The sequence below is a fragment of the Novosphingobium beihaiense genome (assembly GCF_022832375.1).
GTDB classification, from domain to species: domain Bacteria; phylum Pseudomonadota; class Alphaproteobacteria; order Sphingomonadales; family Sphingomonadaceae; genus Novosphingobium; species Novosphingobium beihaiensis.
Map to the genome: position 1 here is coordinate 1 of NZ_JALHLG010000040.1, position 55,961 is coordinate 55,961.

Consider the following 55,961-nt stretch of genomic DNA (forward strand, 5'->3'; position numbering starts at 1 on the left):
GCGCGCGCGGGCAGTTGCATTCGGGCGGGGCGGACAGCGTGGGCGAGGCGGCGGCGTCGCAAGCGGTTGCCGCCTTGCGCGGGCAGCGCGCGCAACTGGTCGTCAAGGAGCGCGATCTTTCGCAGCGCTATTTCGACAACAATCCCGATCTGGTGACGGTGCGCCGCCAGATCGCCGATATCGACCGGCAGATCGCGGGCGAAGTGAACCGTTCGGTCCGCGCGCTGGAAACCCGCGCGCAGGCGTCCGCCCAGCGGCTCTCCTCGCTGCTGGCCAGCCGCAGCGGCACGCGCGCCCAGCTCAGCACGGATAACAGCGCGCTGGTGGCGCTGGCCGATCTGGAAAAACGCGCGGATGCGGCGCAGACGCTCTATCAGTCCTACCTCGAACGCTACAACGAAGTGGTCGCGGGCAGCGGGGCGGAGCAGCCTGCCGCCCGGCTGATTTCGCCTGCCGGAGTGCCGGTGCTGCCGGTCTCGCCGAACCTGCCGCTTAATCTGGCGCTGGGGGCTGCGGCCGGGCTGCTGCTCGGCGGGTTTCTGGCGATCGCCTCCGAGCTGTCCTATCACGGCCTCACCACGCTGGAGGATGCCGAAAGCCGCCTGGGTATTCGCGGGCTGGGCTTCGTGCCTGCCTATCGCACGGTACAGCCGCATGGCGCTTCGCCGCTCGATACCGTTCGCGACTACCCGGACGGCGCCTTTGCCGAGGCGCTGCGCAACGTGATCGTTTCCATCCGGCATGCCGCTTCGGCGGGGGGCAAGGTCGTTGCGATCACGTCGGCCGTGCCCGGGGAAGGCAAGACCACGATCACGGCCTGCATGGGCCGGGCTCTGGCCATGGCGGGCGAACGTGTCGTCGCGGTCGATTGCGACGTGATCCGCGCGCACCTCAGCAGAGAGTTCGGTCTGGCCGCTGGCGAGCCCGGGCTGCACGAGGCGCTGCAATCCGAAACCGGGCTTGCCGTTCCTTACGAGGAGCCGGATTCGCCGCTGCGGCTGATCCCCATCACCCGGCCTTTCGCCAAAGGCAAACGGCTGACCGAGCGTGGCGGCCTGCACCGGGTGATCGCGCGGCTGCGGGAGGATTTCGATGTCATCCTGCTCGATTGCCCGCCGATCCTGCCGATCGCGGAATCGCGTGAGATCGTTGCGCTGGCGGATAGCGCGGTGCTCGTTGTGCCGTGGCGCAAGACGCTGGACCGGGTGGTGAAAGCGGCGATGCGCCAGTTGCCGCCGCGCACGATCCGGTCGCTGGGCGTGGTCCTCAATCAGGTCGACATGAAAAAGCAGGTGCGTTTCGGCGGGAACGATGCGGCCAGCTTCTACGAGAAATACCAGGGGTATTACACATGACGCAGCGCTCCTCGTTCCGCCCCGCCAAAGTGGCGCTGGTGCATTACTGGCTGATTGCCATGCGCGGCGGCGAGCGTGTGCTGGAAGGGCTGCTGGACCTGTTTCCCGATGCCGACGTGTTCACCCATGTCTACGATCCGGGCAAGGTTTCGGAGAAGATCCGGGCGGCCCATGTGCGTGAGACGTTCGTGGGCCGCCTGCCCGGTGCGCGCAAGCACTACCAGAAGTATCTGCCGCTGATGCCGATGGCGCTGGAGGAGCTGGACCTGCGCGCCTACGATCTGGTGATCAGCAGCGAATCCGGCCCGGCCAAGGGTGTGATCACCCGGCCCGATGCCTTGCACCTTTGCTACTGCCATTCGCCCATGCGCTACTTGTGGGACCATTATCCGGACTACAAGGCATCCGCCGGGGGGCTCAGCCGGATGGCGATGCCCGCGATGTTTCACCGGCTGCGGCAGTGGGATGTCAGTTCGGCCAGCCGGGTGGACGGGATCGTTGCCAACAGCAGCTTCATCGCCCGCCGTATCCGCAAGGTCTGGGGGCGCGAGGCGCGGGTCGTGCATCCGCCCGTGGCGGTGGACGAGTTCGCGCCGTCCGCCGCGATCACCAACCGCTATCTCTGGGTCAGCCAGATGACGCCTTACAAGCGCGCCGACGTGGCGCTGGAGGCGTTCAACCGGCTGGGCGTGCCTGCGCTGATGGTGGGCGACGGGGAAATGTTCAAGGCGATCAGCGCCCGCGCCGGGCCGAACGTGGAAGTGCGCAAACGGCTGACGTTCGATCAACTGAAAGCAGCCTATGCCACGTGCAAGGCGCTGGTTTTTACGCCGGAGGAGGACTTCGGGATCGTTCCGGTGGAAGCCAACGCCAGCGGCCGCCCGGTGATCGCCTATGGGCGCGGCGGCGTCACCGATTCGATTGTCGACGGGAAAACCGGCCTGTTTTTCGGCGAGCAGACGGCGGACGCGCTGTGCGAGGCGCTGACCCGTTTCGAAGGGTGGCTGCCGCAGTTCCGCCCGGGAGACGCGGTGGCGAATGCGGCGCGGTTTTCGCGCGAGGCTTTCGCCGCCGGGTTCCTCGAAGCGTTGGGCGCGTACCGGCCCGATCCGGCCCGGCAAGTGGCGTGATCGGGTGAGGGCGGCGTTTTTCTTCTCGAAGGGAGGGCACATGCAGTTTCGGGCCATGATTGCGGCGGGGGCTCTGGCGGGATGCGCGATGCTGGCGGGGTGCGCGGCCACCGCGACCCGCACGTTGCCGAGCGTCGACCGCGTCGAATACCGCCTTGCGCCGGGCGATACGCTTCAACTCGATGTCTTTCGCGAAGCCGGGTTTTCGGGCCAGTATGTCATCAACGATCAGGGCATGATCGCCTTGCCCGAAGCCGGAGACATCCCGGCGGCGGGCAAGACGCTGGCGCAGCTTCGCGGAGAGCTGGCGGCGCTGCTGCGGCGGGACTATGTCCGCAACGCGCGGATCAGTCTCGACGTGGTGCATTACCGCCCGATCTACATTCTGGGCGAAGTGCAGAAGCCGGGCGAATATGCCTATGCGGGCGGCATGTCGGTCTATGCGCTGGTCGCCAAGGCGGGCGGTTTTACCTATCGCGCGAATGATCATGTGGTCTGGATACGCCATGCCGGAGAGGCCTCGGAAACCGCCTACCAGCTGACAAGCGGGGCATCGGTGCTGCCGGGCGATACCGTCCGCATCGGCCCCCGGTATCTGTAGGGCGCGGGCGGTGCGGCACGATCCCCTTCCGCTTCCCGGCCACCTGGAACGCGCCGTGCTGTTCCACGATTTCAGCGAGGCGCTGGGCGGGGCCTCCTATCTGGTTCAGGTGCTGATCGCCCAGTTGCGTGCGCGCGGCATTCCGGTGACGTTCTTTGCAGGGGACGATGGCGCCAATTTCCACCGGCGCGATGTGGAGTTCATCCCCCTGCACGGAAAGCCGCTGCTGGCCCGCTCCGCGCCCGGCGCCCTGACGCTGGGGCTGTGCAATCCGCGCGGGTTTCTGGCCGTGCGCGACTGGATCCGGCGCAACGACACGCCGGGGACGGTCTATCATCTGCACGGCTGGTCCAAGATCCTTACTCCGTCCGTGTTCGGCGCCTTGCGCCCCGTGCAGGAGCGGCTGATCCTGCACGGGCACGACTATTTCAACTGCTGCCCCAACGGCGCTTTCTTCGATTACGCCAGCGAGCGCGATTGCACGCTGGAGCCGCTGTCCCGCGCGTGCCTGCGCAGCCAGTGCGACAAGTCTTCCTATGCGCAGAAGATCTGGCGGGCAGGGCGTGAGGGGCTGCGGCGCGGCCTTGCGGGCGGGGTCGCGCAGGCCAGCCGGATGCTGCTGATCCATCCCGGCCAGGCCGGGCCTTTCGCCGCCGGGCAATGGGCGCCGGAGCAGCTCTTCGCCGTGCGCAACCCGGTGGTTGCGCCTTGTGCGGAGCGGGTGCGGGCGGAACGGAACCGGGGCATCGTGTTCATCGGCCGCATCTCGGTGGAGAAGGGCGCCGATCTGGCTGCGCGGGCCGCCGCCATGGCGGGGGTGCCCATCACATTCGTGGGCGATGGCAGCGAGGTGGAGCGTATCCGCGCGCTGAACCCCGATGCGCTCTTCCTAGGGCGGCAGGACCGGGCGGGCGTGGCGCGAGCGCTGTCGCAGGCGCGGCTTGCCGTCATGCCCAGCCGCTGGGCGGAGCCTTTCGGGCTGGTCGCGCTGGAAGCGATCGGGTCTGGGGTTCCGGCTATCGTCAGCAACCGGGCCCTGGTGGCGGGGGAGATCGCAGAGGCCGGGTTCGGCGTATCCGCAGACACATCCGATATCGCCGCTTTCGCGCAAGTGATGGCGGATCTGCACGCGGATGACGCGCGCGTCGCGGCCATGTCTCTGGCCGGAAGCGCATCGTACCGCACGCTGTGCAACAGCGAGGAAAACTGGGCCGGAGAGATCGCCGCGCATTACCGCGCGGTCGTTTCGGCCTGCGCGCCGGCAGGGACCGGCAGACACGGGGAGGCGCTATGACACGGGAAAGCCTTATCGCAGGGACGAGAACGCGCGAGGTTTCGACGCTCGATGTGATGCGCCTGCTCGCGGCGCAGGCCGTCATGTTCTATCATCTGGTGTTCCTGTCCTGGGCGGAATCGCCGGATTCGCACGGGATCAGGGCCGTGGTGGGCGATCCGGCGGCCTTTCCTGGTGCCATCGGCTGGGCCAGCACCGGCTGGATCGGCGTGCAGATATTCTTCGTGATATCGGGCTTCGTCATCCTGATGTCGGCGGAGAACAAGTCCGCCTCCGCGTTCCTGATCGGGCGGGTGACGCGCATTGCGCCTGGGCTGTGGTTTTTCACGCTCCTGTCCGCCGCGATCGTGCTGGCGCGCGGCGTGCTGGCGCCGGGCGAACTGTCCGTGCGGGTGCTGCGCTCGATGGTGCTGTTTCCGGCCGGGCCCTGGGTGGACGGGGCGGTCTGGACGCTGGTGGCGGAAGCCCTGTTCTACGCGGCGGTGCTGGTGCTGATCCGGATGGACATGATACGGCGCATCACGCCAGTTCTGGTGGCGGTGAGCGCGTTCAACGTGCTGTTCTGGGGCGCGGTGCTGGCCGGTGAGGCCGGGGCGCTGGGCCACGCGGGGCACGGGCTTGCGCAGGCCGCATCATCCTACAAGCTGCGCGTCACGCTGGTTTCGACGAATTGCTATTTCGCCGCCGGGGCATCGCTCTACCAGCTGTTCATGCGCCGCAATCCGCAGGTGCACGCGGCGCTGTTCGCGGTGAACTTTCTGGCGGGCCTGATCGCTACATTCTACGCGGCCCGGTCCAGCCTGGGCGTTTCCGGGTTCGGGCAGACGCCTTTTGCCGCCGTTGGCCTGTGGGGCGCGGCGACGCTGGTGATGAGTGCCTGTGTTTTGCGGCGGGTGGGCGCGGGGGGCCGGTTTGCGCGGTTTGCCACGGTTGCGGGGCTGCTGACGTATCCGCTCTATCTGATCAACCAGATCACCGGCGGTTTCCTGCTGGGCGTGGCCTATCGCAGCGGGCTTTCGCCTGCGCCGGCGGTGATCGTGGCGGCCGCCTTGTGCACGCTGCTGGCGGGCCTGTTCGCGCTTGGTATCGAACGCCGCCTGCAAAAGGCGCTGGCCAGGTTCCTGAAACAGCAGTTCCAGCGCCGGGCACCGGCGCTGCAGGAGGCTTGAGCCATGGCGGCCTTACGGGAGAGCAAAGGCGTGGCGCGGATTTTCGTTCTCATCGCAACGGTGGGGCGCGCCGGTCTGGTGCGCTGCACGGTGGATATGCTGGCGGATCAGACCCGCCCGGCGGACGGCATCGTCGTCGCCAGCGTCACGCCGCAGGACGTGGCGGGCGTGGAACTGGCGCGCGGTTCGCCGGAGATCCTGTTTTCCGAAAAAGGATCGTGCCGCCAGCGCAACCATGCGCTCGCGGCGCTGGAGGGGCGGGCGGATGTGATCGTTTTTCTCGACGACGATTTCATTCCCGCGCCCGATTACCTCGCCCAGGTTGAGGCGCTGTTCGCAGCGGACCCGGATCTGGTGGGCATCACTGGCGATCTGCTGGCGGACGGGGTGCAGTGCGGGGGCTTTTCCATCGAGCAGGCACAACAGATCATCGCCAGCCGCCCGCACCGTTTCCCGCCAGAGATGACGGAGCGTCATGAACTCTACGGATGCAACATGGCGGTCCGCGCCGCCGCCGCCCATGGCCTGCGTTTTGACGAGAACCTGCCGCTCTATGGCTGGCAGGAGGATGTCGATTACACCAACCGGCTCGGGCGCCGGGGGCGGATGATCGCTTCGCCGCGCGTTACCGGGGTGCATCTCGGCTTCAGCGGGGGGCGCACATCGGGGCGCCGGTTCGGCTATTCGCAAGTGGCGAACATCGTCTATCTGAAGCGCAAGGGCACGATGCGGCCCGATTTCGCCAACCGGCTGGTGACGAAGAACCTGTTCGTCAATGTGCTGCGCAGCGTGAGGCCCGAACCGGCGATCGACCGGCGCGGGCGGCTGGCGGGCAATATGCTGGCCGTGATCGACTGCCTGCGCGGCCGCGTCGATCCGCGCCGGATTCTGGACATGTGATGGGGTAGCGATGGTGGATGCTTTTCTTGTCTTCGCGGCGATCTATCTGGGCGGCTGGCTGACCGCCGCATGGTGGTTTTCCGGCATTCAGGGGCCGGTGCCCGTGCCGGGGCGCTGGCGCCGCGATCTGCGTGACGGGTTTTTCTGGCCGGTCTGGCTCTTGCTGTTCGGGCTGTTCTGGCTGATCGGCCTGCGGCGCCAGGCGTTCGAGAAGGAATTGTCCGGAGAGTGAGGGGGGCAGCTTCGGATGACGAGTTGCCGTTGCCAATCCTCCCTGTCGCGCAGCGACGGGGAGGGGGACCGCCCGCGAAGCGGGTGGTGGAGGGGGAGAAAACCCTTCCGTCACGCACTTCGTGCGCGACACCTCCCCATCCCCTTCGGGAACAGGGAGGATTGCCGCCACCCCGCACGGGCCCTGCTATGCCGGAAGCAGATAGCCGGACGCCGGCGCTGTCCGTTCCGTCTCGCGGTGCTGGGCGATGGCGACGGCGGTGACAATGCCGAAGCCGAAGGCTGCCATGCCGCCGAAGTCCGCATCGCCCACCATCAGCGACACCACGAAAGGCGGAATGTAGGAAAAGCGGAAAGCGGAGAGGATGAACTGGGATTCCGCCGGGGCGCCGCGCACCCGGCGCAGCATGCATTGCAGCACAAAGGCATAGAACAGCACGCCGCCCGCCACGCCCGTGCTGCTGAACACGCCCACCACGCTGCTGGACGAACGCGTGCTGCCCAGGCCCACGCCAAAGCCGTGGGTGTGGATCAGGCTGGCGAGCGCGGTCGAGCGCCACATGCCGCGCTCGGTAAACGAACTCGACGATTGCTTTTCCAGCACCATGCGCTGCACCAGCGCATAGACGGGATCGAGGATTTGCGGTTGCAGGATGGTCATGACAGCCACGGCCGCTACGGCCAGCACCGTGACGGACATTTCACCGCCCAGCCCGCGCCGGTATACGGCCTCCTTGCCTTCCGGGGTGTTGATACGGGCCAGCCATTCCAGCCCGGCGACGCAGACGAACAGGGCCACGCCCACCAGCGTGCCCGAGGATGTCGACAGCCAGGCGCAGAGCGCCAGCAGGCCGATGGCAGCCGGCACCAGAATGTCGCGCAGCCTGTCGGAATCCATGGCCCGGCGGTAGAAATAGAGGGCGCTCAGGAAAGCCAGGCATTGCGCGCCGAAGGCGGAGGCTTCGGGCATCAGGCCGACCACGCGCTTTCCGCCGAGCACTTCGATATCGGTGAGCAGCGAATAGCTGGCCGTGCGGAACGGTTCCAGCAGGGGCGAGATCGGCAGGAACTGGCTGGCATAGTCGAGCAGCCCCGTCGCAATAGTCACGAACCCGCCCAGGCACATCGCGCGCAAGGCGTGCTGGCGCATCGCGGCGGGCTGCAGCATGCGGGCAAAGGCAAAGACGGAAAAGACCGAGATCGAGAGATACGCGAACTGCGATATGTTCTGCGTGCTGGGAAAGAGCGGGGAAGGGGCGCTCACGATGCCGCGCATCGGCACGATCATCACCGAACCGGCGAACAGGCGCGGCAGGAACAGCGTGCACAGCGCGGCGGTGAGCCAGAACAGCGTCAGCAGCATCAGCCGCCCCGGCAGTACGGCCAGCGACAGGAAGGCGGCGGGGCCGGTGCGGTCGAAGAACGTCCGGCCGATCAGCAGCAGCGAGACGATGGGCGTTGCGGTGAACGTCAGCCCTCCGGTCAGGGCCGTGGGGATCACGGCAAAGGCGCCCACCGGCATCGTGGCGAAGAACAGATAGAGCAGCACCGGCTTGCGGCTGAGCAGCCCCCACACGGCCAGCGCCCAGAACAGCACGATCGGGACGGCATTCATCGCACCGCTATCCGGTCAGGCATTATCCGGTCAGGCATTATCCCAGGCCGGGATGGACCGTCCGATCAGCGCCTCGAAAGCCGTCCGGCGCGGGGCAAGATAGTCTGTCAGCCAGGCCCGTGCGGGCCCTTCGTCCACTTCGGCCTTGTCGAACGTGCGCGTCGATGCCTGCCGCAGGCGCGCGATCAGTCCCGCGGGAAGGTGCCTGCGTGCCATGGCCCAAAGGGCGGAATCCCGTATCTGCTCGACGCGTGCGAAGCGGGGCTGGCGGCTGGTCGGAGGAGAGCGGTGCCGGTCGGCAAGCTGGCCCTCGCCATATTCGAACGGATCGAGCCCCAGCCAGGCGATGCAACGGGCCATGACTTCGCGGCGGTGGGCGCGCAGTTCCTCGGCCACGATCACATGGATCTGCGATGGCGCGAAGTGATCGAGATAGGGTTGCAGTTGCAGGGCGTAATCGGAGGTGTCCCGGTAGAGCGGATTTTCGCGGACGGCCTCCGCCAGCGGCAGCGGTTCCTTGAACTCCTTGTAGCGCTGCCAATAGTGCCCGATGGCGCGCGTTACCGGTTCCCGCACGGTGTAGATGATCCGCGCGCCGGGGCAGGTCTTGGCGATACGGGCGGCCGCGTTGCCCCGGTGCGGCGCCTGGGAATAATAGACGCTGCCCTCACCGCGATACCGTGCGTTTTCTCCGCCGCGCCAGAGAGCGAGATAGGCCTGCCAGTCATGCGAACAGGGCGTTCGGGCCATGACCGGCCAGGCGGCACGCAGGGTTTCCTGATCGGTGAAATAGCAAGGTTCCTTCTCGGAACTCATGCAGATGCCGGGGTGGGCGTCCAGATAGGCATGCAGCGCGCTCGATCCCGCTTTGGATGCGCCGATGATGAAGAGATTGGGGGCGGTGCCGGGATCACCCGCCGTTTCGCAAACGGCGGGGATGTCTGCACGGTGACTTGCCGTGTGGGAATTCAAAACGCGCCTCCGCTATGGGGGAATGGCCTGCGCCGGAGCCTATCGGGAAGGGGCCGGGGGCGGAAAACGAGTATGTTCGGGAATGACCGGGGTTTCATGGAGGCGGCAGTGCGCGGTCGCCGCCGAGGCGCCCCGGAAGCCGGAATCCTGACCGGAGACAGTGCGCCAAAACGGATGAAAACTGCCTGTCTCCAGCCCGCTTTCCCATGACAAATGGGGCGCGGCCATGACCGCGCCCCATCGTTGCCGTTCCCGGGAATGACCGCGTTTCGTCAGACCACGAGAATGTCCGACGCGTCGAGCTTTTCGTCGTAGAAGGTGACGGTGGTGGCGCCCCAGGTCATCACCGTGTTGCCGGAATTGGTGTAGTCCAGCGTATAGGACAGGTCGTCGCCGAGGAGATGGACCTTGTCGATCCCGTGTTCGAAATCGAAGACCTTGTCGTTCCCGTCGTCTCCGTCGAACAGGAAGATATCGTGCCCGCCTTCGTTGTCGTTCCCGTCGGATGGGTTGTCACCGAACAGGACGTCGTCGTCGTCGCCGCCATTGATGATGTCGTCCCCGTCGCCGCCATAGAGACGGTCGTTCTGGCCGCCGCCGACGAGGGTGTCGTCACCGGCGCCGCCGTAGAGCTTGTCGTTTTCACCTTCGCCGTCGAGGAAGTCGTTCCCGTCTTCGCCGTAGAGGTGATCGCGGTTGGCGCCGCCATATACGGTGTCGTCGCCTTCGTAGGCGTGAACGGCATCGTTGCCGCCGCCGGAATCAATGACATCGCTGTCGGAAGAGCCGTTGACGATCGTGCCGGTCGGATCTGGGCCAATCACTGGCATTAGAGGTTCCTTTCAGTCTGCTGTGCCGTTTTGAAGGGCAGATTTCCAGTAATCCTCTCGAACACAAGGTGCCGGCCACCCTGTTCGTTTTATCGGCAAGAGCATTTCTGTTCGAGATACCGTTTTTATAGGGAGTGTTTTGAAGCTTTGGCAACATCACCAATGTTCAATATCAATTTTGTTCCATTTAATATCGTCTGTATTGGAGTAAATGTAGGTATTGTTATCTACATATGTTTTATTATTTAATCGATTGCGGATTTTGATTGAGATGTAAGGGCTTGGAAGGGGCGGGGTCCGGTCTGGTTCGAAATGGACTCGTCTTGTGGCGGCGCGGCACGGAGTGCGGGCTTTCAGGCCCAGAGAATACCTTCGTCCACCGTGCTCATGGTCAGGCTGGTGCCCAGATCCTCGATACCGTCGCCCTTGATCCGGACGGCATTGATCGTCTCGCCACCGGCGTGCATTTCCAGATAGGTGCTGCTGCCGTGCGGCACGAAGCTGAAAGCCGCGCTGCCGCTGGCGCCGGTGATCAGGATGCGGTCGCCTTCGGCCACGCTGAAATCGTAGATGATGTCCAGCGTGCCGAGGTCCGCGGCATCGATCACGAACGTATCCGCGCCGCCATCGCCATAGAGCCGGTCGCGTCCGGCACCGCCTTCGATCCAGTCGTTCCCGGCCCCGCCCTTGATAAGATCGGCCCCGGCAAGCCCGTAGAGTTCGTCGTCCCCCGCCTCGCCGAAGAGCGTGTCGTCTCCGGCGGCGCCATCCAGAGTGTCGTGCCCGGCGCCGCCGGACAGGCGGTCGCTGCCGCTGCCGCCATTGAGGACGTCATCGCCGTCATAGCCGGACATGCGGTCGTCTCCGCCGAGCCCCTCGATCAGGTCGGCCCCGGCGGTGCCCTTGATGGTATCGTCCGCGTCCGTGCCGGAGATCGCATTGTCCGGCGGGCCGCCTGAAGCCAGCAGTGCCAGCATCTCTTCGTGCGTGTAGACCGCATCGGAAAAGATGAACGTTTCGATATGCGATACGGTCGAAACCTCGCCCGTCCGGAGGGAAATCGCCACCTCGCCGCCTGTATTCACAGCCCCGGTGATGCTGCCGAAGCTGGCATTTACCACCAGGCTGTCGTTGCCCTCGCCGCCGTCCAGCGTGTCGTTTCCGAAGCTGAAATAGATCGTGTCATCGCCGCGCCCGCCGCTCAGCCGGTTGGACAGCACGGAACCGGTCAGCGCGTCGCCGCCATCGCCGCCGAAGGCGTTTTCGATCGTGCCCGGCGTGATCGAGAGCGTGACGCCCGCGATCATGCTGGGCGATGCCCCGGAAAGATCGATCACCGAACCGGATGTGACGGCGGCGGCATTGATGGTGTCGTTGCCGCCGTCCGTATCATCGAGCACGCTGCGCGCGGCAAGTGCTGCGGCGCTGTAGAGCGTGCCGAACTCGTCCGTGTAGATGTAAGTATCGTCGGCCATGCCGTCATCGCTGCCCAGCACCGTCAGGGTCGCATCCTGCAGGAGGCCGGTCATCGGTGAGCCGTCCTTTTCGGTGGCATCCGGTTTGCGGTTGTAGACGTCTATGGTCCAGATTCCGGCGGACTGCTCCCCCATCGAGGCGACCGAGGAAAAGGTGAAATCGCGCATTCTTCCGGCGCGTTCGTCATAAGGCAGGTCATAGGCGAGGCGCACCGCGGTGCCATCGGGCGACGTCAGGTAGATATCGAGATCGCCGGTGTTGACCCAGCGCAGGTCGAGCGAAAGCTGGACGTGCTCGATGGCAATCGCCTGGTCCAGTGTGATCTGGGCCGAGACATGGTCGGCTGAACCTGCCACCAGCTCGCCGTCGATCTGCACCGATTGGGTGATGCGGGCCAGATTGGCATACGTGTGCTGCCCGCTCCAGGTTTCCGCCAGCCGGACGGCGTCGTGCACGTTGAGGAAGCCATAGCCGAAGGTGTCGCTGAAATGCAGGCCGCCACCGTTGAAATTGGCGGCGCCGTTGGTGCGCCAGCCGTCCCCGAAACTGGCCGCGTCCGACAGCCCTTCGCGCCGGGCCGAATAGGCCAGGATCTGCTGGACATCGCGGTAGCCCAGCTCCGGGTTGGCCTGCAGCACAAGGCCCGCGGCGGCCGTGACGGCAGGGGCGGCGAAGGACGTGCCTGCATAGGCGGCAAAGCGGCCTTTCAGCGTGGTAGTGTACACGTCATAGCCAGCGGCGGAGATCAGAACATTGGCGCCCAGGCTGGTGCATGGCACCGGGTTGCCGTCCGGCATCACCGCGCCCACGGCAACGGTATAGGGCGAGTTCTGGAAATTGTGGTAGTTGGACGAGCCTTCGGAGTAAGCGTTGCCCGCTGCGAATACGACCGTGGTGCCAAGCCCGCCGCGCCCGTTGACTACCGGATATTCCAGCGCTTCCCCCAGTTCGGGATAGCGGTTGAAATCATCCGCGAGCGGGGCGGAAAAACTCCAGGAATTGTTCACTGCGTCAGTTTCGGCAGAGGCTTCCAGCGCAGCCAGAATCTGGCCGATCACTTCGCTGGATTCGTAGTCGATCGCAAGGCCCACCAGCGTGGCGCCCGAGGCTATACCGGCGATGCCGTAAGCGTTCCCGGCCTCTGCCGCGATGATCCCGGCAACGGCGGTGCCGTGGTAGTAGGGCACGTTATCGTCATCGATCGAGACATCGCCGGTGCCCAGCACGAAATTGTAGTCCAGCGCGGTATCGTAGGCCTGTTGCAGGTCCGTGTGGCGGAAGTCGATCTGGGAATCGATAACACCGATCTTCACGCCCGTGCCGGTGTAATCGGCCCAGACCGGAAAAGCGTCTATGCTCAGCGGGGAGAGCGCCGAGCCGTCAAGATACCACTGCTTTTTCTCGTAAGTATCGTTGTAGAAATAGATCCCCGGCAGCATCGTCCCGTCGACGGGAAGAGTGGTCTGGACATAGCACATCGCGCACCTCCATGTATCTGGCGCGCATTCCCGGACCGGAACCGGGCGGAGCCGGGAGGGAATTGCGGGCGGCCATACAGTGTTGAAGGGCGGTCATCGGCACCGGCCTTCATCGAAGATCCGGATGCGGTAACGGGTCGTGTCGCCACGCGGAGTGGCGCCGGGGGATATGGCGAAAGCCACGGTCTGGCCTTTGCGCAGGTTCAGCTTCAGATCGATGCCGCCCGGTGCGGTTCCGGCGCGGGACAGCATAGTGTGCCCGTTGCGGAGGAGCGACACCAGAATGCCGTCTGTGCTTTTGGGGGATACCTTGAAATCGGCCACGATGTGCAGCCGCGCGGTGCGCGCCGCGGTATGGCGCAGGACCACGGCGCTGTCCGGCCCGGTGACGGCGGGCAGTACGGTATCCGCCGTGAGCCGCAGGGCGCGCGTGCCGCTGCGTCCCAGATAGGGCGTCCAGGGAACGCTCGTCCGTTGCTGGCCGGGCATGACTTCGAACGGAACAGGGTGCCTGGCGATACTGGCGAAACGGTCGAACCCGTCACCCGGCGCGCGCAACTGCCCCGGAGCGGGATAGCCGAACTGATAGAAGCTGTCGGCCACCAGCGGGTTGCATCCTAGCCGGATCGCGTCCTGCGTCAGCGGCTTGCGCCCGATCAGCACTAGCGCCCGGTTTTCCCGCAAGCTCAGCCCGTGGGGGTCGAGCGGGGCGCCGGTGGCATCGAAGGCCGTGACGGTGGCGGGATCGATGCTGACGGCGCGCTGTGCGCCCCAGACGACGGCGATCCTGCGGCCGAACTTGTACACGAATGTGAACCGGTCCGGGCTGGCATCGCGTGCGCGCCGTCCCGCCAGCCGGTCCTGAACGAAGCGGAAAGCCTGGCCCGCGCCGGTCAGGGTGCCGTTGCGCCGGACCAGCGGCACCAGCCCGTCACCGCGTTCGTTGAGCGGATACCAGTCCATTTCGGCCGCGCCCAGTGCGGCAAGGGTGGCATAAGCGCGGACCAGATCGTCAGCGGCGCGGAGCGGATCCTGGCTGCCGAACTCGGTGATGTGCAGCGGCAGGCGCGCGGCAGGGCCATGGCTGCGCAGCAGGCCGATCTGCGCGGGCAACTGATCGATGGGCGTGGTGTAGGGATGGACCGCCAGCCCCTCTATCGCACCGGCGCCGGGCAGGTCGAGCAAGGGCCACAGGAAACCGGCGGGCAGCGAATGGGTGGAGCCGCCCAGCACCCGCACGTCCGGCCGCACCCGGCGCACGGCCTGCGCGGCGGCCCGCACCATGGCGAGGTGATAGGGCCCGCGTTTGGCAAGCCCAGCCGCTTTCACCGGCCCTGAGACAAAGTTGCCGCCATTGATTTCGTTGCCGATTTCCAGCGTGTCGATCTGCGGATAGCGCTGCACGGCGGCGGCGGCGAACCGGCCGAAAGCCGCCAGCGCCCGGGGCGAGTGCGGCGTCTCGCCGCCGTCGTAGAGCGGATTGCCCCAGTTGAGCGTCAGCGTGATCCGCACCTTGCTGTTGGCGAAATAGGCGGGCCAGGCGGTGGTTGGCCTGTCGAAGCTGTAGTGTCCGGCTGTTTTTTCGACGCTGGCCCAGCGGATGCTGTCGCGCAGGCGCGGCACCGGCAGACCAAGCGCGGCTTGCGCCGTCTGCGGGTTCCAGCCTTGCGAAAAGTTGGAGGAGGCCCCGAGCTGGATCGGTGGAGGCGGCGGTGCGTCTGCCGCGATCAGGCGCGATGCGGCTCCGGCCATCGCGCCCACGGCGGCATAGGCGGCGATCCAGCCCCAGCTCCAGCCTCCGATGCCGCGCTTCCCGGTCATGACGGCAGGAGCGCGCGGGCGATCTCGTCCTGCAGCATGGCGACGCCCGCGCGCGCTTCGGCCACGATCCGGTTGCGCTCCTCATCGGGGACGGGGCGGCGAATGGCTTCGCGCAGCCGCACCGCTGCTGCTTCGCCCGATGTGCGGACGGGGCGGCACAGCCAGTCCTCCCGGTCAACCGAACGGACGAAGGCATCCAGCTTCGGATCCCACGCCAGCGCCAGAAACGGCACGCCGCAGGCATAGGCGGCGATCACCGCATGCATGCGGAACGCGGCCAGCGCGTCCAGACTGGCGATCAGGCGAACCAGTTGCTCCGGCGTGCCGGGCGCGGCGAAGCTGACGGCGCTGCCCAGCGCGCGGAATGCCGGTTGCAGCCGCTGGGCGCAGGCGCGGTCTTCAGGAGAGCCGTTGGTGAAGACGATGACCCGGTTGCCCCGCGCGATCAGGGCGCGCGCCAGGCCGATGTACCATGCGTCCAGCGCCTGCGGGGAAGGCGCGTGCTCTGCGTGATAGCGCAAGGCGAGCTGGCTGGTCACATTGAGGCCGATCACCGGCGGGCCCTCTGTATCGTTCTGGCGGCGGCCCTGCACACGGTAACGCTGCGCGGCCAGCAGCCCGGGATCGCGCACCAGCGTGGCTTCGAGGCCAAAGGCGTTCCCGGCCAGATCGTTCCAGACCTGCCGTGAGCGCTCGTCCCTGACGAAGACGCGCCGGATCGCGCCGTGGCGCAGGGTCTTTTCCAGCAGCGCCCGCCCGCGCGGGCTCCAGTTTCCCGCGGCGCCGCAGCCATGGATGAAGACCGGCAGGCCGCGCCGCGCGGCTTCTTCCACGACGAGGGCGATCTTGGTGGGAAAGTTGAGATCGAGATCGGTGATCAGGTTGCCGCCGCCGATCACCACGCAGTCCGCACTGTCCAGCGCGCGCCGGTAGTGCGGCCGCCAGACCCGGCGGGACTGGACCGCCAGCGGCGCGCGCACCGCCAGCCGCCGCAGGGCCGGAGGGAAGGCATCGAGCAGGCGCATCGTTGCCGCGCGGTTCGCGGCCCCAGCTCCGAACTCCGTCCGCCCGGCAAGGTCCACCGAGCATGTGCCGGGCGCGGTTCCGCAGTCGATCAGCGCCTGTTCGAGGCATTCGCTGAGCAGCCCGTCGCCCAGGTTCGGGCTGTATTTGACATTGAACACGCGCACCCGGGCGCCGCTGCGCCGGGGCTGTTCGCGCGATCCCCACAGGGCGTCGGGAAAGGCATGCCACAGGACGCGGCCATCCGCCGCCGGGCTGGTTTCGCTGGAAGAGAGAGATTTCATCGCTGTCTCATGCTGTTGGCCCGCAAACGGCGGACAGGAGGCGGGCACTGTCCAGTTCTTCCGCCACGCGCCGGATCACGCTGCTGGACGTGGGCAGATATTCGAAACGGCCCTGGCGGCCCGCGAGCACGATCCCCGCCCGTTCGATCCGGCGCAGGATCTGTCCGGTCACGGCACCCGATCCCGGTGTGTAGAGGGGATAGGCATTCCCGGCATGGGCATGCCCTTCCAGCACCAGGCCATCCGCCAGACGCAGGCCTTCCATGTGGCGCTGGAAGTCTGCGAAAACGGCACCGGGGGCGGGGCTGGCGTCTTGCGGGATCATGGCTTCGACGGTGAGGAACTCGCGGCTTTCGTGCTCCTGGGGATATATGCGCGAATAGATCGTGGCCCGTTTCCACAGACCCTTGCCGTCAAAATTGTAGAGCACGTTGCCCAGTTGCGGGGAAAGCCGCGCCGCCGATACGAACAGGGCGGTCATGTCCAGCGACACCAGCCCGCTGCCGGTGGCGAACAGGGCCCTGTGCAGCGTGTCGAGGGGGATCGTGCTGACCACCGCTTCGGCGTGGAAAGTGCCTGCTGTCGTGCACAGGAGGAAAAAGCGGCCTTCGCGCCGCAGGGCAAACAGCTCTTCCCCGAACCGGAACTGGACGCCGCGCCCGGCCAGATGCGCGGTGATGCGCGCGAAAAGCGGCGCGAAGCCTTCTCTTGGCCGGACATGGAGCGGCGGGCGGATGCGGGCTCCCGCAGGCTGCCCGGCCGCGGCGCGCAGGGCCATGCGCGCCAGCGCGGCAGGCTGTGTGGCCCGCGCCACGTAAGCCATGCGGTGAAAGAAAAAGGATTCGTCCACGCTGCCGGGCGGTTCATGGTGAAACCGGGCGATATAGGCAGCCAGTCCCGTGCTCTCGAACAAGTGACGGCCCAGCCGCTGGCGGCAGATCGCATCCAGCGTGCCGTTCCGGCGCACCGTCAGCCGTGACCATGCCAGATCCGCCATCGCGTGCAGCAGATCCGGAACGCGCCGGGCCAGCAATTCGCGCGGATCGAAGGGATAGTGCCGGATCGCGCCGCCGGGCGTGATCCGGCGCTGGACCCGCGTGACGGCAGGGCACAAGTCCCGCAAGCCCGGCGCCAGATCGAACAGCGCGGCGCTGCGTTCGTAAAAGATCGATCCGGCATCGAAGGTATAGGGCCCGATATCACAGCCGCGGTGCTGGCCGCCGCCTTGCCTCTCGCGCTCGATCACCAGCACGCGCAGGCCGGCCTGGCTCAGCCTGCTGGCCGCGGCCAGCCCGGCGATCCCGCCCCCCAGGACAACGACAAGGCCGTTTGGCCGGGAAGGCGCCGGATCAAGCATGCCCGCTCCGGTGCCGGAAGGGCGGAACTTTCGCGCGGGCGCGGGGCAGGCGTGCAGTGTCTCGCAAGGTCTCACTCCGGGGCCCGGGATCGCTCTGGCCGGGCGGGCGTTGTCTGTCGGGCGAAGACGTAACCTGCGGAGGCGCAAGGCGGTTATCGCAACTGGACCCGTTTCGGATGCAACGCGGACCTGACGCCTTCGCGAAGACACGTGCCGCCCGGGCGGGAAGAAGGGGCGGCCTCTTGCCACAGTGCCTGCCGCCCGCCACAAGGAACGCCTATGCGCATTGCCATCATCGACGAAAGCGCCGCGCGCGCCTCCATCATTCAGGAGGGGATTGCCGCGCTCGATGATTGCGAGCTGTTCGTCATCACCGAAAGGCGCGGGCTGCTGGCGCGGATCGGGGAGATCGATCCCGATATCGTGCTGATGAACCTGGGCAACCCCTCGCGCGACGTGCTGGAGGAATACTTCGCCGTCAGCCGCGCGTTGCAGCGCCCGATCGCCATGTTCGTGGATGAATCCGATGACGAATCGATTGTCGCTTCGGTCGATGCGGGGGTTTCGTCCTATGTCGTGGACGGGCTCGCCGCCGGGCGTATCCGGCCGATCCTCGATCTGGCCGTTACCCGGTTCAATGCCTTCTCGCGGCTTCAGAACGATCTTGCCGAAGCGAAGGGCAAGCTGGCCGAGCGCGAGACGATCGACAAGGCCAAACGCATCCTGATGGACAGCCGCGGGCTGCCCGAACCGAAGGCCTATGCGGAGCTGCGCAAGGCGGCGATGAACCAGGGTAAGCGCATAGCCGATATTGCCGAGGCCATCGTGACGGCCCACAATCTTATGGGAAACGTTTGATGAAGCCCGAAAATCTGAGGGATTTTGCGACGTGAGCACCGAACTGACAATCGGCTTTCTGCCTCTGGTCGATGCCTGTCTGCCGATCCTCGCGCATGAGCATGGCTTTGCCGAGGAGGAAGGCGTCTCGCTGCGGCTCGTCAAGGACATGAGCTGGGCGACGGTGCTCGACCGGCTGCTCTATGGGCATAGCGATGCGGCGCATCTGGTGGCGCCGCTGGCGATTGCCGCCACGCTGGGGCGGGGGCGCCCGGCGCAGCCGCTGTCGGTACCGTTCGTGCTGGGGCTGAACGGCAATGCCATCACGCTTCGCCCGGAACTGGCGCGGCAGGTCCGGCCGGAGGGCGGGATGGGCACGCCTGCCGAAACCGGCGCCGCGCTCAAGGCGATTGCCGAAGAGCGCAGCAAGGCCGGGCGGCCGCTGACGTTCGGCGTGGTCCACCGCTATTCCAGCCACAATTACATGCTGCGTTACTGGCTGGCCGCCTGTGGCATCCGGCCCGATCATGACGTTGATATCTCGACGGTTCCGCCGCCGTTCTGCGCCGATGCGCTGAAGCAGGGCGAAGTGGACGGGATCTGCGTGGGCGAGCCGTGGAACAGCGTTGCGGTGGAGCAGGGCGCGGGTGAGATCGTGCTCTCCACGGCGCAGATCTGGCGGCGCGGGGTGGAAAAGGTGCTGGCCTTGCGCGAAAGCGTTCTGGCGGAAAAGCGTGACAGCGTGGAGCGGTTGATCCGGGCCCTGTGCAAGGCGGGTGCGCATTTCGTCGATCCGGCCAATTGGGACGCGAATGCCGTGATTCTGGCGCGGCCCGAATATCTTGACGGTTCCGCCGAACTGATCCGCCACGCCATTTCGGACCAGTTGCTGATCGCGCGTGATGGGCCGCTCGTCCACTATCCCGATTTCATGTTCCAGCACCGGGAGGCGGCGAACTTTCCCTGGGTCAGCCAGGCGGAATGGCTCTACACCCAGATGGTGCGCTGGGGCGGCACGCCTTTCGATGCGGAAGAGTGCCGCAAGGCCGCCGGTGTGTTCCGCCCGGACATTTACCGCAGTGCACTCCTGGGCACCGGTGCGCCGCTTCCGGGCGCCAGTTCGAAAGTGGAAGGCAGCCTTGCATCGGCCACCGTGGTGGGCACGCAACAGGGCTCCATGACGCTGGAAAAGAATACTTTCTTTGACGGAATGGTGTTCGATCCGAACGATATCGAAGGGTACATTTCGCGCCTGCCCTGACAGGCCTTTTGTGCTGCGCTGCGAAAAGGGGCTTTACGCGAGAGGCGCGAATCGCTTAAACAACACGCAACGCAAGCCGGTTGGCTCCCAAGGACGGGAGCGGATCAGGACCGGTCTGCGCTTTCAGCAATCAGTGGCAACGTGGCCGCCCGATGACATCCTGCCCGGATGTGTGTCGAGGCGGTTTTTTGCGTTTGCCGTTCGGACGTGGGGTTGGTTTCGATGAGCATGGATCGGGGGTTCGGTTTCACACGGCGCGCGGCGGTTGTTGCGCTGATGGCGAGCGTTGCGCTCGCGGGCTGCGGCAGCAAGAGCGAGGCGCCTTCGGGTGAGGCGCTCAAGGCTGCCTCGGCTGCGGGGGCCATCGAAAAGCCCGTGCTCAAGCTGGGCTTCATCAAGCTGACCGACATGGCACCGCTGGCCATCGCCAAGGAAAAGGGCTTCTTCGCAGAGGAGGGCCTCAACGTCACGCTGGAGCCGCAGGCGAACTGGAAGGTGCTGCTTGACGGCGTGATCGGCGGCCAGCTTGACGGCGCCCACATGCTGGCGGGCCAGCCGATCGCGGCGACGCTCGGCATCGGCACCCAGGCGGACCTGATCGCCCCGCTCAGCCTCGATCTCAACGGCAATGCCATCACCGTGTCGAACAAGGTCTGGGCACAGATGGAGCCGACCCTGCCCAAGGGGCCGGACGGCAAGCCCACGCACCCGATCTCGGCCTCAGCACTCAAGCCGATCGTCGATAGCTACAAGCAGCAGGGCAAGCCCTTCAACATGGGCATGGTCTTCCCGGTTTCGACGCACAACTACGAGTTGCGCTACTGGCTGGCTGCTGGCGGGTTGAACCCGGGTTACTATCTGCCCGGCGACATCAAGGGAACGACCGATGCCGACGTGCAGCTCTCGGTCACGCCGCCCCCGCAGATGCCGGCCACGCTCGAAGCCGGGACCATCGAGGGCTATTGCGTGGGCGAGCCGTGGAACCAGGCTGCCGTGCAGAAGAAGATCGGCGTTCCGGTCGTGACCGACGACGGCATCTGGCATGACAATCCGGAAAAGGTCTTCAGCATACGCAAGGACTTCGCCGAAAAGTACCCGAACACCACCGCGGCCATGCTGCGCGCGATCATCAAGGCCCAGCAGTGGCTCGATGCCGACGGCGGCAAGAACCGCGCCGAGGCGGTCAAGATCCTGAGCCAGCCGAACTATGTGGGCGCCGATGCGCAAGTGATCGCCGCCTCGATGACCGGCAAGTTCACGTTCGAGCCGGGCGACACCCGCCCCGCGCCGGGCTTCAACATCTTCTTTGACAAATACGCGGGCTATCCGTTCTACTCGGACGCCATCTGGTACATGACCCAGATGCGCCGCTGGGGCCAGATCCCCGCCGATCATGACGATAGCTGGTACGTCGAAAAGGCCAAGGCGGTCTATCGCCCGGACCTCTACCTTGCCGCCGCCAACAAGCTGGTTTCGGACAAGGTGATCCCGGCCGCTTCGGTGCCTGAAACCGACGGGTTCAAGCCGGTCGACAACGGCTTCCTCGATCACGTGCCTTACGATGGGCACAAGCCCAACGCCTATATCCAGTCGCTCAAGATCGGCCTTAAGCAGGGCCAGAAAGTCACCGCTTCGGGCGTGACCGGCGGCTGATCGTCCAGTTCCTTCTCAAAGGAGAATTTCGATGGCAACCGCATTTGCAGACATAGAGCCGGTTAGCCCCGAAGCGGGTTCGGCGCAGGACCAGACGGAGAGCAAGGTGACGCAGACCAGTTCGCAGCCGGAACAGGGCGCAAAAGGTGGCGCACCGGCGGCCCCCGCCTGGAACATGCAGGCGGTTGTCTCGAAATACGGCAAGGCGTTCCTGGCGCCACTGCTTGGCATCGTGGCGTTTCTGGCTCTGTGGGCGGTTCTCGCTCCGCAGGTCGACACCTCGCTCGGCGCGCTTCCCGGTCCCGTGGAAGTCGCCGGGCAGGGCGTGGCGCTCTATGACGAATGGCAGGCCTCGAACGAGGCCAAGGCCGAATTCTATGCGGCGCAGGATGCTCGCATCGCTGCCGGGACGCAGGCCATGGCCTTCGATTACGCCGGGCCGCCGACGTTCCTCGATCAGGTCTTCACCTCGCTCAAGACGGTGGCGCTGGGCTTCGTTCTGGCCACGCTCTTCGCAGTGCCGATCGGGCTCGCCGCCGGTCTCTCGCCGATGTTCAACGCCGCGATCAATCCGCTGGTGCAGATCATGAAGCCGGTCAGCCCGCTTGCCTGGCTGCCGATCGTGACCATGGTGGTTTCGGCCACGATCACCAGCGCCGATCCGATGCTGGCCAAGAGCTTCGTGATCTCGGCCGTGGTGGTGATGCTCTGCTCGCTCTGGCCGACGCTGATCAACACCGCCGTCGGCACCGCCTCGATCGACAAGGACCTGCTGAACGTGGGCCGCGTGCTCAAGCTCGGCTGGTTCGCCAAGCTGACCAGGCTCGTGCTGCCCAGCGCGCTGCCGTACATCTTCACCGGTATGCGCCTCTCGCTGGGCGTGGGCTGGATGGTGCTGATCGCGGCGGAAATGCTCGCGCAGAATCCGGGCCTCGGCAAGTTCGTGTGGGACGAGTTCCAGAACGGCTCCAGCCAGTCGCTCGCCCGCATCATGTTCGCCGTCATCGTCATCGGCCTGATCGGCTTCCTGCTCGACCGGATCATGATGGCCGTCGAGAAGTTCGCCAGCCGCAACCGCACGGTCTGAGGAGGATCACGCCATGACCACGATCCTTTCGCTCAAGGGTGTCTCCAAGTCTTATACCGGCCAGACCGGCGGCGTGACGCAAGTGCTCGACGGCATCGATCTCGATGTGGAGGAGGGCGAGTTCATCGCCATCCTCGGCTTCTCCGGGGCGGGCAAGACCACGCTGATTTCCGCGATTGCCGGGCTGATCCAGCCCGATGCCGGGGAAATCCTGCTCCACGGCCAGCAGATCAAGGGGCCGGACAAGGACCGGGGGCTGGTGTTCCAGTCCTACTCGCTGTTCCCCTGGCTGACCGTGGAAAAGAACGTCGCGCTCGCGGTTGATGCCGTCCACAAGGACCGCAGTAAGGAAGAGCGCGCGGCGCTGGTAAAGCAGAAGGTCGAACTGGTCGGCCTCGGCCATGCGATGGACCGCAAGCCGGGGCAGCTTTCGGGCGGGATGCGCCAGCGTGTCGCGGTGGCCCGTGCCCTCGCGATGGAGCCCGAAATCCTGCTGCTCGACGAGCCGCTCTCGGCGCTCGACGCGCTCACCCGCTCCAAATTGCAGGACGAGATCGAGCGTATCCGCAAGGAAGAGAAGCGCACGATCATCCTTGTCACCAACGACGTGGACGAAGCCCTGCTGCTGGCCGACCGCGTGGCCGTGCTGACGCCTGCCCCGGCGGCGCGGATCGGGCAGATCTACACCGTCGACGTGCCGCGCCCGCGCGACCGGGAGGCGGTGAACGACGACGCGCATTACCAGCACTTGCGCAAGCAGATCGTCGGCTATCTCGGCGCGCTCAACGAGCAGGGTTCGAGCGTCGGCGAAAGCAGCGTGGACCTGCCCGAAGTCGCACCGCTGGATCTGTTTGCCGTGCAGAAGGAAGTGGAACTGCCGGCCGCTTACGTGGAGGCGGGCAAGTCGGCGGTGGAACGGCGCTATCTGGAATTCTTCAAGCTCCACAAAGTCTATCCCACGCCCAAGGGCCCGCTCACTGTGGTGGAGGACTTCAACCTGCTGATGGACAAGGGCGAGTTCATCTCACTGATCGGCCACTCGGGCTGCGGCAAGTCCACCGTGCTGACGATGGCGGCGGGGCTCAACGCGATCAGCGCGGGCGGCATCGTGCTCGATAACCGCGAGATCGACGTGGCCGGGCCGGACAAGGCCGTGGTGTTCCAGGCGCCCAGCCTGATGCCCTGGCTCACCGCGCGCCAGAACGTCGCGCTAGGGGTGGAGCGGGTCTATCCGCACGCCAGCAAGGCGGAGCGGCGCGATATCGTCGATTACTATCTCGACCGCGTCGGGCTGGGCGATGCCAAGGAGAAGATGGCGGCGGAGATGTCGAACGGGATGCGCCAGCGGGTGGGTATTGCCCGTGCCTTCGCGCTCAGCCCGCGCCTGCTGCTGCTCGACGAGCCTTTCGGGATGCTCGACAGCCTGACGCGCTGGGACTTGCAGGACGTGCTGGTGGAAACCTGGAACCGCACCAAAGTGACCGCGATCATGGTTACGCACGATGTGGACGAGGCGATCCTGCTGGCCGACCGGGTGGTGATGATGACCAATGGTCCGCGCGCTACTATCGGCAAAGTGCTGAAAGTCGATCTGCCGCGCCCGCGTGACCGCAAGGCGCTGCTCGATGATCCGCAGTTCTATCACTACCGTCAGGAAGTGCTGCACTTCCTGGCCGAATACGATCACGGGCCTGCGGTGAAGGCGGCCTGAGAAAAAACGGGGGGACGGATAGGCCTCATTCCCCCTCCCCTTCAGGGGAGGGGCCGGGGGTGGGGGCTATCGTCCGGGCACCGCGCTTGCGGAGAGCCCCCACCCCAACCCCTCCCCTGAAGGGGAGGGGCGGAAGAATAGGCAAGCGTCTGCTCATGAGGGGCGGCGGACGGGCAAGGGCGCCCGCCGTGCAAGGCGCGATACAAAGGGCCGGGAAGCGCCCGGGAGAGGACATAACCGGCGGGCAATGGCGTCTGCCTTCGATCCAGTTTTGGAAGGGGTGTCCGGGGTGGGCATCCTTCGGAGGGCTACGCTTATGAAGACTGCACTTTCTCTCGCCGCACTTGCCGTCACTACCGCTTCGCTGGCGATCGCGGCGCCCGCGGCCGCCAAGCCGGGCGATCCCATCAAGGTGAACGACGATCTCACCATCGATCCGATCATCGAAGGCAATCTGCGCTGGGAACATGTCGATCAGGACGATCTGGGCCGCGATGCCGATGCCGTGACCATGCGCCTCCGCGCGGGCGCCGAGGCGACGACTCATGGCTTGTCGCTGCTGGCCGAAGCCGAAGGCACGCTGGCGATCGGCGATCACTACAACGACACGATCCCCGGCAATAACGGCTATCTCGGCGCGGAGCCCTATTCGGTCGTTGCCGATCCGCAGAACGTGGAACTGAACCGCCTGCAGATGGCCTATCAGGGGAAGTCCGCCAAAGTCACCATCGGCCGCCAGCGCGTGATTCTCGATAATGCGCGCTTCGTCGGCAATGTCGGCTGGCGTCAGAACGAGCAGACGTTCGATGCCATTCGCGGCCAGGCCAAAGTGGGGCCGGTGGCGCTCGATGTGACCTACTCAATTTCGCAGCGCACGATCTTCGGCGTCGACAGCCCGAACCAGCATTTCGATGGCAACATGATCCTCGCCAACGGCAGCTTCGACGTGAAGCCGCTGAAGATCACCGGCTTCGCCTATATGATCGACTACGACACCCGCGTGGCCTTCTCAAGCCAGACCTTCGGGTTCCTCGCGAGCGGCGCGGTGCCGCTGGGCGGCGGCGCCAAGGTGAATTTCAAGGCCAGCTACGCCAACCAGCAGGACTACAAGCTCAACCCGGTCCATTATTCGGCGGACTACATCAACGCCGAACTGGGCGCCTCGCTTGCGGGCTTCGGCATAAAGGCCGGGTACGAGGAACTGGGCAGCGACGGCGGCGTGGCGGCGTTCCAGACGCCGCTGGCGACGCTCCATGCCTTCAACGGCTGGGCGGACCTGTTCCTGACCACGCCCGCGAACGGGTTGCGCGATTACTACGCCGGGGCTTCCGCCAAGATCGGCAATGCCGGGCCGCTCAAGGGCATGAAAGCGGCGGTCGTCTACCACAAGTTCAAGAGCGACTACGCCAGCATCGATTATGGCCAGGAATGGGACGCCAGCCTGGGTTTTGCCGTTGCCGGATATCCGGTGCTGCTCAAGTACGCGAACTATGATGCCAAGGCTTTCGGTACGGATACCGGGAAGCTCTGGCTGCAGGTTTCCTTCAAGTACTGAGCGGAAAAGCCGCCGGTCGCCTGATTGCGCGTTGAGATCCTCTCCCGGTGGGGAAGGGTCTCAACGAGGCAGTTTTTTGTTTTGAAGCGGACTTTCCGGACACGCCGACGTTGCGGTCATTCCCTTTCGTCGGCAATTTGGTGCGATGAAAGATCAATTTGCCAATCCATTTCATAGCAGAGCCGCAGACCTTCGGCGATTGAAACCCGCATTGATTGCAGATGTTCAGCTTTATGAGACCGCTGATGGCGGTAAGAAAATGGCGGCTTTGCCCGGGTGGGGTTGCCCGTGCGTAACCACGAAAGATGAGCCGATTTCGGGGTATGATGGATGGCCCATCTTGGATGAGCCGTTAGAACCAGGAGAGATGCGGGCCAGTGTGCCCTTCGTCTTCCTCACTCCAGAGGGAGCAGACTTGATGCGGAAGGCTGGTCGATTTTATCTTTGGGAAGGCAGATTTGTTGGGGAAGCAATCCTTGCAGCTGAATGACCGTCCCCCCCGGCATCGCTGCCGTCCAACGCTCGTTAGTCAATTCCTGATAGCGGACGAGCATTCAGCTTGGTTTTCCATTCAGGGCAGAGCTACGGCGGGCATAATGGTGCTCAGACCTTGACATATATAACCATATGGGTTATATGGCCCAGCACAGACGGGTGCGTGGAGCCATAGGCCTTGGCTCTCATGTCACACGCACAGAGCGGCCGGCGCCTCGCTCGCCAGGGCCGTGTTGGTGAGATTTCGCGCGTTTCCCTCACCGCCGTTCGCAATCGATGAAGCGCCAGCCAAGCTTGTCGTGCCAAGCCTTTACACGCCGGCCGCACCGCCTGCCTTCGTGTTTTCTTTCCCGGCGTTATTCCGCATTCGCCAGCGGGGGCTTTCGTGCGACCCAATCCTCCCCGTGCCGGGGAGGATGGGAAATCTGCTGCGCTGCAAAAAAGCACCTTGCCCCCGGCAGGGCGAATCGGTTAGAACGATAGCCAGCGAGAAAGCGCCGTCCGCCGTTGGACGATTTCAGCGCCTCGCATTCAGATTGACAGACGCGTGGCAACGAAGCCGCCCGTACCTCTTCCCAAGGGAACAGGCACGAGGCGGTTTTTTGTTGTGCGCGCCCGGAACGGAGACGTGACGTGAATGCACCGATGAACTTCGAGGAGGGCACGCCCGCCGGACACGTCCGGGAGCGGCTCGTGGTGATCGGCAACGGCATGGCCGGGTGCCGTGCGGTGGAAGAGATCCTGGCGCGCGATCCGGGCCGGTTCGATGTCACCATCTTCGGCGCCGAGCCGCGCGTGAACTACAACCGCATCATGCTTTCGCCGGTTCTCGCCGGTGAGAAGACCTTCGACGAGATCGTCATCAACACCCGCGAATGGTACGATGACAACGGCATCACGCTGGTTTCGGGCGACAAGGTCGATAGCATCGACCGCGAACACAAGCGCGTCGTCGCTGCGTCGGGCCGCATCGAACCTTACGACAAGCTGCTGATCGCCACGGGTTCCGATCCCTTCATCATTCCGGTGCCGGGCAAGGACCTCGACGGCGTCGTGACCTTCCGCGATCTCGATGACGTGGATAAGATGCTCGCTGCGGCTGGGAAGGGCGGGAACGCCGTGGTCATCGGCGGCGGCCTGCTGGGCCTTGAAGCCGCGCATGGCCTCAATCTGCGCGGCATGAATGTCAGTGTCATTCACCTGATGCCCACGCTGATGGAGCGCCAGCTCGACGAAGCTGCCGGATGGCTGCTCAAGACCGAGCTGGAACGGCGCGGCCAGACCATTCTCACCGGTGCCAATACCAAGGAAATCGTTGGCAAGGATGGCAAGGATGGCAAGGTCGCCGGTGTTCGCCTTGAGGACGGCTCCGAAATCCCGGCTGATATCGTCGTCATGGCCGTCGGCATCCGCCCCGCCACGGGGCTGGCCCGCGAGGCCGGGCTGGAAGTCGAGCGCGGCATCATGGTCGATGATCACATGGTCACGTCTGACCCGTCGGTCCTCGCCGTCGGCGAGTGCGTCCAGCATCGCGGCCTGTGCTACGGCCTTGTCGCGCCGCTGTGGGACATGTGCCGCGCGCTGGCCGATCATGTGACGGAGAACCCGACTGGTTATGAGGGCTCGGTCACCTCCACCAAGCTCAAGGTCTCCGGCATTGATCTGTTCTCCGCCGGGGACTTCTCGGGCGGGGAGGGCTGCGAGGATATCGTCATGCGCGATGCTTCGCGCGGCGTGTACAAGCGGGTGATCGTCAAGGAGAACAAGGTGCTGGGCGCGGTGCTCTACGGCGATACCGCGGACGGCTCCTGGTATTTCGACCTGATGAAGAAGGGCGAGGACGTTTCCGATATCCGTGAAGCGCTGATCTTCGGACAGGCTTTCGCGTCCGGAGGTGCGCTCGCGGACCCTAATGCGGCCGTTGCGGCGCTTTCCGATGATGCGGAAATCTGCGGCTGCAACGGCGTTTCCAAGGGCAAGATCGTCGCCTGCATCGAAGGCGGGGCGCATTCGCTCGATGCCGTGCGTTCCGGCTGCAAGGCCTCGGCCTCGTGCGGCTCCTGCACCAATCTCGTCGAGAGCCTGCTGTCGCTGACGCTGGGCGGAGAGGTCGAGAGCGGGCCGAAGACCCTGTGCAAGTGCACCAGCTTCACCCACGAAGACGTGCGCCGCCTGATCGTGGAGAAGGGGCTGCGGGAAATGCCGCAGGTCATGCAGGAACTGCACTGGACCACGCCCGACGGCTGCGCCTCGTGCCGCCCGGCGCTCAACTATTACCTGCTCTGCGCCTGGCCGGGCGAATATGTGGATGATCAGAAGAGCCGCTTCGTCAACGAGCGCCTCCACGCCAATATCCAGAAGGACGGCACATATTCGGTGGTCCCGCGCATGTGGGGCGGCCTGACCAATCCCAGGGAACTGCGCGCCATCGCCGACGTGGTGGAGAAGTACGATGCGCCGATGGTGAAAGTCACCGGGGGCCAGCGGCTCGATATCTTCGGGATCAGGAAGGAAGACCTGCCCGCCGTCTGGGCGGACCTGAACGCCGCCGGGATGGTCTCGGGCCATGCCTATGGCAAGTCGCTGCGCACGGTGAAGACCTGCGTCGGCAGCGAATGGTGCCGCTTCGGCACGCAGGATTCGACCGGGCTCGGCGTCAAGATCGAGCGGATGACCTGGGGCTCGTGGATGCCGCACAAGTTCAAGATCGCGGTCAGCGGCTGCCCGCGCAACTGCGCGGAAGCCACGATCAAGGACTTTGGCGTGGTCTGTGTGGACTCGGGCTATGAACTTCACATCGCCGGCAACGGCGGCATCAAGGTGCGCGCCACTGATCTGCTGTGCAAGGTGGAGACCGAGGAAGAGGCGCTGGAGATGTGCGCCGCCTTCATCCAGTTCTACCGCGAGGATGCGTGGTACCTTGAGCGCACCGCGCCCTGGGTGGAACGCGTCGGCCTCCAGTACGTGAAGGACAAGCTCGCCGAGGAAGGCGCCGTCGAGCACTACGCCGCGCGCTTCCGCTATTCGCAGCAGTTCATGCAGGACGATCCCTGGGCGAAACGCGCGGCGGGAGAGGACTCCAAGCTGCACCAGCACCTTGCCGAAGTCCGCCCCTTTCCCGCCTCGCAGATGGAGAACGCATGATGATCGGCAACTGGCTCGATATCGGCCCGGTCACGCAGATCGAACCGGGCACCGCCCGCACCCTGCCGGTCGTGGGCGGGGAGGAAATCGCGGTGTTCCACACGATGCGCAATGAATTCTTCGCGCTTCGGAACAAGTGCCCGCACAAGCAGGGGCCGCTCAGCCAGGGTATCGTCCATGGCGATGTGGTGACTTGCCCGCTGCACAACTGGAACATCTCGCTGCGCAGCGGAAAGGCGCTGGGTGATGACGAAGGCTGTGTGCCCACTATTCCGCTGAAGGTCGATGCCGGGCGTATCTACCTGCTGCGTTCCGCCGTCATCGGCGCGCAGGATCAGGCGGCCTGACCGTCATGGGGGCGATCCGCACCACTTGCGCTTATTGCGGTGTCGGCTGCGGCATTGCCGCCGAGGTTTCCGCCGGGGTTTCCGGTAATGGCGATCGGGCGGTTTCCATCACCGGGGATCGGGCGCATCCGGCCAATCACGGGCGGCTGTGCTCCAAAGGCACGCATCTGGGCGAGACGGTCGGTCTCGAAGGCCGCCTGCTGTCACCGATGATCGGCGATTGTCAGGCCTCGTGGAACGAAGCGCTTGATCTCGTCGCGGGCCGGATGCGGGATTGCATCGCCGAGCACGGGCCGGACAGCGTGGCGCTCTATCTTTCGGGCCAGCTCCTCACCGAAGACTACTATGCCGTCAACAAGCTGGCGAAGGGCTTCGTTGGCACCGGCAATGTCGATACCAATTCGCGCCTGTGCATGGCGAGCGCGGTGGCGGCCTATAACCGCGCGTTCGGCGAGGACGTGGTGCCCTGCTCCTACGAGGATCTGGACGCCGCCGATCTGGTGCTGCTGGTCGGTTCCAATACCGCGTGGTGCCATCCGGTCGTCTGGCAGCGGCTGGAAAAGACGCGCGAGCGGCGCGGAACGAAGATCGTCGTCATCGATCCGCGCCGCACCGAAACTGCCGAGCAGGCGGACCTGCACGTACCGGTCGCGCCCGATGGCGATATTGCCCTGTTCAACGCGCTGCTCGCAGAGATGAAGCGGCGCGGATTGGTGGACGGGGAATACCTCGCCGCCCATGTGGAGGAGGACGAGGGATTTTGGCAGAACCTCCGTTCGTGTCGAGCGAAGTCGAGACACGTTGGCGCTGAACCCGGTGTCTCGACTTCGCTCGACACGAACGGAGGGGTGAGTGAGGAAACCTTCACCCAGCTCTGCGATCTTGTCGCGGCCCATCCCCGCACGATCACCCTGTTCAGCCAGGGCGCGAACCAGTCGGTCTGCGGCACGGACAAGGGCAATGCGATCACCAACTTCCACCTCGCGACAGGCCGGATCAACCGGATCGGCGCGGGGCCGTTCAGCATTACCGGCCAGCCCAATGCCATGGGCGGGCGCGAGGTGGGAGGTCTGGCCAACATGCTCGCGTGCCATCTCGGCTTTTCCGAGGGGGAACGCGCGGAAGTGGCCGCGTTCTGGGACGCGCCGAATATCTGCGCAGGGGCCGGGCTCAAGGCTGTCGACATGTTCCGCGCGGTTCATGACGGGCGGATCAAGTTCCTCTGGATCATGGCCACCAATCCCGCCGTCTCGCTGCCGGACAGCCAGTTCGTGCGCGAGGCGCTCTCGCGCTGCCCCACCGTGGTGGTCTCGGACATCATCGCCGATACCGACACCGGCCGCTTCGCCCATGTTCGCCTGCCCGCGCAAGGGTGGGGCGAGAAGGACGGCACCGTCACCAATTCCGAACGCCGCATCAGCCGCCAGCGCGCATTGTTCCCCCCGCCGGACGAGGCGCGCGCGGACTGGAAGATCGTGGCTGATGTCGCCGCACGCATGGGCTGGGGCGGTAGTTTCGCCTGGAATAGCGCCGCCGATGTCTTCCGCGAATATGCGCGGATGACGGCGCTGGCCAAAGTGCGCGGCAAAGTGCTCGATCTCACCGCTTATGCCACGATTGACGATGCGGAATACGCGGCGCTGGAGCCGTTCCAGTGGGGTGGTGAGCGTCCGCTCTCGCAAGGCTATCCCACCGCATCGGGCAAGGCGCGGCTTGTTTCGGTCCTGCCGCCCGCGCCCGCCACCAGTGCCGAATTCCCGCTGCGGCTCAACACCGGGCGCTATCGCGATCAGTGGCATACGATGACCCGCACCGGGCTTTCCCCCACGCTCTCGCAGCACCGGCCCGAGCCGCTGCTCGAAGTGCATCCCGCCGATGCCGAAGCGCTGGGGCTGGCCGATGGCGGGCTGGGCCGGGTGGAGACCGAAAGCGGCGCGGCGGTCTATCGTGTTCTGGTGTCGCCCGGGCAGCGGCGCGGGGAAATCTGCGTGCCGATGCACTGGGGCGATGCCATGGCCGGGGCGGGGCGTTCCAACCGTTTACCCTCACAGGCGGTGGACCCCGTCTCCGGCCAGCCCGGCTACAAGAACAGCGCCGCACGTGTGGTGCCGGTGAGGCCCGAATGGCGCGCGTTTCTGGTGCGTCAGGACGTGATCGCGCCCGAAGGCCTGCTCTACTGGACCCGCTCGCGCGTGAAAGCAGGCTGGCTCTATGAACTGGCGGGCGAGGGAACCATCGATCTCGCCGCGCTGCTGCCCGAAGGCGAATATCTGGAAGTGGCCGATGCCGTGCGCGGGATGCGCCGTATTGCAGTGCGCGGTGGGGAGGGCGGGCTGATAGCGGCGGCCTATCTCACCCGTTCGGGCAGCCTGCCTGCGCGAAGCTGGGTGGCAGGGCAGCTCGGGCTTGACGATGCGAGCGCATCGGAACTGCTCGCGGGCCGTCCCAGCACGCCGCAGGCCGATCGCGGGCCGATCGTCTGCGTCTGCCATGGCGTGGGCGAAAAGGACATTGCGCTCGCCGTCCACGATGGCGCTGCCACGGTGGCCGAAGTGGGCGCCTGCACCCGGGCCGGCACCAATTGCGGATCGTGCCGCCCGGCCATCGCCAAATTGATCGAAGCCTTCTCCTCTCTCGAACAGGAAGCTGCCCAATGACCGATTTTCCCGTCGGCTCGGTCTGGCTTGTCGGTGCAGGGCCCGGCGATGCCGAACTGCTCACCCGCAAGGCCGAACGCCTGATCGGCGAGGCCACCGTGGTTTTCTACGACGCGCTGGTCGGCCCGGATATTCTGGAGATGGCCGCCCGTTCGGCGCGGCTGGTCCATGTCGGCAAGCGCTCGGGCCGCCATTCGAAGGATCAGAAGACCATCGACAAGCTGATCGTCGAAGCCGCCCTGCAAGGTGAAAAGGTCGTGCGCCTCAAGGGCGGCGATCCCGCGATCTTCGGCCGCGCCACCGAGGAATTGGACGCTTGCCGCGCGGCGGGCGTGCCGGTGCGTGTCTGCCCCGGCGTCACCGCTGCCAGCGCGGCTGCCGCCAGCCTTGGCGCCTCGCTCACCTTGCGCGGCCTTGCCCGTAAGCTGACTTTCGTGACGGCCCATGCCCGCGCAGGGGAGGTGCTGAATCTCGACTGGGACCGCCTTGCCGATCCCGAAGCCACGCTGGCGGTCTATATGGGCAAGGCGGCCGCGCCCGAAGTTTCAGCCAGGCTGATCGAGGCCGGGCTTCCCGCCGATACGCCGGTGGCGCTGATCGAAAGCGCCAGCCTGCCTCAGGAGCGTCACTTCCACACCCGGCTCGACCTGCTGCCGCTGGCCGCGCGCACGGCTCTGGGCGATGGCCCGGCGCTGCTGCTGATCGGTGCCGCCATGGCGCGACCGGAAGGTGTGGAACTGGCGCTGGAGCAGGTGGCGCAAGGGGATGCCGGTTAAATTACCCCACCAAATCCAACCGTCCCCGCTCACCCTGAGCTTGTCGAAGGGGGGACAAGGCGCTGCGTCAGCGTCCTTCGACAAGCTCAGGACGAACGGAACGGGGAGATGTCCGGCTGACAACTGCCCGCAAGCAAGCCGCACCACAACCTGAGCAACCTACGTTCGTGTCGAGCGAAGTCGAGACACGCAAACGCAGCGCTCTCGTGTCTCGACTTCGCTCGACACGAACGGGAACAGGTGCGGCAAAAGGCTCGATGTTCCAAAGCGTGTGCGCCCAAGATCGCAACCCTTCGTCATTGCGAGCGCAGCGAAGCAATCCAGGGTGGAACCACCGCGCTCTGGATTGCCGCGGCCCTGCGGGCCTCGCAATGACGATTCAGTCCTTTTGATCCGGCGGAAAGCTGACCGGCGCATCACCCTGAGACCACGGCGGAACGCGCATCATGACAGTGGCGAACAGCTCTGACGCAAGGTGCCCGGCCAGCCAGTCCCTGAGGTGCGGCAAGGGCAGGGTATCGAACCAAACCCGGTCCACCGCCGCGAATTGCCGCACGAAGGGCATCACCGCCATGTCCGTCAGCCCGCGTGTGGTACCGCAAAGCTGGCCGCTCGCCGCCAGCCGCGCATCGAGATCGCGCAGGAAGGCCAGCGCGCTATCCCGGTGGGCAAGCGCATTGGAGCCATGGCGTTCGGGATATTTGTAGCGGTCCAGATCGTGCTTGAACGGGCCATCATTCGCCGCGATCAGCGCCGCGTCATCGCGCAGGAGCCAGCCTTCCGGATCATGGCGCGACAAGGCATGGCGCATCACATCGAGGCTTTCCGCGATCACTTCACCATCGGGCAGCACCAGCACCGGCACCGTGCCTTTGGGCGAGGCCGCCAGCATCGCTTCTGGCTTGGCCGAAAGCTTTACCTCGCGCAGTTCGCAGCGTGTGCCGCTGACGGCCAGCGCCAGTCTTGCCCGCATGGCATAGGGGCAGCGGCGGAAGCTGTAGAGGACGGGATCAGCCGGTGCGCTCATCCGCGTGCCCGCTCTGGACGGCCCCGATATGCTCTTCGCCCCGCGCCGCGGCAAGGGCGGCCTGCTTGTGCCGTTCGCGGTAGGAGGCGCGCTGTTCCTCGGTGCGTTCGCCATGGCAGGCAGGGCAGCTCACGCCTTCCTCGTAGAGCGGAGAGGCACGGTCCTCCGCGCTCACCGGGCGGCGGCAGGCGCGGCACAGGCCATAGCTGCCCTCGACAAGGCCGTGGCCGATCGTCACCCGCTCGTCGAACACGAAGCATTCGCCGCGCCACAGGCTCTCTTCCTCGGGCACGGTTTCGAGGTATTTCAGGATGCCGCCCTTGAGGTGATAGACCTCCTCGATGCCCTCTTGCTTGAGGAAAGCGGTCGATTTCTCGCAGCGGATGCCGCCGGTGCAGAACATCGCGACTTTGGGCGGGGTTCCCGCGCCCAGCAGGCGTTCGCGCTCTGCGCGGAACCATTCGGGAAAGTCGCGGAAGCTGGCGGTTTTCGGATCGATGGCGCGTTCGAAGGTGCCGACGGCGACTTCGTAATCGTTGCGCGTATCGATCACGATCGTGCCGGGATCGGCAATCAGCGCGTTCCAGTCCTGCGGCTCGACATAGGTGCCCACGCTCGCGAGCGGGTCGATGCCGGGCTGGCCCATCGTCACGATCTCGCGCTTCAGCCGCACTTTCATGCGGTGGAACGGCATCACGGACGCGCCCGAGAGCTTGACGTCCACATCCGCGCAGCCGGGCAGGGCGCGGATATGCTCCAGCACTCTGGCGATGCCTTCGTGCGATCCGGCGATGGTGCCGTTGATCCCCTCGGCGGCGAGCAGCAGCGTGCCGCGAATGCCTTCGCGGGTGCACAGCTCCAGCAGCGGCTCGCGCAGGCTGGCGAAGTGCTCGAACGGCGCGAAACGGTAAAGCGCCGCGACGCAAACGGGCGTGCCGGATTCGAGGGAGGAAGATTCGGAACAGGGTGTCTGCATCGCGCGCCCATAGCGCGAAGCCGGGCCCGCGTCAGTACCCGGAACTGTACGGGGGAACGGAAGCTCGCATTCGAACCTGCAGGCCGCGGCTGAGGCCCGGGCGTTCGCCCGCCCCCGCGGGGGTATCGAATGAAATGAGATTGCCGCGAGCGAAAAAGTGGCGGAGACGGAGGGATTCGAACCCTCGGTACCCTGATAGAGTACGGTTCCTTAGCAGGGAACTGGTTTCAGCCACTCACCCACGTCTCCGGCTGCGGCTAGGGCGGACCCTATAGCGACGGCTTTTCAGGGCAGCAAGGGGGCGATGTGACGATTATGCGGATTTCCTGAAAAGAGGCGCAATGGCGCGGTTCGCGAGTCGGCCCATCGTAAAACCGACTCGCTCCATCGACCGTTCATTGCGGGGTAAGGTGCGGTAGATTCTCTTAGGGTGCCGCCATTCGTCCCGCACCGGGTGCAGGGCAGGCGGCACGAGTCACGATTTCCGGCCAGAGATGCAAAGGCCATACATGCAAGGGGAGCCTATTTAATGCCAGTCGACACATACGAACCGGAGACGGTGCGCACCCGTGCCCGCCGGTCGCTGGTTGCCCTGGCGGCGGCTTTCCTCGCAGTGTCCGCGCCGGTCGTTCCGGCCTGGGCGCAAGTCACGACGATCGATCCCGATGCGGCGATCGATGCCGATCTCAATCCCGGCACGGCTGCCACGCCGGCTTCGCCGCCACCTTCGGCTCCGGCGCCTGAGCAGACGGGCGAGCTGCCCTCCACGCAGCCGTCCGCCCCGGCTTCCGGCAATGGCACCCCGGTCGAGACCGAAGGCGGCGTTGCGGGTTGGAATGCCGATCAGCTGACCACGCCTGCACCGTCCGGCACGCCCCCGCAGGACACTTCCGACACATACCGGGAGGATGATCTGATCGGCGCGGCCGAAGGCGTGTTCGGCAAGGGCGCGAAGGGGCTTGCGGATGTGATCAAGGACCTGCTGGCCAAGCAGGGCGAGCCCAACGCCTATATCGTTGGCCGTGAGGCTGGCGGCGCTTTCGCGGTGGGGCTGCGCTATGGTTCGGGCACGCTGCACCACAAGGTGGAAGGCGAGATGCCGGTGTACTGGACCGGCCCGTCGATCGGGTTCGACGCGGGCGCCAATGCAGGCAATGCCTTCGTGCTGGTCTACAATCTTTATGACACCGAAGACCTGTTCCACCGCTTTGGCGCGGGCGAGGGGCAGGCCTATCTGGTGGGCGGCTTTACCGTCAGCTACCTGCGCCGCGGTGACGTGGTGCTGATCCCGGTGCGTGCGGGCGCAGGCCTGCGGCTGGGGGCGAACATCGGTTACATGAAGTTCTCGCACAAGCAGAAGTGGCTGCCGTTCTGAGGATGGCAGCGGGCTGCCGCTCCGCGCGAAAATATCTTGCGCACTACCCTGTTGCACCCCGTGGCGAGCGGGAGTAAGCCCCCGCCGCCATGCTTACTGACCTTCAGCAACAACCCGCCGATGCGCTTCTCGCGCTGATCAAGCTCCACAACGACGACCCGCGCGCCGACAAGATCGATCTGGGCGTGGGCGTCTACCGTACCGGGCGGGACAACACGCCCGTGTTCGGCGCGATCAAGGCGGCGGAACAGATACTCGTCGATACGCAGGATTCGAAAGCCTACCTCGGCCCCGAAGGCGATATGGGCTTCGTGAAGGCGCTGATGCCTTACGTTTTCGGCAAGGACAGCCCGGATATGGGCGGCCGCATCGAAGGCATGCAGACGCCCGGCGGCACCGGCTCGCTGCGGCTGGCGCTCGCGATGGTGAAGCGCGCCGGGTACAAGCGGATTATCGTCGGCAAGCCGAGCTGGCCGAACCACAACCAGATCTGTGCCGATCTTGGCCTCGGTGTCGTCGAGTTCAGCCATGCCAAGGCGGACGGCACCACCGATATGGACGCGGTGCGCGGCGCCATCGCGGCGGCGGAGGAAGGCGATGCCATCCTGCTGCACGGCTGCTGCCACAACCCCACCGGCATCGACTATTCGCACGCTGAGTGGGACGAGATCGCGGGGCTTCTGGCGGAGAGCAAGATCCTGCCGGTCATCGATCTTGCCTATCAGGGCCTCGGCCAGGGCATGGAAGAGGACGCCTATGGCCTGCGCCGCGTGCTCGCCGCCGTTCCCGAAGCGCTGATCTGCTATTCGTGCGACAAGAACTTCGGCCTTTACCGGGACCGTGTGGGCGCGCTCTATGCGATGGTGTCCGATCCGGCGGACCTTGCCAAGGTCATGTCGAACGGCCATTCGCTGGCGCGTGCCAACTGGTCGCAGCCGCCCGATCACGGCGGCGCGGCGGTGCGCATCGTGCTCGAAGACGAAGCGCTGACCGCGCAGTGGCTCGACGAGTTGGACAAGATGCGTGACCGTATGCGTGAGGTCCGCGCGAAGCTCGCGGCGGCGGGGCAGACCGGCGGCGTCGATCTCTCTCCCCTCGGCGGGCAGAACGGCCTGTTTTCGATCATTCCCTTCACGCCGGAGCAGGTGCAGGCCATGCGTTCGAAGCACGGCATCTACTTCGCCGGTTCGGGCCGCATCAACGTGGCGGGCCTCACCATGGGCAATATCGAGCAGTTCCTTGCCGCCGTTGCGGATGTGACCGGCTGATGATGGATCGTCGGCCGGTTCTGGAAGGGGACCGGCTGATGCTCCGGCCCCTCATCCCCGCAGACTGGGACACGCTTTACGCGATCGCGCGCGATCCGCAGATCTGGGCGCAGCACCCCTCGCACGACCGCTGGCAGGAGCCGGTGTTCCGCCAGTTCTTCGCCGATGCCTTTGTGCGCGGCGGGGCACTGGCGATCGTCGACAAGGCGGGCGGGGAGGTCATCGGCTCCAGCCAGTTCGGGCCGGAGGAAGCCGAAAACCCCGGCGAGATCGAGATCGGCTGGTCGTTCCTTGCGCGCGCCTTCTGGGGCAAGGGCTACAACGCCGAATTCAAGCGGCTGATGCTGGCCCATGCGCTGGCGCACTATGACCGCGCGATCTTTCAGGTGGGCGAGGACAATGCGATCTCGCGCCGGGCGATGGAGAATATCGGCGGTGTCCTCACGGACCGCACACGCGTGTTCGAACGCGCCGGGAAGATAGTGCGGCATGTGATTTACGAGATCACCCGTGAAGGGTTCAAGAGCGGGCCGCTGGGCTGAAAAGGCGTATCCATGCAAATTGCTGTTCTGACGTTCGATGGCTTCAATGAACTCGATTCGTTCATTGCCTCGGCCATTCTCAATCGCATGAAGCCCAAGGGCTGGGCCGCGCATATCACTTCGCCCACAGACGAAGTGACCTCGATGAACGGCGTGACCATCCGCCGCCAGAAGCCGCTGGAATTCGCGGCGGAGGCCGATGCGGTACTGATCGGCAGCGGCATCCGGACGCGGGAAATCGCGGCAGACGAAACCATGCTGGCTCGGATCGGGCTGGACCCGTCGCGGCAGTTGATCGGAGCGCAGTGCTCGGGAACGCTGCTGCTCGCGAAGCTGGGGCTGGTGGGTGATCTGCCTGCCTGCACCGATCTGACCACGAAGCCCTGGGTGATCGAAGCGGGCGTGAACGTGATCGATGCGCCGTTCGCCGCGCATGGCAATGTGGCGACGGCGGGCGGCTGTCTGGCGTCGCAGTATCTGGCGGCGTGGATGATCACACGCGGGGCCTGCGTGGAGGATGCGCGGGAGGCGATTCATTATGTGGCGCCGGTGGGTGAGAAGGCGCGCTATATCGATCAGGCGCTGTCCGCGATTGCGGGAGAGGGCGTTTTGGAGCCGTTGGGGCAGGGCTGAGACCAACATCCTTCGACAGGCTCAGGATGAGCGGTGGTTCTTAAGGTGAAGGTTTGACAACCTTACCGAGTTTTAACCCCACCCCGCTCAGCCTGAGCTTGTCGAAGGCCATCCACTCACGCCAGACTCTCAGCTATGGCGTTCTTTACCTACATCCTGCGCTGCCGCGACGGCAGCTACTACGTCGGCCACACCGACGATCTTGAACATCGGATCGCCCAGCATCAGACTGGCGCGCTGGGTGGGTACACTGCAAGGCGCTTGCCGGTCACGTTCCTCTGGGCGGACAGTTTCCAGACCCGTGACGAGGCCTTTGCCGCCGAACGCAAGCTAAAGGGGTGGAGCCGCGCCAAGAAGGAAGCGATGATGGCGGGGGATTGGGGGCTGGTTTCGCAGCTGGCGCGTTGCCGCAGCGGTGGCCGGGCTGGAACCACGGGCGGCGCGCGGCCTTCGACAAGCTCAGGCTGAGCGGGGTTGGGGGATGGCTGACAGGCTGGAATGTATGTTGTTTTGCTCAAAAGCCGCTCGCCCTGAGCTTGTCGAAGGGCATTCGCACGGGGTTTGAAGTCTATGTGCCGCAGCTTGTCAGAAAGGAAATAGACTATCGCGCCTCACCCCCGCAGCGATTGCATCCGTTGCAGATACCGCGCCAGCACGTCGATCTCCAGGTTTACCCCGTCCCCCGCCTGCATCGCGCCGATGGTGGTGACTTCGGCGGTGTGGGGAATGATGTTGAGCGTGAAATGGCAAGTGCCGTCCGGCTGGTCGGACACTTCGTTCACTGTCAGCGAGATGCCATCGACCGTGATCGAGCCCTTGGGCGCGAGATAGGGGGCCAGTTCCTTTGGCGCGGCGATCACGAACACTTTCGAATCGCCCGCCGGTGTCACACTCACCACTTGGCCCACGCCATCGACATGGCCGGTGACGATGTGGCCGCCCAGTTCGTCGCCCAGCTTCAGTGCGGGTTCGAGGTTGAGCGCGGTGCCTTCGCGCCAGCGGCCGGGCACGGTGCGCGCCACCGACTCGCCCGAGATGTTCACGGCGAACCACGCATCGCCCGGCGCACCGCCCTTTTCAACGACGGTCAGGCATACGCCCGAACAGGCGATCGAGGCGCCAATGGCGATTCCGGCGGGATCGAAGGGGCAGGCGATAACGGCGCGCAAGTCTCCGTCCTGGCGGGCTTCGCGGATCGTGCCGGTGGCTGTGACTATTCCGGTGAACATGGGGTGGCCTCGTAAACCTCCAGCGCGTCGCTGCCAAGCTGCCGCCGTTCGCGCAGGCGCCATTGGCCGTGCGCTCCCGCGAGCGAGGCGAGGCCGAAGTCGCCCAGCGCCGGGCGGCCGCCGACAAGGATCGGCGCGCGGTAGATCAGCAGGCGGTCGACCAGACCGGCGGCGAGGAACGCGGTGGCCGCCCCGGCGCCGCCTTCGACGAAGAGGTACTGCACGCCCTCCATCGCCGCGATCGCTTGCGGGGAGGACAGGGCGCGCCAGCCTTCGCCCGCCTCGCCGCGTGTGAGCACCCAGCGCTCGGGGCTGCGTTCGGCAAGGCCCGGCAGGCGCACGTCGAGGCGCGGAGCGTCGGCGCGCACGGTGCCGCCACCGACGAGGATGGCGTCCGATCTGGCGCGCATCGCATGGGTATGGGCGCGGGCTTCGGCGCCGGTGATCCACTGGCTCTCGCCGCTCGCCATGGCGATGCAGCCGTCGAGCGAGAGGGCGAGTTTCAGGGTGACTTCGGGGCGGCCCCGGTGTCTGGAGATCAGGTATCCCGAAAGGCTGGCCTCGCAGGCGGGCGAGGGGTGGTATTCCGCGGCGATTCCCGCCGCGCGGATGCGGGCCATGCCGCTGCCGGAGGTGCGCGGGTCCGGGTCCATGCAGCCGATGACGACGCGCGCCACGCCCGAATCGCAGACCAGATCGGCGCAGGCCGGGCCGCGTGGGGACTGGTGCGCGCAGGGTTCCAGCGTCACGTAGAGCGTGGCGCCGCGTGCCGCCTCGCCTGCCGCGTCGAGCGCCACGGCTTCGGCATGGGGGCGCCCGCCGGGCTGGGTCCAGCCGCGCGCGATCACGCGGCCGTGCTTTACAAGGATCGCGCCGACGCCGGGATTGGGGCGGCTGAGCGGACGGGCGCGGGCGGCCAGGGCAGCCGCCGCCGCGAGCCAGCGCGCATCCCCGTTCACTGCTGCTGCTGTTCCTGCTGTTGCTTTGCGCGCGCTTCGGCCGCCGCGCGCCCGGCGGCGATTTCCGCCTTGGCCTTTTCGTCGGCTGCCTTTTCCTCGGCGGCACGCTCCTTGGCGGCGTCGCGTTCGATCTTGTCCACGTCCATGCCCGAGGCGCGGCCGATGGTGCGGTAGATATCGCGCACCATCTCGTCACGCTTGGCCTGTTCGGCCTGCCAGGCTTCCTTGCGCTTCTGGTTGGCGCGGTTCTCGGCCATGATTTCCTTGTCCGTGCGGTGCGCGGGCAGGGTGGAGATGTACGTCACCTTGGGCGGCGGATGCGGGGCTTCACCTTCCTGCTGGGCCATCAGGTAGAACACGGCGAAAGTGCAGGCGGCGGACAGGGCGGCAATACGCCAGCGATTGTGCCCAGCCTGCTGCCAGACCAGCCGGAAGTCCGCGATCATCCCGGTGGGATTGACGTCTTTCCAGTATCCCGTGCGCTTCATGAAGATCATGGAGGCTATCTAGGCGCTAATCGGGCTGAACGCTACCCGAATGGCGCGTAGAGCGAGCGGCCATGCGCTTTGAGCCAGCGGTCGGCCTCATGAACGGACCCTTCGAACAGCTCTTTCAGGCAGTGGTGAAAGGCCGGAGAATGATCGAAATGGACAAGATGCGCGACTTCATGCGCGACGACCGAGCGGCGCACCATGTCGGGCGCCATGATCAGCCGCCAGTTGATCCGGATCGATCCGTCCGGCGCGCACGAGCCCCAGCGCCGCCGCGCGTTCGAAAGGGCGATGCGCCGAGCGCCTTGCCCGGCGCGTTCGCAATATTCGGCAAGGTCGGCCGTGAGCAGTTCCAGCGCCTCGCCGCGCAACCAGCGCAGCAGGCGCGTTTCCAGAGAGGCTTCCGGGCCGCCGAGATGCAGCGCATCGTCTGCAACCACCGGACGGCGCGGGGCTTTCGGATCGTGGACCAGCCGCAAGGTCCGGCCCCGGAACGGCAGCTCGGCGCCATGGCCCAGCGTGACGGCTGGAGGCACCGCCGCGATCTGCCGCGCCAGCCAGTCATGACGGGACTGCGCGAAGGCGAGTGCCTCGGCGGTGCGGGCCCAGCGGGGCATGGAAATGCGCACTTCGCTGCCATCCGGCGCCAGCCGCATGGTCATGCGCCGGGCGCGCTCCAGCCGGCGGATCACCAAGGGCAGTGCGCGTCCTGCCACTTCCACTGTGGGTTCGGCATGGGGATCGCGGCGCAGCCAGTCGAGCATGGCGCTCAGGCCACGTCCCAGGGTTCGGAGCCGCCGTCTTCGTAGCCGTCTTCGTACTCATCCTCCTCATCGTCGCCGTAGGGCCAGACGATGTGGTGTTCGAGCGGCCCGGCCACGGTCTCGCTGATGACTTTGCCTGCCACCGACATCCCGGCGCGGTGAACCGCCTCGCGGTCTCCGCAGACGAGGTAGTGCCATTCGGGCAGGGGATCGCCCTCGGCGCGCAGGCGATAGGCGCAGCTCGGCGGCAGCCAGGCGAGTTCGCCCGCCGTCTCGGGCGTCAGCCGGATGCAGTCGGGCACGAAGTTGCGGCGATGGGCATAGTCGCTGCAGCGCGCAGTCTTCAGGTCGAGCAGCTTGCAGGCGACATTGGTGTGATAGATCTCGCCGGTATCGGCATCTTCCACCTTGTGCAGGCAGCACTGGCCGCACCCGTCGCACAGCGCTTCCCACTCCGTGCGGCTGAGCGTGGAGAGCGGGCGTTCCCAGAAGGGCTTGTCCGCGCTCACTTCACCCACTTCGCCAGTTCGGCGGCCACGGCATCGGCGCCCTTGTCGGTGGGGAGCATGGAGATGGGTTTGCCGTCCGGGGCCATCAGATAGCTGATGCGGCTGTGGTCCATCAGATATCCGCCCGCGGTATCCGCGCCGCGCTTGTGATAGACGGCAAAGGCGTCGGCGGCCTTGTTCACTTGCTCCGCCGTTCCCGTCAGGCCCAGCAGGCGCGGGCCGAAGGCGCCGGTCCACTCGCCGACGACCTTGGGCGTATCGCGCGCCGGGTCGATCGAGATGAAGATCGGCTGCACTTTCCTGGCCAGATCGGGGTGCGCCTTGGCGAAGATGTTGAAGCCGCGCATCATCGTCTGCACGTCGAGCGGGCAGGCATCCGGGCAGAAGGTATAGCCGAAATAGACGATGCGCCATTCGCCCTTGAACTGGTCCCGGGTGACGGTCTTCCCGTCCTTGTCCACCAGTGTGAACGGGCCGCCGATCGCCGCGCCTTCAAGCGGCGGGCGCTCGGCCTGGGGCTGCTGCTGGCAGGCGGCCAGCGGCATGAGGAAAGACACGGCGAGGGCAAGGCCCAGAGACAGCCGGGGGGCGGGTTTTACGGTCCGGGAATTTCGGTAGGTCATGGCGCGCCGGTTCATGCTCTGCTAAACGCGCCTATGCAAGGCGCCTTGGCGGGAGCGTTCTTGCGAATGAAAAAGTCCGGAGGAATTTCAAGGTGTCGAAGCGTAAGACCGCAAGCAGGGTTTCCCTTTCCCGGGCGATCCTGAAGGCCGCCATTCCCGCGCTGGCCATGGGGCTGGTGCTGCCCGCTCCCGCATGGGCCGATTTTTCGGATGGCTACAAGTTCCTCGAGTCGGTGAAGAAGAAAGAGGGCGAGAAGGTCGAGCAGGCGATCATGGATTCCTCCCAGATCGTGAATGCCCGCGATATCTCCACTGGAGAGACGGCGCTGCACATCGTCACCAAGCGGCGCGACCGGACCTGGCTGAGCTACCTCATTGGCAAGGGCGCCAATGTGAACCAGGGCGACGATCACGGGCTCACTCCGTTGCAACTGGCGATCAATCTGGGCTGGCGCGACGGGGCCGAGTTCCTCGTCGAGCATGGCGCGCGCACCGACGTTTCCAACGACGCCGGGGAAACCCCGCTGATCTCCGCCGTCCACCGGCACGACACGCAGCTTATGAAAGTGCTGCTGGAGGCCGGCGCGAACCCTGATGTGGCGGACAATTCCGGCCGCAGCGCGCGCGACTATGCGAAGCTGGAAGGGGAGAACAACAGCCTCCTCACCACCATCGACACTTACGCCAAGAAGGGCGCATCGAAATCCTCCAAGCCGGTCTACGGCCCGGTACTCTAAAGGCAGACGGACAGATGGAAGATCCCGCAACGCTCGAAGCCCTGCGTGTGCAGCTGGCCCCGGCCATCGCCGATGCCGCCGCGTTCGACGGCTGGACCAGCGAAGCCGTGGCGCAGGCGGCGGACATGGCCGGTGTGGACCGCGATCTGGCCGCTTATGCCTTTCGTGACGGGCAGATGGCGATGATCGCGGCCTGGACCGGGCATGTGGACGCGCAGATGGCGGCAGCGGTTCCGGCCGCCTCGCTTTCGAACCTGCCCGTGCGCGAACGCATCCGCCGCCTGGTCATGGCCCGGCTCGATGCCGCGGCCGGGCGCGAGGAAGCGCTGACCCGCGCGCTGGCGGTGATGGCACTGCCCCGCAACATCGCCGCTTCCGCGCGGCTGGGCTGGCGCAGCGCGGACCGGATGTGGCATCTCGCGGGCGACACCGCGACCGATTACAACCACTATACCAAGCGCGCGATCCTAGCGGGGATCTATGCCGCCACGCTGCAGGTCTTCGTTCGCGATTCCAGCGATGACAAGGCGGAGACCCGCGCGTTTCTTGACCGCCGGATCGAAGGGATCATGCGTTTCGAAAAGGCCAAGAGCCAGATCCTGCGCAAGCCGGACGAGCGTTTCAGCATGACCCGTCTGCTGGGGCGCATCCGTTACCCCGCCCACTGAAGGGAGCGGGCGTGCCGGTCCTCTTTCCCACAGGGCGGGCGTGGGCGGTCTTCGCTGGGGCGATGCTGCAATTTGACCGGAGGCAATGACAGGCCTCGAAGTTATTGCGAAGCAGTTGCAATTCCTTGCGTAATCTGGCAGCGGAACTTTCATGACACTCGACGTGCTTCCCATCGGCAAGACGGCCCGCATCGTGGCGGTGGACTGGGCCGCGCTCGTGCCCGAAGAGGCGCGCCGCCTGCGTGCACTGGGTCTTGAGGAAGGCGCGCGCGTGGCCGTGGCGCATCGCGGCGTGCTGGGCGGCGGGGACCCGATTGCCCTTGCCGTCGGGCGCATGACGATTGCGGTGCGCCGGGCCCATGCCGCGGCAATAGACGTGGAGCTTCTCGAAAGGGTGGATATTTGAGCCGTCCCCGCAAGGTCGCGCTGGTTGGCAATCCCAATGCAGGCAAAAGTGCGCTGTTCAATGCGTTGACCGGCGCGCGCCAGAAAATCGCGAATTATCCGGGCGTCACGGTCGAGCGCAAGAGCGGGCGCTTCATCCTGCCCACTGGCGAGCCGGTGGAGATGACGGACCTGCCCGGCGCTTACGGCCTCGATCCCACCAGCCCGGACGAGGAAGTGACGTCCAAGGTCATCAGCGGCCGTTTCCCGGGTGAAGCGGCGCCCGATGTGCTGGTGGTGGTGCTCGATGCTTCGAACCTCGAACAGCATCTCGTCTTCGCGCAGGAAGTTCTGGCGCTGGGCAAGCCCGCTGTGGTGGCGCTCAACATGGTCGATCTGGCCGAGCGGGACGGGCTGACGCTCGATCCCGGGGTGCTGGAGGAAGAACTGGGCGTGCGGGTGGTCCCCACGGTCGCCGTGCGCCGGCGCGGCCTTTCCGAGCTGGGCGAGGCAATTGCCGCGGCCGAAGCGCGCCATCCGGGGCCGGGCCTGACCAACCTCAAGCCGACCGAGCGCCGGGTGGCCGCCCATGCCATGGCGGACGCGGCGATCCTGTCCGAATCGAAACGCCACCGCCTGCATGCCCGGCTGGACCGGGTGCTGCTCAATCCCTGGCTGGGGCCGGTGATCCTGCTGGTACTGCTGTTCGTGGTGTTCCAGGCGGTTTTCGCCTGGGCGACGCCGTTCGCCGATGCGCTCGACGCGGGAGTGGGCTGGCTGCATGACGGCGTGAAAGCCGTGATGCCGGCAGGGCTCGTGCGCGATCTGATTACCGACGGGATCATTGCCGGGGTCGGCGCGGTGGTGGTGTTCCTGCCGCAGATCGTCATCCTCTTCGCTTTCATTCTGGCGATGGAGGCCTCCGGCTACATGGCGCGCGCGGCGTTTCTGATGGACCGGCTGATGGCGCACGTGGGGCTTTCGGGCCGCAGCTTCATCCCGCTGCTCTCCAGCTTCGCTTGCGCCATTCCCGGCATCATGGCGACCCGTTCGATTTCCGATCCCAAGGACCGGCTGACGACGATCCTGATCGCCCCGATGATGACCTGTTCGGCGCGTCTGCCGGTCTATGCCGTGATCATCGCCGCGTTCATTCCCAACACCAATGTCGGCGGCGGCGTGGGGCTGCAGGGGCTGGTGCTTTTCGCGCTCTACGTGGCGGGCGTGCTGGGGGCGATGCTGGTCGCGCTGATCCTGCGCCGTTCGGTGACCAAGGGCGCGGCCTCCGGCTTCATCATGGAGCTGCCCAAGTACCAGCTTCCCCGGCTCAAGGACATGGCGATCGGCCTGTGGCAGCGTGCGTGGATCTTCCTGCGCCGTGCGGGCACGATCATTTTCACCGTCACGGTGGTGCTGTGGGTGCTGCTCAATTTCCCGCAGGCGAAGCCCGGCGAAAGCCAGGTCGATGCCTCGATCGCGGGCAAGCTCGCCAATGGCCTCTCCGTCGTGGTCGAGCCGATCGGTTTCAACCGCGACATGGCATTGGCTCTGATCCCGGCGATGGCCGCGCGAGAAGTGGCCGTCTCATCGCTGGCAACGACTTATGCCGTCGATGCCAGCGACGACGATGACCGGCAGGCCGCCGAACTGGGCGACCAGCTCAAGAGCCGCTGGACCCTGCCGATGGCGCTGGCGTTCCTCGCCTGGTTCGTCTTCGCGCCGCAGTGCATGTCCACCATCGCCGTTACCCGGCGCGAGACCAACGGCTGGAAATGGCCCGCGTTCATGCTCGCCTACCTGTTCGGTCTGGCATACGCGGCCGCGGGGCTGACGTACTGGATTGCGGTGAGCGCCGGGCTTTAGACGGGGGCATGTAACCTCACTGAAAATATTTAATTTTCCGCTCCCGTCGCGATCCTGTATCTTCGCATCCGAAGGGAAGCTTCAGCAGTCTGGCAAGGGCCGCCACGCAAGATATTCTGAGCCGCCCGCAATCATGTCGGAGATGCGCTTTGGGGGCATGGGGTGCGCTGATCATGAGCTTTTTCGGGGCGGTGTTCGTTTCCCTGACGCTGTTCTGGCAATGGCACCTTTCGGGCGCCGTTCTGGTTTTGCCGTTTGTGGTGTTCGTTTTGATCGGGCTCCCCGCGAGCTACGTCATTCGCGCGCCCGGTGATGGCATCAAGCCGTCACCCAAAGAAGAGCGAGTCATCATGTGGAGCAGCATAGGTGAAGGCATCGGCCTTTTTCTCGTCTCCAACATTGTCATCAATCTGCACCGGCCAGACCTTCTCCTGCCTTCGATGGCACTGGTGGTCGGGTTACATTTCCTGCCTATCGCGTTCGCCGCTCGTTTTCGTCCGTTCTATGTGCTCGGCGGTGCCTTGATCGCGGCCGCGTTTGCAGGTTTCATTGCCGGAGCGCCGGCAGGGGGCGAATTGGCAGGGCTCATGGCTGCCGCGGCCCTTTGGCTTGCATCCGGCATCGCAGTTCGCCGTGACTGGCTGGCAAAGGAAAGCACTGCGGCCGGTTCTTGAGGAATCGCGTTCCGGTCAATCGTCTTGCAGGGCACATCCTGCCAAGCGGGGAAAACAGCTCTATCGACGGTTGGCAGAAAGCCCTGTGGTTCGCTAACCCGTCGGCCGAGATTCAAACGAAAGCGATTCCATCATGGCAGGCAGCGTCAACAAGGTCATTCTCGTCGGCAACCTCGGGGCCGATCCTGAGGTCAAGTCGTTCCAGAACGGCGGGCGCATCTGCAACTTGCGCATCGCCACTTCGGAAAGCTGGAAGGACCGCCAGACCGGCGAGCGCAAGGAGCGCACCGAATGGCATCAGGTCGTGCTCCAGTCCGATGGGCTGGTGGGCGTCGCCGAACGCTTCCTGCGCAAGGGATCGAAAGTCTACATCGAAGGCCAGCTGCGCACCCGCAAGTGGCAGGACCAGAACGGTAACGACCGCTATTCCACCGAAGTTTCCGTCGGCGGCATGGGCGGCGTGCTCACCATGCTCGACAGTGCGCCGGGCGGCGGCGGCCAGCGCGGCGGTGGCGGCGGCTGGAACGAGGGCGGTTCCTCGGGCGGTGGCTTCGGCGGCGGCGGCCGTTCGGGTGGCGGCAACGACTGGGGCCGCTCCGGCGGGTCGTCGGGCGGCAGCAGCGACTGGGGCAGCACGGGCGGCTCTTCGGGTGGCAGCGGCGGCGGCTTCGGCGACGATCTGGACGACGATATCCCGTTCTGATCCGGGCCGGACTTTCCCGGTCAACGGTTTACGGCCGCCCCTTTCGGGCGGCCGTTTTGTATTGGCCTGATCTTGCTTGTTTTAAAACGCCTTGCTTATTTCAGAACCCGTTCGGCGTCTTCCAGCGAGAGGTCGTGCATCTGCCTGAGATAGGCTTCGAAGTAGCTCTTGTGCGATGCACCGACGATGACCAGGGCGCGTTCGTCCGGCTTCGCGCGTAACATGTCGCGGATATTGGCGGCCATGCGCAGGTTTCGTGTTTCCCAATAGGCGACGTACTGGCGGCCGAATTCCTGCGGTGAGGGATCGCGAAGCGCTGCGCCGAAGTCGCTGTCGAACACGACTTTCCCCATGCCGGGCGCATTGAGATCGCGATAGATGGCAAGCAGGCCTTCGGGCGTTCCCATGCGTTCGTTCATGCGCTTGTCATGGGCCTGGCGCGCGTGATTGGCCGGATTGTCCCAGGCTTTGGTGATCGCGTCATTGAAAGCCGCATCGTCAGACGGCATGAAATCGGCCGTGTGGTCGTCGATTGGGAAAATCCGTTCGAGGCCAAGGCGGGCGGCGAGCCGGGCCGCGATCTGGATCGATTCGTCGTGCCGCGTGCTCAGCTTGGCAAGACTGGCGGCCAAGGTTGCATCGAGGCCATTGCCTTCACGGCGCTCGGCCTCTGGCAGGCGGAACCATTGCACCATGGCCGAGGCTCGGTCGCCACTGGCCAGAAACAGGGCGGCAAGGTGCCGGCGCTGGGCAGGGGTGGGCGCATCGGGCCAATGGGTGAGCAGCCGTTCCGCCTCCCGCGTGGCTTCGGGTACGGTCAGCCCGGTCGCTTTGCGGGCCGGGGCCGGATCCCAGCAATAGCCTTTTACCGTATCGGCATAGCGATCGGGATAGGCGCGCATGAAATCGCATTGCGGGCCGGAGACGGCCTCTATGGCAATGGCCTGCGGCTTCCACGCAGCCAGACGCGCCAGCAGCGGAGCCAGATTGGCAGGCGCGAAGCTATCGGGAAAAGTCGAAAGGTGCGGCGATCCCAGAACCAGCAGCTCGCCGGGCTTGCCCGCGATCCGCGCGTGTATATGGCCCGGATCGAAACGGGGCTGATCGCTTTGCGCTGCGGCCAGCGGTGCGGCCGCAAGCCCCAGAACCAATGCCAGGATCGCGCGCACGGCATGCCTCCTTCGTCTTGTGATTGGCTAACGGAGGCACGCTATAATATCGAGACGGCATGGCAAGCGCTTAAGAGGCCTGCTTTTTTTGTCTAACTGGAAAGCCGTCTGTTACCCCTTGCCCAGGTTCAGCCCCTTCAGCGCCGCGAAGGGCCCCTGATCTTCCGGCGTGCCGATCCCGGCGGCCTTGCGTGCCGCCTCCGCTTCGGGGCCGGTGAGGAACGGATCGATCGCCAGCGCCAGGCTTTGCGCCACGGCTTCGCCGAGGTCGATGTGAGAGCCGGTATATTCGATTTCGTCGCAATCGTCGGCGGTGATCTCGAATTCCTCGTCGGGGGCATAGGCGGTCATGGCGGGGACGAAGCGGAAGAACAGGGGCTCGTCGATGGAGACCGGCAAGTCCTCGGCGGAGATCGCGCAGGACTGGACGATTTCGGCCTTGAGGCGTCCGCGCGCTTCCACGGTGCGGTCGTCGCGGTGCAGTTCGAGGTCTGCCGAAACACTGTCGATCCGCACGAGGCCGAAGCGGCGGGCGAGCGCCTCGCGTTCTGCGGCGCTCGCCTCCACGTGCGGGGCCTGGCCTTCGGCCTGGCGCACATCGAGCGGGCGGGAAAATTCGGGGGCAGTGCTGTCCGGCGTGTTCATCGCGCGATCTCCGCGGCCAGCAGGGCTTCGTCCGGCAAGGCATCGATCTGCGCATGCAGGCGGCGCACTTCGCTGGCAAGGCGGGCGGTGTCGGCGCCCTCGATCAGGGTGACGTTGCGTTCAAGCGCGGCGATCAACGCGGAATCGTCCTGTGCCAGAGCCTCTTTCAGCGCGCCGATGCGCCCGGCCATCACGTTCATCAGCTTGCCGATATGCTTGCCGACGACGAGATCGCCGACGCCCGACTGGCGCAATTGCCCGTCCATGTCTTCCACGAAAAGCTCGGTCAGCCGGGCCGAAGGGCCGATCAGTGCGCCGTCGCCGCTCCCGCTGCGCTCCATGCGCAGCATCACCAGCGCCAGCACCAGCGTGATCGCATCGAACCGGCCCGCCACGGTATCGGCCACGCCGCATTGCGCATACCAGAGCTTTTCGCGCGCGATTTCCACCACGCGGTGCCACAGCGGGCGCGCCGCCTCTCGGGAATCCGGGCGTTTGCCGAGGATGCGGGAAATCAGGGACACGGCTGCAGGGGCCTTTCGTTCAGCGGCAATTCAATCGATCCGGGCCAACGCCCATTGCGCGGGCGCTTTCGGGGCCTTAAGGCCATGGGCGATATAGGGCTCGGATACCGGCTGCAATGCCTACTATGGCGCGGCTGCGGTATCCGCCGGGTTTGGAGTATGAAAATGCGCAAGGTTGGTCACAAGATCCGGACGGCAGGAATGGTTCTGGCGCTTTCCGCGCTGGCCGCCGGCTGCTCGTCGATCCGCGATCACCGCGGCTATCTGATCGACCATACTCTGCTCGATTCGGTCCAGCCGGGCATCGACAACCGCCTTTCGGTGGAAAAGACGCTCGGCCGCCCGACTTTCGTGAGCCAGTTCGGCACCAAGGACTACTATTACGTCTCGCAAGTCGTGAAGACCCCGCCGTTCGGCCGCCCGCGCACGGCGGACGAGACGATCCTGCGCGTGCGTTTCGACGATGCGGGCAATGTCACCGCAGTGGACAAGCGCGGCATGGAGCAGGTCGCGCGGATCAGCCCCAATGGGGACAAGACGCCGACGCTGGGCCGCCACCGCTCGCTGCTGGAAGATCTCTTCGGCAATATCGGCGCGGTGGGGGCCGGTGGTGTTGGCGGCGGGCCTGCAACGCCGACTGGCCCGGGGCCGAACGGAAGCTGAGCAGTTTGTCGCGCGGCCGTCCCGGCTTGAACCTCGCCGGGCGCGGCATATATGCGCCTGCATGAACGATAGCAGGGCGAGCCACGGCCTGATCGAGTGGCACGGTACGACCATCATCGGCGTCAGGAAGGGCGGCAAGACCGTCATCGCCGGTGACGGGCAGGTTTCCATGGGCAACACGGTGATGAAGCCCAACGCGCGCAAGGTGCGCCGTCTGGGCGATGACGAGAAGGTCATTGCCGGTTTCGCGGGCGCGACGGCGGACGCCTTTACCCTGTTCGAACGGCTGGAGCGCAAGCTGGAGCAGTATCGCGGCCAGCTGATGCGCGCGGCAGTGGAACTCGCCAAGGACTGGCGCACCGACAAGTACTTGCGCAATCTCGAAGCGCTGATGATCGTGGCCGATGCCGATACGCTGCTGGTGCTCACCGGCAATGGCGACGTGCTGGAACCCGAGGGCGGACCAGAGTCGCAAATCGCGGCGATCGGTTCCGGCGGCAACTATGCGCTGGCCGCTGCCCGTGCGGTCGATGCCTATGAGGACGATGCGGAACAGATCGCACGCAAGGCCATGCAGGTGGCCGCCGATATCTGCGTGTTCACCAACGACCGTGTGACTGTGGAAACGGTCTGATTTCATACCTGAAGGCCGCTCGGCACGAACGGAAGTTTGGAATTTCAATGACAGACAATCTCACCCCCAAGGCCATTGTCCGCGCGCTCGACGAGCACATTGTCGGCCAGAGCGAGGCGAAGAAGGCCGTTGCCGTGGCGCTGCGCAACCGCTGGCGCCGTCAACGCCTGCCGCTCGATCTGCGCGACGAGGTGACGCCCAAGAACATCCTGATGATCGGCCCCACGGGCTGCGGCAAGACCGAGATCAGCCGCCGTCTGGCGCGGCTGGCCGATGCGCCTTTCGTGAAAGTGGAAGCCACCAAGTTTACCGAAGTCGGCTATGTCGGCCGCGACGTGGAACAGATCGCCCGCGATCTGGTGGAAGAGGCGATCCGTCTGGAAAAGGACCGCCGCCGCGAGAGCGTGCGCGAGGCGGCCAGCAAGGCAGCAATGGACCGGCTGCTCAATGCCCTGGTGGGCGAGGGCGCTTCGGAAGCCACCCGCGCCTCGTTCCACCAGCGCATCACTGAAAACGCGATGAACGATACCGAAGTCGAGATCGAGGTGGAGGACACGCCCAATGCGCCGATGGAGATCCCCGGCATGGGCGGCTCGGTCGGCATGATCAACCTGTCGGACATCATGGGCAAAGCCTTCGGCGGCCAGAACATGAAGCGCCGCAAGATGAAAGTGCCCGACGCCTGGGACAAGCTGGTCGAGGAAGAATCCGAAAAGCGCATGGATCAGGACGACGTCGCCCGTGTCGCGCTGGCCAATGCGGAGACCAACGGCATCGTTTTCCTGGACGAGATCGACAAGATCGCCGTGTCCGACGTGCGCGGCGGTTCGGTGAGCCGCGAAGGCGTGCAGCGCGACCTGCTGCCGCTGATCGAGGGCACCACGGTTTCCACCAAGTACGGCCCGATGAAGACCGACCATGTGCTGTTCATCGCCAGCGGTGCCTTTCACGTCGCCAAGCCGAGCGACATGCTGCCCGAACTGCAGGGCCGTCTGCCGATCCGGGTGGAGCTGAAGGCGCTGACCGAGGAAGACTTCGTGCGCATCCTCTCCGAAACGCGCGCCAACCTCATCGAACAGTACCGCGCCCTGCTCGGCACCGAGAACGTGACGGTGGACGTGACGGCAGGCGCCATTGCCGAAGTGGCCAAGATCGCCGCGCAAGTGAACGAAAGCGTCGAGAACATCGGCGCCCGCCGCCTGCAGACGGTAATGGAAAAGCTGCTGGAAGAACTCAGCTTCGAGGCCGAGGACCGCGTGGGCGAGACGGTGACGGTGGACGAGGCCTATGTGCGCGAGAAGCTCTCCGGCCTCGCGGGCAATGCGAACCTGTCGAAGTACATTCTCTGACGGGATGAGCGGGCCGGTTAAAGGGCGCGAGGCGATGATCGCGGGAATGAACCCGTGCCTCGATCCGCAGCCCTGGGTCTTCTGCACTGGCGGCCCAGCGCATGCCGAAGCGCTGGGCACGTTCCGCGAGGGGGAAGGGCTGAGCCAGATCCTTCCCCTCGAAGCCGCGCGGGCGGCGGGCCATGATGTCTCGCTGCCGATGGCGCGGATCGTACTGGAAGTGCACTCGGCGCTCGACGGCACCGGGCTGACCGCCGCCGTGGCAGGCGCGCTCGCGGACGCGGGCATCGCGTGCAACATGGTCGCCGCCTATCACCACGATCACGCCTTTGTGCCCGAAGGCGACGGCCCAAGAGCGCTGGCGATCCTGCAGCGCCTGCAGGCGGATGGGCGGGGCGCGTGATGCACTCGATTTACCCCCATCCTTCGTCATTGCGAGCCGAAGGCGAAGCAATCCAGGGCGGTTTGCGCCGACTCTGGATTGCCGCGTCGGCTTCGCCTCCTCGCAATGACGAAGAATGGGGAGCTATGGGCGGCACACGTCCGCGAACAAGTCCCGCCATTGCGGGTTTGCTGTTTCGATCAGCGATAGCTTTTTCCTGCGCGAACCGCCCTTGATCTGTTTCTCGCGCAGGATGGCGTGCTCCATCGTTGCATGCAGTTCGAACCACACCAGAAGCTTGCAGTCGTAACGCGCGGTGAAGCCATCGATCACACCTTCCCGGTGCTCCCAAACGCGCTTGGGCAGCCAGGAGGTGACGCCCACATACAGCGTCCCATTGCGGGCACTTGCCATGATGTAGACTGCCGGTTGGAAATCGCGCCGCATTGCTTTGAATTGCTTCGCCGCTGCGTTTCCCGCAAGAATGAAGAGCGTTAAATCTTGGTTATCCGTCGTCCTTCGTCATTACGAAGCGACCGCAAATGCGCCGCTGTGCTCGCCATGATGCAGCAACGGGTGTAAGGCGCTTCCATGTATCAGACCCCCGAAGACCGCCCGATCTACCGCCTGCTCACCGGCAAGGACGACCGCGCCTTTTGCGAGCGCGTGTCCGAGGCGCTGGAACAGGGCTGGCGCCTCTACGGCTCGCCGGTGATCTCATGGGATACGGCGGAGAACTGCATGAAAGCGGCGCAGGCCGTCGTCTGGCATGAGGCGGACGTGGTGAAGTGAGGCGGAGGCTACCAGGCTTGGTAGCTGCAACTCTTCTTCGTCTCGTTCGTCATTGCGAGGAGGCGAAGCCGACGCGGCAATCCAGAGTCGGCGCAAACCGCCCTGGATTGCTTCGCCTTCGGCTCGCAATGACGAAGGGAAGGGGACGAGCTTTCATCAGCGAGTTGTATTGTAACGGCGCGCGAGCACTGCTGGCTGCCAGCCCGCACCCGAGAATGGGTGAGGCGCCGTAGCCTATGAACGGCGCGGGATAGGCCCCCAGCAGAGATGCCATCGCAAATCCGGCCATGGAAGCCGCGCAGGCTTGGCCCGCGCGGCCTGCCGTGAGCGGCGCTGCGAGTGCCGCAGCCAGCCCCAGAGAGAGGGCCGCGCCCCATGCCGGGCCTGCGTGCCAGCCATCTTGCAGCACCGTCTCCACGAAAGCCACGGGCGCCAGCGCGTCTGGCCGGGCCCAGGTTGCGGCGAGTGCTGCAGCGGCGCTGGTAAGGGCCAGTGTGTCCGCCCACGATCGCGGCTGGCGGACTATGGCAAGGACGGCCAGCAGCCAGGCCAGGGCGGCGGCCCGGTCGGGCTGCAATGCGGGTATGACGGCCACTGCCGCCAGCACGCTGGCACGTGTCCAGCCCCTAAGGCCGGATGCCAGGGCCGCAAGGGCAGGCAGGAAGAGCACCGCGGCGTGGAGGCGGAAAGGCCCGATCTGATGCCAGCGATGCACGCCCGAAGGCCAGTGCCCCCGGCTCAGTGCGGGCAGGGCGTCGGGTGTCAGTGTGGCGGCGAGCAGGGTGATCCCGGCAGCGCAGATGACAATCGCGGTCTTCGGGCCGAAACGCGGCAGCGGAATCCAGGCGATCAGGCCTGCCGCTATCAGCGCCGCGGCATTGACGATGAGGTATTGAAGGGGAGAGCTGTGGCTCCCCATCCACGCGAGACCTGCAAGGACGGCAAGGCTCAGCCCGGTAACAAGCCGGACCCGCGTTGCCTTCCCTGCGGTCTTCATGTTCAGGTCAGATGTGGCCGATCAAATGTGGATCGGCTTGCCGGTCACAGCCATCGCCGCTTCCTTGATCGCCTCGGAGTGCGTCGGGTGGGCGTGGCAGGTGTAGGCGATGTCCTCGCTGGTGGCGCCGAATTCCATGGCCTGCGCGGCCTGGCCGATCATCGTGCCCGCCACCGAGGCGATGCACCATACGCCGAGCACGCGGTCGGTCTCGGCGTCCGCGATCACCTTCACGAAGCCGTCGGGCTCGTGGTTGGTCTTGGCGCGCGAGTTGGCGAGCATCGGGAACTTGCCCACCTTCACCGCACCGCGTTCCTTGGCG

55 protein-coding genes and 1 tRNA gene (1 of these 56 running past the window's edge) are annotated in these 55,961 nt (G+C 65.6%); 34 read left to right on the forward strand and 22 right to left on the reverse strand.

Annotated elements, in window-relative coordinates:
- The 7 genes from MTR66_RS17485 to MTR66_RS17515 all read left to right on the forward strand — a co-directional run.
- On the forward strand, positions 1-1,355 hold a 1,355-nt coding region (locus MTR66_RS17485; RefSeq protein ID WP_243923398.1), incomplete at its 5' end, for an AAA family ATPase.
- Positions 1,352-2,485, forward strand: a complete 1,134-nt coding sequence (locus tag MTR66_RS17490) for a glycosyltransferase (RefSeq protein ID WP_243923400.1) — start codon at positions 1,352-1,354, stop codon at positions 2,483-2,485. The genes MTR66_RS17485 and MTR66_RS17490, both read left to right, overlap by 4 nt.
- A 40-nt stretch (positions 2,486-2,525) precedes the next feature.
- Positions 2,526-3,086 carry a polysaccharide biosynthesis/export family protein gene (locus MTR66_RS17495; RefSeq protein ID WP_243923402.1) on the forward strand — a complete coding sequence of 187 codons (561 nt, stop codon included), beginning with the start codon at positions 2,526-2,528 and terminating at the stop codon, positions 3,084-3,086.
- Positions 3,087-3,096: 10 nt separating this feature from the next.
- A complete protein-coding gene (locus MTR66_RS17500; RefSeq protein WP_243923404.1) occupies positions 3,097-4,380 on the forward strand; it encodes a glycosyltransferase family 4 protein in 1,284 nt (427 codons plus the stop codon).
- On the forward strand, positions 4,377-5,549 hold the full coding sequence (locus tag MTR66_RS17505) for an acyltransferase family protein (protein WP_243923406.1): 1,173 nt from the start codon (positions 4,377-4,379) through the stop codon (positions 5,547-5,549). The genes MTR66_RS17500 and MTR66_RS17505 overlap by 4 nt, the downstream gene beginning before the upstream one ends.
- Positions 5,550-5,552: 3 nt before the next feature.
- Positions 5,553-6,449 carry a glycosyltransferase family 2 protein gene (locus MTR66_RS17510; protein WP_243923408.1) on the forward strand — a complete coding sequence of 299 codons (897 nt, stop codon included), beginning with the start codon at positions 5,553-5,555 and terminating at the stop codon, positions 6,447-6,449.
- Between the two features lie 10 nt (positions 6,450-6,459).
- Positions 6,460-6,681 (forward strand): hypothetical protein, encoded by a 222-nt coding sequence (locus MTR66_RS17515; protein WP_243923410.1) that lies wholly within the window; start codon positions 6,460-6,462, stop codon positions 6,679-6,681.
- Positions 6,682-6,867: 186 nt separating this feature from the next.
- Here MTR66_RS17515 and MTR66_RS17520 read toward each other — a convergent pair whose 3' ends face one another.
- The 7 genes from MTR66_RS17520 to MTR66_RS17550 form a co-directional block, all read right to left on the reverse strand.
- The gene (locus tag MTR66_RS17520; RefSeq protein ID WP_243923412.1) at positions 6,868-8,295 is read right to left on the reverse strand and encodes a hypothetical protein; all 1,428 of its coding nucleotides are present in this window, start codon (positions 8,293-8,295) and stop codon (positions 6,868-6,870) included.
- A gap of 30 nt (positions 8,296-8,325) precedes the next feature.
- Positions 8,326-9,267 carry a sulfotransferase family protein gene (locus tag MTR66_RS17525; RefSeq protein ID WP_243923414.1) on the reverse strand — a complete coding sequence of 314 codons (942 nt, stop codon included), beginning with the start codon at positions 9,265-9,267 and terminating at the stop codon, positions 8,326-8,328.
- 272 nt (positions 9,268-9,539) lie between these two features.
- The gene (locus MTR66_RS17530; protein WP_243923415.1) at positions 9,540-10,097 is read right to left on the reverse strand and encodes a calcium-binding protein; all 558 of its coding nucleotides are present in this window, start codon (positions 10,095-10,097) and stop codon (positions 9,540-9,542) included.
- Between the two features lie 353 nt (positions 10,098-10,450).
- On the reverse strand, positions 10,451-13,051 hold the full coding sequence (locus MTR66_RS17535) for a S8 family serine peptidase (RefSeq protein WP_243923417.1): 2,601 nt from the start codon (positions 13,049-13,051) through the stop codon (positions 10,451-10,453).
- 93 nt (positions 13,052-13,144) lie between these two features.
- Positions 13,145-14,872 (reverse strand): hypothetical protein, encoded by a 1,728-nt coding sequence (locus MTR66_RS17540; RefSeq protein WP_243923419.1) that lies wholly within the window; start codon positions 14,870-14,872, stop codon positions 13,145-13,147.
- Positions 14,869-16,179, reverse strand: a complete 1,311-nt coding sequence (locus tag MTR66_RS17545) for a polysaccharide pyruvyl transferase family protein (RefSeq protein ID WP_243923422.1) — start codon at positions 16,177-16,179, stop codon at positions 14,869-14,871. Before MTR66_RS17545 ends, MTR66_RS17540 begins: the two co-directional genes overlap by 4 nt.
- Before the next feature lie 7 nt (positions 16,180-16,186).
- Positions 16,187-17,536: an FAD-dependent oxidoreductase gene (locus tag MTR66_RS17550; protein ID WP_243923424.1), complete on the reverse strand. Its 1,350-nt coding sequence runs from the start codon at positions 17,534-17,536 to the stop codon at positions 16,187-16,189.
- 279 nt (positions 17,537-17,815) lie between these two features.
- Here MTR66_RS17550 and MTR66_RS17555 point away from each other — a divergent pair, with 279 nt between their 5' ends.
- The 11 genes from MTR66_RS17555 to cobA all read left to right on the forward strand — a co-directional run bounded on the left by MTR66_RS17555 (position 17,816) and on the right by cobA (position 33,059).
- Positions 17,816-18,394 carry an ANTAR domain-containing response regulator gene (locus MTR66_RS17555; RefSeq protein WP_243923426.1) on the forward strand — a complete coding sequence of 193 codons (579 nt, stop codon included), beginning with the start codon at positions 17,816-17,818 and terminating at the stop codon, positions 18,392-18,394.
- A gap of 31 nt (positions 18,395-18,425) precedes the next feature.
- Positions 18,426-19,634: an ABC transporter substrate-binding protein gene (locus MTR66_RS17560; protein WP_243923428.1), complete on the forward strand. Its 1,209-nt coding sequence runs from the start codon at positions 18,426-18,428 to the stop codon at positions 19,632-19,634.
- Positions 19,635-19,856: 222 nt separating this feature from the next.
- Entirely contained in the window at positions 19,857-21,287 is a 1,431-nt protein-coding gene (locus MTR66_RS17565; RefSeq protein WP_243923430.1) for a CmpA/NrtA family ABC transporter substrate-binding protein, read from the forward strand.
- 31 nt (positions 21,288-21,318) lie between these two features.
- Complete coding sequence (locus MTR66_RS17570) at positions 21,319-22,374, forward strand: ABC transporter permease (RefSeq protein ID WP_243923432.1); 1,056 nt, start codon at positions 21,319-21,321, stop codon at positions 22,372-22,374.
- 13 nt (positions 22,375-22,387) lie between these two features.
- The gene (locus MTR66_RS17575; protein WP_243923434.1) at positions 22,388-24,085 is read left to right on the forward strand and encodes an ABC transporter ATP-binding protein; all 1,698 of its coding nucleotides are present in this window, start codon (positions 22,388-22,390) and stop codon (positions 24,083-24,085) included.
- Between the two features lie 316 nt (positions 24,086-24,401).
- Positions 24,402-25,640 (forward strand): alginate export family protein, encoded by a 1,239-nt coding sequence (locus MTR66_RS17580; protein WP_243923436.1) that lies wholly within the window; start codon positions 24,402-24,404, stop codon positions 25,638-25,640.
- A 145-nt stretch (positions 25,641-25,785) separates the two neighbouring features.
- Positions 25,786-26,130, forward strand: coding sequence for a hypothetical protein (locus MTR66_RS17585; protein WP_243923438.1), 345 nt, complete (start codon positions 25,786-25,788; stop codon positions 26,128-26,130).
- 650 nt (positions 26,131-26,780) lie between these two features.
- Entirely contained in the window at positions 26,781-29,279 is a 2,499-nt protein-coding gene (gene nirB, locus MTR66_RS17590) for a nitrite reductase large subunit NirB (protein ID WP_243923484.1), read from the forward strand.
- Complete coding sequence (gene nirD / locus MTR66_RS17595; RefSeq protein ID WP_243923487.1) at positions 29,279-29,626, forward strand: nitrite reductase small subunit NirD; 348 nt, start codon at positions 29,279-29,281, stop codon at positions 29,624-29,626. Before nirB ends, nirD begins: the two co-directional genes overlap by 1 nt.
- A 5-nt stretch (positions 29,627-29,631) precedes the next feature.
- Positions 29,632-32,283, forward strand: coding sequence for a nitrate reductase (locus tag MTR66_RS17600; RefSeq protein WP_243923440.1), 2,652 nt, complete (start codon positions 29,632-29,634; stop codon positions 32,281-32,283).
- Entirely contained in the window at positions 32,280-33,059 is a 780-nt protein-coding gene (gene cobA / locus MTR66_RS17605) for a uroporphyrinogen-III C-methyltransferase (protein WP_243923442.1), read from the forward strand. Before MTR66_RS17600 ends, cobA begins: the two co-directional genes overlap by 4 nt.
- A 379-nt stretch (positions 33,060-33,438) precedes the next feature.
- Here cobA and MTR66_RS17610 read toward each other — a convergent pair whose 3' ends face one another.
- From MTR66_RS17610 to MTR66_RS17620, 3 genes are all read right to left on the reverse strand, one after another.
- Positions 33,439-34,086, reverse strand: coding sequence for a glutathione S-transferase (locus MTR66_RS17610; protein ID WP_243923444.1), 648 nt, complete (start codon positions 34,084-34,086; stop codon positions 33,439-33,441).
- Positions 34,070-35,062 carry an oxygen-dependent tRNA uridine(34) hydroxylase TrhO gene (trhO, locus tag MTR66_RS17615; RefSeq protein ID WP_243923446.1) on the reverse strand — a complete coding sequence of 331 codons (993 nt, stop codon included), beginning with the start codon at positions 35,060-35,062 and terminating at the stop codon, positions 34,070-34,072. Before trhO ends, MTR66_RS17610 begins: the two co-directional genes overlap by 17 nt.
- Before the next feature lie 158 nt (positions 35,063-35,220).
- Positions 35,221-35,311, reverse strand: a tRNA-Ser gene (locus MTR66_RS17620).
- Between the two features lie 280 nt (positions 35,312-35,591).
- Here MTR66_RS17620 and MTR66_RS17625 point away from each other — a divergent pair.
- The 5 genes from MTR66_RS17625 to MTR66_RS17645 all read left to right on the forward strand — a co-directional run bounded on the left by MTR66_RS17625 (position 35,592) and on the right by MTR66_RS17645 (position 39,348).
- The gene (locus MTR66_RS17625; protein WP_243923448.1) at positions 35,592-36,437 is read left to right on the forward strand and encodes a DUF1134 domain-containing protein; all 846 of its coding nucleotides are present in this window, start codon (positions 35,592-35,594) and stop codon (positions 36,435-36,437) included.
- 89 nt (positions 36,438-36,526) lie between these two features.
- Positions 36,527-37,705, forward strand: coding sequence for an amino acid aminotransferase (locus MTR66_RS17630; protein WP_243923450.1), 1,179 nt, complete (start codon positions 36,527-36,529; stop codon positions 37,703-37,705).
- A 2-nt stretch (positions 37,706-37,707) separates the two neighbouring features.
- Positions 37,708-38,247 (forward strand): GNAT family N-acetyltransferase, encoded by a 540-nt coding sequence (locus MTR66_RS17635; RefSeq protein ID WP_243923489.1) that lies wholly within the window; start codon positions 37,708-37,710, stop codon positions 38,245-38,247.
- 12 nt (positions 38,248-38,259) lie between these two features.
- Complete coding sequence (locus MTR66_RS17640) at positions 38,260-38,880, forward strand: DJ-1/PfpI family protein (RefSeq protein ID WP_243923451.1); 621 nt, start codon at positions 38,260-38,262, stop codon at positions 38,878-38,880.
- Between the two features lie 135 nt (positions 38,881-39,015).
- A complete protein-coding gene (locus tag MTR66_RS17645) occupies positions 39,016-39,348 on the forward strand; it encodes a GIY-YIG nuclease family protein (RefSeq protein WP_243923452.1) in 333 nt (110 codons plus the stop codon).
- A 143-nt stretch (positions 39,349-39,491) separates the two neighbouring features.
- Here the strand turns inward: MTR66_RS17645 and MTR66_RS17650 are convergent, their stop codons facing one another.
- Genes MTR66_RS17650 through MTR66_RS17675 form a run of 6 tightly spaced genes read right to left on the reverse strand, consistent with a single transcriptional unit; the run spans position 39,492 to position 43,455 of the window.
- Positions 39,492-40,109 carry a riboflavin synthase gene (locus MTR66_RS17650; protein WP_243923453.1) on the reverse strand — a complete coding sequence of 206 codons (618 nt, stop codon included), beginning with the start codon at positions 40,107-40,109 and terminating at the stop codon, positions 39,492-39,494.
- On the reverse strand, positions 40,094-41,068 hold the full coding sequence (gene ribD, locus MTR66_RS17655) for a bifunctional diaminohydroxyphosphoribosylaminopyrimidine deaminase/5-amino-6-(5-phosphoribosylamino)uracil reductase RibD (RefSeq protein WP_243923454.1): 975 nt from the start codon (positions 41,066-41,068) through the stop codon (positions 40,094-40,096). The genes MTR66_RS17650 and ribD overlap by 16 nt, the downstream gene beginning before the upstream one ends.
- The gene (locus MTR66_RS17660; RefSeq protein ID WP_243923455.1) at positions 41,065-41,565 is read right to left on the reverse strand and encodes a hypothetical protein; all 501 of its coding nucleotides are present in this window, start codon (positions 41,563-41,565) and stop codon (positions 41,065-41,067) included. The genes ribD and MTR66_RS17660 overlap by 4 nt, the downstream gene beginning before the upstream one ends.
- Positions 41,566-41,597: 32 nt before the next feature.
- A complete protein-coding gene (locus MTR66_RS17665) occupies positions 41,598-42,323 on the reverse strand; it encodes a M48 family metallopeptidase (protein WP_243923456.1) in 726 nt (241 codons plus the stop codon).
- A gap of 5 nt (positions 42,324-42,328) precedes the next feature.
- A complete protein-coding gene (locus tag MTR66_RS17670; protein WP_407673071.1) occupies positions 42,329-42,841 on the reverse strand; it encodes a YcgN family cysteine cluster protein in 513 nt (170 codons plus the stop codon).
- Entirely contained in the window at positions 42,829-43,455 is a 627-nt protein-coding gene (locus MTR66_RS17675; RefSeq protein ID WP_243923457.1) for an SCO family protein, read from the reverse strand. Before MTR66_RS17675 ends, MTR66_RS17670 begins: the two co-directional genes overlap by 13 nt.
- A 92-nt stretch (positions 43,456-43,547) precedes the next feature.
- On the opposite strand from MTR66_RS17675, the gene MTR66_RS17680 reads away from it, so the two are divergent.
- The 6 genes from MTR66_RS17680 (at position 43,548) to ssb (ending at position 48,484) form a co-directional block, all read left to right on the forward strand.
- A complete protein-coding gene (locus MTR66_RS17680; RefSeq protein WP_327194525.1) occupies positions 43,548-44,192 on the forward strand; it encodes an ankyrin repeat domain-containing protein in 645 nt (214 codons plus the stop codon).
- Between the two features lie 14 nt (positions 44,193-44,206).
- Positions 44,207-44,860 carry a COQ9 family protein gene (locus tag MTR66_RS17685; protein ID WP_243923458.1) on the forward strand — a complete coding sequence of 218 codons (654 nt, stop codon included), beginning with the start codon at positions 44,207-44,209 and terminating at the stop codon, positions 44,858-44,860.
- A gap of 151 nt (positions 44,861-45,011) precedes the next feature.
- Entirely contained in the window at positions 45,012-45,266 is a 255-nt protein-coding gene (locus MTR66_RS17690; RefSeq protein WP_243923460.1) for a FeoA family protein, read from the forward strand.
- Entirely contained in the window at positions 45,263-47,107 is a 1,845-nt protein-coding gene (gene feoB, locus MTR66_RS17695; RefSeq protein ID WP_243923462.1) for a ferrous iron transporter B, read from the forward strand. Before MTR66_RS17690 ends, feoB begins: the two co-directional genes overlap by 4 nt.
- Before the next feature lie 173 nt (positions 47,108-47,280).
- Complete coding sequence (locus MTR66_RS17700) at positions 47,281-47,781, forward strand: hypothetical protein (RefSeq protein ID WP_243923465.1); 501 nt, start codon at positions 47,281-47,283, stop codon at positions 47,779-47,781.
- Positions 47,782-47,914: 133 nt separating this feature from the next.
- Entirely contained in the window at positions 47,915-48,484 is a 570-nt protein-coding gene (gene ssb, locus MTR66_RS17705) for a single-stranded DNA-binding protein (RefSeq protein WP_268740581.1), read from the forward strand.
- 95 nt (positions 48,485-48,579) lie between these two features.
- Here the strand turns inward: ssb and MTR66_RS17710 are convergent, their stop codons facing one another.
- The 3 genes from MTR66_RS17710 to MTR66_RS17720 all read right to left on the reverse strand — a co-directional run bounded on the left by MTR66_RS17710 (position 48,580) and on the right by MTR66_RS17720 (position 50,822).
- Positions 48,580-49,653 carry a DUF5694 domain-containing protein gene (locus tag MTR66_RS17710; RefSeq protein ID WP_243923466.1) on the reverse strand — a complete coding sequence of 358 codons (1,074 nt, stop codon included), beginning with the start codon at positions 49,651-49,653 and terminating at the stop codon, positions 48,580-48,582.
- Positions 49,654-49,764: 111 nt separating this feature from the next.
- Positions 49,765-50,298, reverse strand: coding sequence for a YceD family protein (locus MTR66_RS17715; protein WP_243923467.1), 534 nt, complete (start codon positions 50,296-50,298; stop codon positions 49,765-49,767).
- Entirely contained in the window at positions 50,295-50,822 is a 528-nt protein-coding gene (locus MTR66_RS17720; RefSeq protein WP_243923468.1) for a ubiquinol-cytochrome C chaperone family protein, read from the reverse strand. The genes MTR66_RS17715 and MTR66_RS17720 overlap by 4 nt, the downstream gene beginning before the upstream one ends.
- Positions 50,823-50,987: 165 nt before the next feature.
- On the opposite strand from MTR66_RS17720, the gene MTR66_RS17725 reads away from it, so the two are divergent.
- From MTR66_RS17725 to MTR66_RS17740, 4 genes are all read left to right on the forward strand, one after another.
- On the forward strand, positions 50,988-51,485 hold the full coding sequence (locus MTR66_RS17725; RefSeq protein WP_243923469.1) for an outer membrane protein assembly factor BamE: 498 nt from the start codon (positions 50,988-50,990) through the stop codon (positions 51,483-51,485).
- Positions 51,486-51,546: 61 nt separating this feature from the next.
- Positions 51,547-52,119 carry an ATP-dependent protease subunit HslV gene (gene hslV / locus MTR66_RS17730; RefSeq protein ID WP_327194526.1) on the forward strand — a complete coding sequence of 191 codons (573 nt, stop codon included), beginning with the start codon at positions 51,547-51,549 and terminating at the stop codon, positions 52,117-52,119.
- A gap of 47 nt (positions 52,120-52,166) precedes the next feature.
- Positions 52,167-53,468, forward strand: coding sequence for an ATP-dependent protease ATPase subunit HslU (gene hslU, locus MTR66_RS17735; RefSeq protein WP_243923470.1), 1,302 nt, complete (start codon positions 52,167-52,169; stop codon positions 53,466-53,468).
- Positions 53,469-53,472: 4 nt separating this feature from the next.
- Entirely contained in the window at positions 53,473-53,871 is a 399-nt protein-coding gene (locus MTR66_RS17740) for an ACT domain-containing protein (protein ID WP_243923471.1), read from the forward strand.
- Positions 53,872-53,994: 123 nt separating this feature from the next.
- Here the strand turns inward: MTR66_RS17740 and MTR66_RS17745 are convergent, their stop codons facing one another.
- Positions 53,995-54,297: a GIY-YIG nuclease family protein gene (locus tag MTR66_RS17745; protein WP_243923473.1), complete on the reverse strand. Its 303-nt coding sequence runs from the start codon at positions 54,295-54,297 to the stop codon at positions 53,995-53,997.
- Positions 54,298-54,441: 144 nt separating this feature from the next.
- Here MTR66_RS17745 and MTR66_RS17750 point away from each other — a divergent pair, with 144 nt between their 5' ends.
- Positions 54,442-54,642: a DUF1737 domain-containing protein gene (locus MTR66_RS17750; RefSeq protein ID WP_243923475.1), complete on the forward strand. Its 201-nt coding sequence runs from the start codon at positions 54,442-54,444 to the stop codon at positions 54,640-54,642.
- Positions 54,643-54,691: 49 nt separating this feature from the next.
- Here MTR66_RS17750 and MTR66_RS17755 read toward each other — a convergent pair whose 3' ends face one another.
- Complete coding sequence (locus MTR66_RS17755) at positions 54,692-55,639, reverse strand: hypothetical protein (RefSeq protein ID WP_243923477.1); 948 nt, start codon at positions 55,637-55,639, stop codon at positions 54,692-54,694.
- Between the two features lie 21 nt (positions 55,640-55,660).
- On the reverse strand, positions 55,661-55,961 hold the 3' end of the coding sequence (lpdA, locus tag MTR66_RS17760; protein ID WP_243923479.1) for a dihydrolipoyl dehydrogenase. 1,097 nt of this gene lie beyond the right edge of the window; the window shows 301 of its 1,398 coding nt (coding positions 1,098-1,398); its start codon lies beyond the right edge, outside the window — the gene reads right to left on this strand; its stop codon occupies positions 55,661-55,663.

What these genes read in the sequence shown, in the direction of transcription:
- MTR66_RS17715 (WP_243923467.1), bottom strand. Translation starts at nt 50,298, where the DNA reads ATGAACACGCCGGACAGCACTGCCCCCGAATTTTCCCGCCCGCTCGAT.
- MTR66_RS17755 (WP_243923477.1), bottom strand. Translation starts at nt 55,639, where the DNA reads ATGAAGACCGCAGGGAAGGCAACGCGGGTCCGGCTTGTTACCGGGCTG.
- MTR66_RS17585 (WP_243923438.1), top strand. Translation starts at nt 25,786, where the DNA reads ATGAAAGATCAATTTGCCAATCCATTTCATAGCAGAGCCGCAGACCTT.
- MTR66_RS17515 (WP_243923410.1), top strand. Translation starts at nt 6,460, where the DNA reads ATGGTGGATGCTTTTCTTGTCTTCGCGGCGATCTATCTGGGCGGCTGG.
- trhO (WP_243923446.1), bottom strand. Translation starts at nt 35,062, where the DNA reads ATGCAGACACCCTGTTCCGAATCTTCCTCCCTCGAATCCGGCACGCCC.
- MTR66_RS17575 (WP_243923434.1), top strand. Translation starts at nt 22,388, where the DNA reads ATGACCACGATCCTTTCGCTCAAGGGTGTCTCCAAGTCTTATACCGGC.
- MTR66_RS17700 (WP_243923465.1), top strand. Translation starts at nt 47,281, where the DNA reads ATGAGCTTTTTCGGGGCGGTGTTCGTTTCCCTGACGCTGTTCTGGCAA.
- ssb (WP_268740581.1), top strand. Translation starts at nt 47,915, where the DNA reads ATGGCAGGCAGCGTCAACAAGGTCATTCTCGTCGGCAACCTCGGGGCC.
- hslV (WP_327194526.1), top strand. Translation starts at nt 51,547, where the DNA reads ATGAACGATAGCAGGGCGAGCCACGGCCTGATCGAGTGGCACGGTACG.
- MTR66_RS17550 (WP_243923424.1), bottom strand. Translation starts at nt 17,536, where the DNA reads ATGCTTGATCCGGCGCCTTCCCGGCCAAACGGCCTTGTCGTTGTCCTG.
- MTR66_RS17530 (WP_243923415.1), bottom strand. Translation starts at nt 10,097, where the DNA reads ATGCCAGTGATTGGCCCAGATCCGACCGGCACGATCGTCAACGGCTCT.
- MTR66_RS17745 (WP_243923473.1), bottom strand. Translation starts at nt 54,297, where the DNA reads ATGCGGCGCGATTTCCAACCGGCAGTCTACATCATGGCAAGTGCCCGC.
- MTR66_RS17505 (WP_243923406.1), top strand. Translation starts at nt 4,377, where the DNA reads ATGACACGGGAAAGCCTTATCGCAGGGACGAGAACGCGCGAGGTTTCG.
- MTR66_RS17540 (WP_243923419.1), bottom strand. Translation starts at nt 14,872, where the DNA reads ATGACCGGGAAGCGCGGCATCGGAGGCTGGAGCTGGGGCTGGATCGCC.
- MTR66_RS17625 (WP_243923448.1), top strand. Translation starts at nt 35,592, where the DNA reads ATGCCAGTCGACACATACGAACCGGAGACGGTGCGCACCCGTGCCCGC.
- MTR66_RS17545 (WP_243923422.1), bottom strand. Translation starts at nt 16,179, where the DNA reads ATGAAATCTCTCTCTTCCAGCGAAACCAGCCCGGCGGCGGATGGCCGC.
- hslU (WP_243923470.1), top strand. Translation starts at nt 52,167, where the DNA reads ATGACAGACAATCTCACCCCCAAGGCCATTGTCCGCGCGCTCGACGAG.
- MTR66_RS17660 (WP_243923455.1), bottom strand. Translation starts at nt 41,565, where the DNA reads ATGATCTTCATGAAGCGCACGGGATACTGGAAAGACGTCAATCCCACC.
- MTR66_RS17645 (WP_243923452.1), top strand. Translation starts at nt 39,016, where the DNA reads ATGGCGTTCTTTACCTACATCCTGCGCTGCCGCGACGGCAGCTACTAC.
- MTR66_RS17675 (WP_243923457.1), bottom strand. Translation starts at nt 43,455, where the DNA reads ATGACCTACCGAAATTCCCGGACCGTAAAACCCGCCCCCCGGCTGTCT.
- MTR66_RS17600 (WP_243923440.1), top strand. Translation starts at nt 29,632, where the DNA reads ATGGGGGCGATCCGCACCACTTGCGCTTATTGCGGTGTCGGCTGCGGC.
- MTR66_RS17495 (WP_243923402.1), top strand. Translation starts at nt 2,526, where the DNA reads ATGCAGTTTCGGGCCATGATTGCGGCGGGGGCTCTGGCGGGATGCGCG.
- MTR66_RS17665 (WP_243923456.1), bottom strand. Translation starts at nt 42,323, where the DNA reads ATGCTCGACTGGCTGCGCCGCGATCCCCATGCCGAACCCACAGTGGAA.
- MTR66_RS17725 (WP_243923469.1), top strand. Translation starts at nt 50,988, where the DNA reads ATGCGCAAGGTTGGTCACAAGATCCGGACGGCAGGAATGGTTCTGGCG.
- MTR66_RS17570 (WP_243923432.1), top strand. Translation starts at nt 21,319, where the DNA reads ATGGCAACCGCATTTGCAGACATAGAGCCGGTTAGCCCCGAAGCGGGT.
- MTR66_RS17750 (WP_243923475.1), top strand. Translation starts at nt 54,442, where the DNA reads ATGTATCAGACCCCCGAAGACCGCCCGATCTACCGCCTGCTCACCGGC.
- MTR66_RS17520 (WP_243923412.1), bottom strand. Translation starts at nt 8,295, where the DNA reads ATGAATGCCGTCCCGATCGTGCTGTTCTGGGCGCTGGCCGTGTGGGGG.
- MTR66_RS17690 (WP_243923460.1), top strand. Translation starts at nt 45,012, where the DNA reads ATGACACTCGACGTGCTTCCCATCGGCAAGACGGCCCGCATCGTGGCG.
- MTR66_RS17565 (WP_243923430.1), top strand. Translation starts at nt 19,857, where the DNA reads ATGAGCATGGATCGGGGGTTCGGTTTCACACGGCGCGCGGCGGTTGTT.
- MTR66_RS17650 (WP_243923453.1), bottom strand. Translation starts at nt 40,109, where the DNA reads ATGTTCACCGGAATAGTCACAGCCACCGGCACGATCCGCGAAGCCCGC.
- MTR66_RS17685 (WP_243923458.1), top strand. Translation starts at nt 44,207, where the DNA reads ATGGAAGATCCCGCAACGCTCGAAGCCCTGCGTGTGCAGCTGGCCCCG.
- MTR66_RS17610 (WP_243923444.1), bottom strand. Translation starts at nt 34,086, where the DNA reads ATGAGCGCACCGGCTGATCCCGTCCTCTACAGCTTCCGCCGCTGCCCC.
- cobA (WP_243923442.1), top strand. Translation starts at nt 32,280, where the DNA reads ATGACCGATTTTCCCGTCGGCTCGGTCTGGCTTGTCGGTGCAGGGCCC.
- MTR66_RS17740 (WP_243923471.1), top strand. Translation starts at nt 53,473, where the DNA reads ATGAGCGGGCCGGTTAAAGGGCGCGAGGCGATGATCGCGGGAATGAAC.
- MTR66_RS17535 (WP_243923417.1), bottom strand. Translation starts at nt 13,051, where the DNA reads ATGTGCTATGTCCAGACCACTCTTCCCGTCGACGGGACGATGCTGCCG.
- MTR66_RS17640 (WP_243923451.1), top strand. Translation starts at nt 38,260, where the DNA reads ATGCAAATTGCTGTTCTGACGTTCGATGGCTTCAATGAACTCGATTCG.
- MTR66_RS17630 (WP_243923450.1), top strand. Translation starts at nt 36,527, where the DNA reads ATGCTTACTGACCTTCAGCAACAACCCGCCGATGCGCTTCTCGCGCTG.
- MTR66_RS17490 (WP_243923400.1), top strand. Translation starts at nt 1,352, where the DNA reads ATGACGCAGCGCTCCTCGTTCCGCCCCGCCAAAGTGGCGCTGGTGCAT.
- nirB (WP_243923484.1), top strand. Translation starts at nt 26,781, where the DNA reads ATGAACTTCGAGGAGGGCACGCCCGCCGGACACGTCCGGGAGCGGCTC.
- MTR66_RS17510 (WP_243923408.1), top strand. Translation starts at nt 5,553, where the DNA reads ATGGCGGCCTTACGGGAGAGCAAAGGCGTGGCGCGGATTTTCGTTCTC.
- MTR66_RS17580 (WP_243923436.1), top strand. Translation starts at nt 24,402, where the DNA reads ATGAAGACTGCACTTTCTCTCGCCGCACTTGCCGTCACTACCGCTTCG.
- MTR66_RS17635 (WP_243923489.1), top strand. Translation starts at nt 37,708, where the DNA reads ATGGATCGTCGGCCGGTTCTGGAAGGGGACCGGCTGATGCTCCGGCCC.
- MTR66_RS17555 (WP_243923426.1), top strand. Translation starts at nt 17,816, where the DNA reads ATGCGCATTGCCATCATCGACGAAAGCGCCGCGCGCGCCTCCATCATT.
- nirD (WP_243923487.1), top strand. Translation starts at nt 29,279, where the DNA reads ATGATCGGCAACTGGCTCGATATCGGCCCGGTCACGCAGATCGAACCG.